Raw genomic sequence first — 57671 nt, 5'->3', positions numbered from 1 at the left:
CGATCCCCCGACGCCGGGCATGCTCAACAATCTCGGGAGGCGTGCCCGGCCAGAGATAGGCAATGGTGGTTTGGGGGTCGGCCCTCTCCAGCTGGTCCTTGAAATTTTTGACGAGCCGACGCTCTGCCGCGGGTTTGACCTGCGTCCATGGCAAGCGGGACAATGGGAAGCGGAGGGCGGGATCGAATTCGATGTTCGCGGGCCCCTCGGTGCGGAGCCGGGGCAGGAACAGGATGGGCCGGATCGACTGGGCGTTGAACTGGGACAGAATATTGACGCAGCTTTGTGGCCAGCCATTGCCCGCATAGGGCAAGCTGCAATAGGTTAGGCAGGTCAGTTCAGGTCCGTTGTCATGCCTCGTCATGGGGCGACCTCAGCGTCCACCACCACGACACTGCCGCGCTTGCGCCACATGGTCTTGAGATGCCCCAGCCATCCGATCGACGCGGCGAAGCGGCGCGCGATCTCATTGGCCAGTGTGAACAAGGAATGCATCCACAGGACCAGCAGCGGCCATAGTCTTGGCGCGGCGATCATGACATCGCATTCGTTGCGCAACAACTGACCGAAGCGGGATTTGTACTCCGCCTCACCCTGACCGAAATCCATCAGCACCACTGCCGGATCGCGACACAGATCCTCGATCATTCTGAGCATGGCCAGACGGCCGACGGCATATCTTGCGAAGGCCGGATCATAGCCCGGCGTGCCCAGCGCGCAGGTTCCGGCATAGATGGTGCCGGACCAGAAGGCGACGGGACGGCCTGCGCAATAGAGCATCCAGATACGGGCCCACCCCTTTGCAAAACCGATCCGCAAAAGCGCCCGGTCGAGCACCGAGGCGGAAAAGGCGGCGCCCAGATTGTGTTGGTAGGTCAGCTCCGCCACTGCCGCCATATGCGTACATGCTTCCTCAAGCTCATCCGGACGCTCGAAGCGGCGCAGCCTCACATCGCCGTAGAAATGTTTCATCAGGTTGCGCTCTTCACGCCGCAGCATCTTGCGCGTCGATGCCGAGTGCTTAGCGAGAAACGCGCTAAAACTATCCGAAACGTCGATACCCCTGCGGTGCGTCGGGATCTTGCCGTGGTTGCGAAACAACCAGTGACTGACGGCTTTGGCGGCCGCGAGGCGCTGGCCAGCAATATCCAGATTGCGCATGACCACAAGATCGGCGTCTCCCCTGGCCAGGGCGGCACGGATGGCAAAAAGGGCATGCTCCTCGTCGGCGCGGCCGCGCGAGCCTAGAATGCCGTCAAAAGCGACGATCAGAGCGCGCTGCCTGATGTGCCCCACTGTCAAATAGCCGAACTTGAACGGCAGATGCAGATCCTCGGTCCGGGCAACGACCAGCATGTCGTGCCCGTCAGCCTGAATGTGGATGACATAGGGCGCGACGGGCGCCGGGAACGCCTGCACCACAGTCAAAAAATAATCGATATCAGCGTCGATGTTTGGAACGGACAGGGAGGCCCAGAGCGGACGAAGGCTTTCTACCGCTGTCACGGTCCGCGCCACGACGATATCCACCGTCTGCATCGAAAGTGCCCCCCGGCAAGAGACGTCTGCCTACGTAAGCTTGCGAATCTTGCATGATGTTTTGGGCACGAAAATCGACCGAACGGGCTAGATGCGGCCGCAATGGGCGATTGCCGATGCAGAACGAGACGCTGCGTCACCGCGCCGCATTCGGCATCGAGTCGTCACGAGCGTCTGGCAGTATAAAGCACTGTCATCTCAGAAATTTCTTGGCCTGTTCAATATCCGACCTAAGCATTTTTGCTTAGATTTGGACGATCAGAATGCCCTTTTGTCACTCGGACGAGCTAATCATAGCCACAAAATCGCCCATATAATCGACCAACTAGACAGCTTCTTTAATAGGATAGGTAATTAACCATGGGATATTGGCCCGATGGAACTAATTCTGGAATACCCGACGGGGTTACACTGAATGCACGTACCGGCGACATCGTTGTCACGAAGGCAGGTACCGTATTGTCCGGCCTCGATATTCGCGGGACCGTCTATATCCAAGCCGACAATGTGACGATCGAGAACAGCAAGGTCTCCAGCTCTGGTTTTTCGGTGATCAACGTCAAACAGGGGGTAACCGGCACTGTCATTATGGACAGTGAGATCGACGGCCTGGGCAAGTCCGGCAAGGGCATCATTGGTCATGGCACGTTTCTGCGAAACGACATTCACGGTGTCGTCGACGGTATCGATGTGAACGGCAACAATACCCACATCGAAGGCAACTATATCCACGACCTCTATGGCACAGATGATCCGCACTATGACGGCATTAACATCGACGCCAGCAATGTAACGGTGAAACGAAACACTGTGATCGTCGACCATTCGCAGACATCCGCGCTGATGGTGTCGAGCGACTGGGGCACTGTCCGCAACGTTCTCGTTGAAGACAACCTGCTGGTTGGCGCCGGCTATACCGTTTATGCGGTAACGGGCAAGGCTGGCCCTGGCACGCTTGTCGACGTCAAATTCATCGACAACCACTTTGGCAAGGGCCATTGGGGCACGTTCAATACCAACACCAGCGTCCACCAGTCCGGCAACCTCAACGATGGTGACGAGTTGGCTGCAGGTCTGTCCGAGAACGGTGCCTATGTTCCCTCGAAGCCGGGCGAACCCCAGCCTGGCAACCCGGACCCCAATCCCACGCCGTCCCCCGAGAATGGCGCGACCGAGGGTGACGACGTCCTGACCGGTAACGCCGATGCCAACACCATCAATGGCTTGGGCGGTAACGACCGCATCGATGGCGGTTCTGGCAACGACACGATCATCGGCGGCCTGGGACGAGATACCCTCACTGGCGGCGCTGGAAATGACGTGTTCGCCTTCCGCTCCACCAGCGAATCCGGGACCAACAACTCCACGCGCGATGTGATCACCGATTTCGTCTCGGGCCAGGACAAGATCGACCTCAGTGGTATCGACGCCGACAGCCGTACCTCGGCCAATGACGATTTTACCTTCCTAGCAGCAGACAACGCCGTCTTTACCAAGAAGGCCGGCGAATTGGCATGGCACACTGACGCCGCCAACAACCGGACGATCGTCCAGATCGACGTCAACGGCGACGGCGTCAGCGATCTCGATATCGCCATGGCCGGGATCAAGCAGCTTACGGCCAAGGATTTTATCGGCGTTGCTGGTACGGTCACGAGTCCAACTCCGACGCCGCCCACCACTCCGACGCCAACCCCGCCCAACACGATTAACGGCACAAAGAACGCCGATCGTCTGACCGGCACCAACGGCAATGACACTATTGACGGCCGCGGCGGCAACGACACGCTGTCCGGCGGTAACGGCGATGACATCGTGATCGGTGGTACCGGCCGGGATACGCTCACCGGCGGCGCTGGAAACGACGTGTTCCAGTTCAAGGCCGTCAACGAGATGGGTACCAGGGCCGGCTATCGTGACGTAATCACGGACTTCAAGCAAGGCGCAGACAAGATCGACCTCAGTGCTATCGACGCCAACAGCCGTGTCGCAGGCAACCAGGCGTTTTCCTTCGTCGCCGGAGATGACACCATCTTCAACAAGAAGCCCGGCGAAATCGCATGGCACACCGAAAAGGGTATCACCGTCATCCAGGGTGATATCAACGGTGATGGCCGTCACGATTTCGAGATCCAGCTGACTGGCCACATTCAGCTGACCGAGGGTGATTTCATCCTCTAGTCCGCAACATTGCGACCTGAGTGACGGCTCCCGCCCGCAAGGCGGGAGCCGTCATTTTGCGCCCCGGCCCGGAAGAAATCTGCAGTCGCCGGCCGCCCCAGGTAGGAATCGGCCAGCCACATAGCGAGCGTCATGACAGTAAAGCTAGGGTTGGCGCTGCCCGCGGTGGGAAAGACCGAGGCGCTGGCCACGGCGAGATTGGGGATGGCGTGACAGCGCAGGTCTGACCCGACCACCGAGGTCGCGGGATTGTTGCCGCTTCGCGTTGAGCCCGAGGGATGGGCGCAGGCCTCGGCGCGGTCGCAGATGCGGTTGGCGGGGTCGAGTATCGAATTGTCCCAGTCGAGCGGGCAGAGTGTGTCGAAGCCGGAACGCTTCCAATAGAGGGCGAGGCGACGGACGATGGACCGGAAGGTACGCTCGTCGGCATCACGCGGCTTCCAGTCGAGCTGTGCCATGCCCATTCCGAGACGATCCTTCTTGTGGGAGAGGCGGATGCGGTTTTGCGGATCGGGAAGCTGCTCGACGCCGGCGATTATGCGGAACGGCACATCGCGCGGGACATAAAGCTGGCGGTAACGGAGCCGCCAATAGCTGGCGATGGAGGCGCGCCCGATCTGGCCCAGCGCCCGACGCACTTGCCTCGCTTCCATCCGGCCGTGCTGGAGCCCATGGGCGAGGGCCTTGACGACCGCTAGGCCGCTATCGGGTTTGTCCACTGACACATGGACAAATCCGCTCGAAACATTGTCCGCGACCTGGGCGCTTCGGGATAATTCGAGGTGGAGGTCGCGGCGCGTGCCCTTGATGAAGCGGCCGCCCAGCATGTGGTTGGTTAGCTCTGCGCGCTGGCGATCAACGACGGCGATCTCGGCCTTCAGATGATCCTGAAAATAGCGGCCCAGCGCGTCGGTGCGGGCAAAGGCGCGATCGTCGCTCGAAGCGTCAAGTGCGAGCAACAGGCGGGTGGATTCAATTGTGCCGGCGGCGATGGTGAACTCGTCGGCGCGCACGGTCAGGGTGGCGCCCGAAAGGCTGCGCGCAGAGACCGCCTGCAGACGTCCCTGATCTCGGTCTAGGGCGAAGTCGACGACGCTGGCATGAAGCACCACGGTGAGATTGAGGCTGGAGCGAATCTCCCTGCCAAGCGTGGCCATGATATTTCCGTGCGCGATGGAGGGGCGCTTGGCCCAGCGGGCCTGAAAGTTCTCGATGTCGGCCAGCAGGAGGCCTGAAGCGCCAGGAGCGGCGGCGTCGATGTCTTCAAAAGAATCGTGACCGATCTTGAACAGGTCCTCTAGTTCTCGCTGATAGTGTTCCAGCGCGCCCATGGCTAAGGGCCATTCATCCAGCGCGAGATGCTCGCGGCGTTGTTGATCGTGAGCGCTGATCGGGATCATGCGGCCATGGGTTTCGTCATCGAGTTCAAGGCCACCGCTTTCGAGGAGCACGACCTGCCGATGGTGCTGGGCCAGGCGGCTGGCCAATAGCAATCCGGCAACGCCGCCGCCCACAATGCAATGTGTCGCGCTGGTGGGTAGATTGGCGCTGCCGACTCGAAGGTCTCGAATTGTCATCGGGACACACTCCCAAGGGTTCGAGCGACAGTAGCGCTCGCCGTGAGGTAAGAGGCTGAGTAGTACGGCTGGCGATGTAGCCATTCAGGCTAATGGCGTTGCGTTCGGGTTATTGTCGGGCACGGCCCGTACCAGCACCCTGTTGCGAAATCGGGAGTGCCGGAATGGTCCAAACGCCGCGCGCCAGCGTCATTCTTCCGCATTTGAACGAGCCGGATCTACTGGCTTGCCTGCAATCGCTCGACCAGCAAAAAATGGATGGGATCCCCTTCGAGATCATCGTTGTGGACAATGGTTCAACGGTGCCGCCCGAGGGCACTGTTTCATTGCTGTCAGGCGCGCGGCTGCTCTACCAACCCATTCCCGGGCCTGGGCCGGCGCGCAATCTGGGCGCTGCGGAGGCAAAGGCGCCGCTACTGCTGTTCATCGATGCCGATTGTATCGCCATGCCGCACTGGCTGTCGCGGGTCGTCAGTTATTTCGATGAACACAAGTCGGTCGACATCGTCGGTGGCAATATTCGCATCCAGCCCACCCGTTCAGGGCGGCTGACCGCCGTCGAGGCCTATGAGAGCATCTACAGCTATAGGGCCCGCTTTTACGTGGAGCATCATGGCTTTGCGGCGACAGGGAACATGGCGGTCCGGGCCGAGGTGTTCCAAAAAATAGGACCCTTTGGTGGCATCGGCACGATGGAGGACACGGCGTGGGGCCAGCGTGCGACCGGCATGGGATATCGCATCGCCTATCTTGATGGCGCCTGCGTGACGACGCCATCATGCAAGTCTATTGCGGAACTGACGCGGCGTTGGGACCGGCACGTGGCGCATGAATTTGGCGAACTGGACCGGACCCCCGCCAGCGTCGCCCGCTGGTTGGCCAAGAGCGCCATCATGGCGTTGTCCCCGTTGGGCGAGATCGTGCCCATCTTGCGCAGCGATCGGGTTGAGGGCGTGCGCGAGAAAATGCTTGCCTTCGCCTGCCTTACCAGGGTTCGGCTCTACCGCGCAGCCCGCATGATCGACCTCCTCTGGCACGACAATGCCGCGAGCATGGTTGACTTGTGGAACCGCGAAAAGCGCTAGGTCAGGTCATTCGATCGGACTAGCGCGTGCCGAATCTACTTCCCAGCGTAGGCCAAACTGCATCGCATGAGCGATGTCTCCGCCCTGCCGCAGCATGGCAATTTTACCGCTGATCCAGACGTGGGAGACGGGCGATGCTGAACGGCGTCAACGGACTTGAAGATCCTGAGGTGACTCCAGACGCTGGAACGGACCGGATCACCGCCATGGCGACCGGCTTCGGCGTCAGCGCGCAGCGTTTGATAGATTTGTGTGACCTGGCAGCGAGTGGCCTCCCGCAGATGGCCCTGCCGGAATTGAGCTTCGTTCACACGATGCGCAGCAAAGCCAACCGCAATGGCTCGGGCAGCAATGCCGAGGGTGATAATCTGCGATATGCGGTCAATGTCGCGCAGGGTCTGGGCTGGGTGCCGCAAGCGGTGCAACATCAGGTTCTGGGCGGCAAGACGGCGATTGACCTGGCTCTTCGCTGTGTCGCCCGTGCGCAGGCAGCCGGCGAACCGGGCGCCGTGGCATTGGCGGCCTGGGCCGCTGCGGAAACCGCTGGGGTCCATACGCCGGCACTCTTTGACATTCTTGCGCGGGCGCTGTCGGCTGAACCGGCAATCCACACCGTGCCCTGCGCCTGGGCGCTGACGGCGGCGGTAGCCGCCCGCCATCTTGGCGATACCAGCGAAGTGGAGCGGCGGGCTGCGGCCAAACTCGCCGGGGCGCAGTCGGATCATGGGCTGTTCCCGCATGTCCTGCCGTCTCGGGCCGCAAGCTGGATCCGCCGCCATGTCGGCAGCTTTGCGGACCAAGTCTATCCGATACAGGCCCTCGCGCGGTTGAGCGCTGCGACCGGTAATGCCGGTGCTCTCAAGGCGGCCAATGCCTGCGCGGCGCGGATTGTGAACCTGCAGGGACCAGCCGGGCAATGGTGGTGGCACTACGATACGCGCGACGGGCAAGTGGTGGAGGGCTATCCGGTCTATAGCGTGCACCAGCATGCCATGGCGCCTATGGCGCTGCTCGACCTCCATGATGCGGGCGGTGTGGATCATCGCCAGGCCCTGGCAAGGGGACTGGAGTGGATCGATGCGCGCCCCGAAACCACAAGCCCGATGGTGTCGGAGGGCGATGGCGTTATCTGGCGCAAGGTCGGGCGCAACGAGCCCAGCAAGCTGTCGCGCAAGCTCGGCGCCGCGACGACGGCAGTGGCTCCTGGCCTGCATCTGCCCTTTATCGACCTGATCTTGCCGACCGGCAAGATCGACCGGGAGTGCCGGCCCTATGAATTTGGCTGGATGCTCTATGCCTGGCGCTCGCGTGGTGTCGTTGCCGAACTGCGCCGGACCTAAGGTTCGCGTAGCGCCTCGTCCAGTCCGCGAATCAGCGGATGAAGGAAATAGGAGATGATCGTCCGCTCGCCGGCATGGATCTCCGCTGAGACGGTCATGCCCGGCAGCAGCACGAAATCCTTCGGCAGGTTGTTCAGTCGGCCCTCGCCCAATTTGACACCCACCTTGTAAAAGGTTGGCCCATTGTCCTGGCCAGCAGGGCTTGGCTGGGTGAAGGAATTACCGCTGATTGACGTTACCGTCCCGTCCATGGTTCCATGGACCTGAAATGGGAAGGCGTCGAACTTGATGCGGGCCAGATCTCCCAGCGCCAGATGGCCGATATCATTGCTCGCGACAATGACCTCGACATCTAGGGGCACATTGATGGGGACGAGCGTGATCAGCGGCTCGGCCGGCTGAATCACCGATGCGACCGAGCGCTGGGCGACCTCCAGGACTGCAGCATCGGCGGGGGCATGGAGCTTGGACATGGTGGCGCGGAGGTCGACCTTGCGCAGTTCTTCCCTGGCGCTGGCATAAGTGTCCTCCAGCTCCACCAATTGCTCAAGCGTCATGCGGCGGTAGTCTTCGATGAAATTCTGGCGCTCGGCCGCGGTCTTGTTGAGCTGTTCGCTCGCTTGCACCTGCTGGCCGGCGATCTGGCTCACGGTTACCTGCAGGTCGAGGCCGAGGTCGCGGCTTTCGAGGAGCGCCAGGCGCGAGCCGTTGCCGGTCTCGGCCAGATCAAAGCGCATGCTCTCGATTTCCCGCAGCCCTTCGAGCCGCTGGTCCAGCGCGGTCTTTTGGGTCAGTGAGGCGTCGATGACGGCCTGGCTTTGCGCAATCTGGGCGTCGAAATCGGTGAGCCGCGCCGCATAGGCCAACCGGCGTTGCCGGAAAAGCTGTTCCTGCATCGCGGCCTCGGACGAGGCTCCCGCTCCAGGGGCGTATGGACGTCCATCCACCTCAGCACGGAGGCGCGCAATCTGGGCGGTGAGATTGGCAATATGCGACTTGAGCTGCCCGGCATCAGACGAGCTGAAGGTGGGATCAAGCGTCGCCAGCAACTGGCCTTTCCGGACTATGTCGCCGGGTTTGACCGTGATGGCGCGAATGATCGAAGTCTCGAATGGCTGCATGACCAATGTCGGCTGACTGGTCGAGAGCTTGCCGGGGGCCACGACGACCTCGTCGATGTTCGAGACGCTGGCCCAGGCGATGCCGGAGCATATGGCGGACGCCACGATATAGAGCGTGAGGCGAGCGACGACAGGCGGCCGACGCTCTTCCAGCGCGATGGCGTCGGTCTGAAAATCCATGACGGTACTGTGCCCAACGGGCTTAGTCACAGCAGCAGGCGGCGCCTTTTTAGGTTTTACGAGCCGTGGTTTTTTGCTGAAGTTCTTCATCCGACGAGCTTTATTTGCTGGTTCCAGAGCTGGCGGTAGGTGGTGCAGCGGGTCACCAGCTGGCTGTGCGGACCCGAATCCACCAATTGCCCGCGATCGAACACGAGGATGGCGTCGGCATCGGTGAGCATGGAGAGGCGGTGGGAGACGATGATGACCGTGCGGCCCGCTGCGATGCCTTTGATGGAGCGTTTGACGATAGCTTCGCTCTCGGGGTCCAGGGCGCTGGTCGCTTCATCGAGAATGAGGATTTTTGGATTGGTGACGAGCGCCCGCGCAATGGAGAGCCGCTGGCGCTGACCGCCCGAAAGGTTCTCGGCGCCTTCCTCGATCCGCGTATCATAGCCACGGGGCAATTGCTCGATGAACTCGACGGCGCCGGCGAGTTCGGCAGCCTCCACGATTTGCTCGAAGGTGGCATCTGGCTTGGCGGCGGCGATGTTGTCGCGGACGGTGCCACAGAAGAGGAAACTGTCCTGTAGCACGACACCGATGCTGCGGCGCAGGTGATTGAGATCCAGTTCGCGCACGTCGTGGCCGGAGATGCGGATAAGGCCCTGCTGGATGGGATAGAGGCCCTGAATCAGGCGCGTCATGGTGCTCTTGCCGGAACCGCTGCGGCCCACCACGCCCATGACGCTGCCTCCGGGAACGACGAAGCTGATATCTTTGAGCGCTAATGCCCCATCCTGACGATAGCGGAAGGCCACGTTTTCGAACTCGACGCCGCCGGTGAGCTCTGGGCGCAGACCCTCGCTGCGGCCGGCATTTTCGACCTTCTCGTTCATCACTTGCCCGAGCATGCGCACCGAAAGGGCCACCTCCTGATATTCGTGGACCATCGTAACGATCTGCACCAGGGGGCCAGAGACACGGCCGGCCAGCATGTTGAAGGCGATGAGCGCACCCACGGTCAGTCCGCCGTCAAAGACTTGTAGGGCACCAAAGACGATGATGGCGACCGACATCAGCTTTTCGACAAGGCCAGTGACGGCCTGGGCGGTGACGGAGATGACCTCGACCTTGAAGCGGCTGTTGATAGTCTGGGCCGAGCGATCGTCCCAATTGCGCCGCTGCAAAGGTTCCATGGCGAGCGATTTGAGCGTGCGCACACCATGCATGGTTTCGACCAGCAGCCCCTGCCGCTCGCCTTCGGCGGCATAGAGATCGGCCAGCCGCTTGCGGAAGGGCACGACAAGCAAGGCCACGACAAGGCCAATAAGCGCACTGGCGCCAAGGACGATCAACGCCAGAAAGGTACTGTAGAGAAAGAGCACTGGAATGAAGACAATGAGCGAGAGCGCATCGAGCAGGGTGAGAAACAGGCGGCCGGTGAGGAATTCACGGATGCGGCCCGCCTGTTGCATATGCTTGACCAGCACGCCGGCAGAAGCCTGCTCGAAGTAGGTAATCGGCAGATCGAGCAGATGCCGGAAGGTGCGGGTTGCCACACGGATATCGATGCGATTGGTGGCGTAGACCAGCAGATAGCGGCGCAGGAAAACGAAGACAGCTTCAAAGATCAGGGCGATGCCGATGCCCACCGCGAGGACACTGAGCGTCGAATAGCTTTCATGCACCAGCACCTTGTCGATGACGAGCTGGAAAAAGATCGGCGTGGCGAGGCCCAGCGCGTAGAGAAAGAGCGCGGCAATGGCGACGTCGGTGAAGAGGCGCGACTGCTGCAGAATTTCGGGGATGAACCAGCGAAAGCCGAAGGGTTGTTCGGGGTCAGCCATACCATAGCTACGTTTGGCCAGGAGCACTTCGCCGGACCAGTGTTTGGCGAACTGATCGAGTTTAACGACAATCATGCCGCCGACCGTCTCGGCCAAAGGATCATAAAGCCTGAGGATACCGGCACCGGCTTCGTCTTTGTCGGCGCCGATGATGGCCACCCAATTGCCGTTTTGAAGCCGAACCAGCGCCGGGTAGGCTTGGCCAAGGCGCAGCAGGGCGGGGGCGCGCAGACGCGTGCGGCGGGCCTTGAGGCCGGCATTTTGCGCCATGCGCAACATCAGGTCTGGGCCAATGCCCTCCTCGCCAAGGGCGTATTCGGCAATCAGCCGTTCCGCGCTCACGTCGACATTGTGATGCCGAAGCACGGCGGACAGGCAGGAGGGGCCGGTCTGGATCGACATTTGGCGACGGCGTCAGACGAAGTTCGGCGAAACGCCGTCGCTCGACCTGGCGGGCCTGGCGGTGGCCGCCAGGTTGGGCTCGTTGCGGCGGATAGCGCCGGCTTCGATCAGTCCGTTCATGGCGTTTTGCAGCACTTCGAAGCTGTTGGCAAAACCTTCAAGCGACATGACGATGCGCATACGATGCTCGGGCACTGGCTGGCCCATATCGTCGCGCATGGTGTGGGAGAGGCTCACCAGGTCGAGCCGCATAATCGTGCCGGTAACGGTGATTTCGCCAATGGCATCGGCGTAGATTTCGGCTTGCATGGTGTTGGTCTCCGGTTGGTGTTCAGGTCGCGAGCTGTGCGTTGAAGACGACGTCGACATAGTAGTTGGAGGCATTGTAGCTGCTGGTGGGGAAGGCGCTGGAGCTGCCATAGGCGTAGAGGCCGTTACCGCCGCTTGTGGCGCTGGAAGGCGCGGTCAGCGGCCCCGAGGTGATCGCCTGGTTAAGGCCTGCACCGGTGACCGAGTAATTGCCATTGGTGTGATAGGAGATGACATAGGTCGCGCCTGCGGTGATGGCGATTGGCGTGGCAAAGTTTGCTGTCTGCCACCCGCTGGCAGTTTCGTTCTGGAAGCTGACACGGCCTAGATTGGTACCGGTCGAACTCCACAGCGTCGCCACATGCGGGCCGGTATTGTTGGGGCCTTTGTAGAATTTTGCCGCAGTGATGGTACCATTCTGGGATGAGGTGAACTTCATGCCCAGCTCGACCCCATTGGGGTCGTTGACCGAGATTGTTGCCGGTGTGGCGCTGGCGGCAAACAGGGAGACGCCGGTGGCTGCCGCCGCAACATTGAGGCCAACATTGGCGGAGGCAACGCCGCCACGGCCATCGGCGATGGCATAGTTTAAGGTGGCTGGGCCGGTATAGTTTGTGTTGGGCGTGAAGGTGATGATGTTGGTCGTGGCGTTGAAGACGGCGGTACCGTTCGTCGCGCCACTCGTGCCCGTAATGGTCAGGAGATCACCGTTGGCATCACTATCATTGGCCAGCAGTGTTGCCGCCTGGATTTGGAGGGGCGTATTGCGCTGGACCGTGATGCCGCTGTCATTGCCGGCGACCGGGGCGGTGTTGGCGCCGGGCGCGTAATAGACATCCACCCAGTAATTGGTGGCGTTGTAGCTATTGGTCGGGAAGAGGGGACCAGGGCCATAGGCGAAGAGGCCGTTGCCATTGCTGGCGCCGCTACCATTTTGCGGGGCGGTGATCCCGTTGTTGCTGATCGCGGTGTTGAAGGCCGCTGCAGTGGCGGAATAGTAGCCGGAATTGGTGTGATAAGAGACGACATAGCTCGTGCCCGCCGTCACTGCGATTGGGCTGGAGAAGCTGGCCGATTGCCAGCCACTGCTGGATTCATTGGTGAAGGCGACGGTGCCGAGCTGGATGCCGGTGCTGCTCCAAAGCGTGCCGGTATGAGGACCGGTGTTTTGTGGGCCCTTGTAGAAGCGGATACCATTGATCGATCCGGCAAGGGCCACGGTGAAGCGCATGCCCAGCTCGACCGAAGCCGGATCATTGGCTGTAACAGTGGCGGGCGTGGCATTGCTCGCAAACAGCGAGTTACCGCTGATGGCCTGGGTGACCGTCAGGGCGACGGAGGCCGAGGCGGTGCCGCCGCGTCCATCGCTGATTGAATAGACGAAGGACGCCGCGCCCGAATAGCCAGCGGTAGGGGTAAAGAGCACAGCATTGGTCTGGGCGTTGTACACCGCCGTGCCGTTGACACCGCCGGAGGCGCCGGTGATCGACAGCGGATCGCTGTCGGGATCATTGTCATTGGCCAGAAGTGCGGCGGCGCTCAGCGTCAGCGCCGTATTTTTCTGTGTTGTGTAGCCGCTGTCATTGGTCGCGATGGGGGCGCGATTGGTCGCTGCTGTCGCATTCATGATGACGTCGACCCAGTAATTCGTGGAGTTGAAAGAACTGGTCGGCATGAGGTTCGCTGTGCCGTAGGAGAAGACCCCATTGGCTCCGGCAGGCGCCGTGAGCAGGCCAGAGGCATGGCTCGTCGCGAAGTAATTGCTGGTTGTCGCATAGTGGCCATTGCTGTGGTAGCTGGCCACATAGGTGGTGCCCGCCGTGATCGGCACGGCATTGCTGAACATGACGGTCTGCCAGCCGCTTGCAGTCTCGTTGACGAAGGTGGCGGTGGCTAGCAGCGCGCCGGTGCTGGTCCAGAGCGAACCACTATGGGCTCCGGTGTCGAGTGCGCTCTTGTAGTAGCTGACGCCCGTGATGACGCCAGAGGCAGAAGCGACGAATTTGACACCCAGATTAACCTGGGCGGCGTCGGAATTGCTGAGCGTGGTCGGTGTGTCCGAGGGCCGGAACAGGGTGCTGGTGGTGACCGAGGGGGAAACATTCATGTTGACCACGGCCGAGCCGACGCCGCCGCGACCATCCGAAATCGAATAACCAAAGGACGCCGGGCCGGTATATCCGGTGGTCGGGATGAAGGTGAGGGTTTGCGCCTGGGCGTTTAAGGTGACGGTGCCGTGGGATGCAGATCCAGCGCCAATAACGGTCAGCACATCGTTATTGGGGTCGGTGTCATTGCCGAGCAGGGTCGCCATGGCGAAAGTGATCGGCGTATTAAGCTGCACCAGATAACCATCGTCATTGTGGCCGATAGGGGCCGCATTGGGCGTGGGAACGCCACTGAACACCACATCAACCCAATAGTTGGCGCTCGAACTGGTTCCCGGAAAGGCGCTGGCGCTGTCATAGGAATAGAGGCTACCCGTCGAGGTAAGAGGGCCTTGCAGATGCGGCGTAGCGTAGTAACTGGGCGAGGCGGCATATCCAATACCGTAATTGGATGCGACATAGCTGGTGCCAGCGGTGATCGAGACCGGGTTGTCGAAGATCACTGCTTGCCAGCCGCTGGGTGTCTCGTTGCGGAAGGTGGCGCGGGCCAGCAGCGTACCGGTGGAGGTCCAGAGAGAACCGATATGTTCGCCGCTGTTGCCGGTGCCTTTGAAATAGCGCAGACCGACAATGCTGCCCGACTGGTTGGAACTGAAGGTGACGCCGAGATTGACCGGCCGGTCATCGAGGCTGAAGGGCGCGGTGGGGGTTTCGCCCGGGCCAAAGAGATTGCCCGAGCCGCCCTGATCGACGCTGACCGCTCTGCCGGCGGTCGGCGTTTCGAGATTGATGCTGTCGTCGACGGCGCGCGACAGGATCGTATAGGTGCCGCCCACCAGGGGGGTCCAGCTATAGCTCCAATTGGAGGCGCCGGTGGCGCGATGCCATGAGGCGCCACCATCGGTCGAGACCTCGACCACCGAAACCAGACCGCCGCCATGATCGGTGGCAGTCCCGGTGACGGTGGCGGTCTTGGCTGCTTCGAGCGGCTCGGTCAGCGGGTTGATAACGGTGGTCGGCGCCAGACTGTCCATACTCTGGCTGGCCGTAACGAGGCTCTGCATCAGCGTTGTCGGCTGTACGCCCATATCGGCGAACAGATTGATCATCGCCTGCTGGACGTTGCGGTCGATCGGGGTTGCCTCATTGTCGTGGTGGCTGTCGAGGCCCCAGGACCAGTAGACGGTGCCGGCGCCGAAAACGAGTGCGCCGCTGGGAGCACGATAAAGCGTCAGGCTGTGCTGCGCCGTACCCGGACCGGTGGAGGCGCCATAGTCGAGCAGCAGGGTGTTGACGTCCACACTGGTGGAGGACAATGGCACCAAGCCCGCCGGGCGGAAGCCATTGTCGACGTCGGAATCCCACTCATAGCCAAGCAGGTTCTTGGTGAGCGTATAGACTTCGCCCGGATTGATGTCGGCGACGGCGGTATTGGTCCAGAAGCGCAGGTTGGATATGTCATAGGGCACGTTGATGGCGTCGAGCCGATAGGAATCGACAGTGAACATGGTGCCGGTCAGGTTGTTTTCCGGCCGCCCGGAGCCGAGCACCGGATCGCGCCAGGTGGAGGTGGTGCCTTCGGCGTCGCTGTCCGCATTGTCCCAGCGCTCCTTGTAGGAGACGAGGGTTTTGTAAGGCGTGCCGCTGCCGTCAATGCTGGTTTCCCAACGGGTTTCCCAATAGACCTCGTTGCCGCTCCAGAACGACAGATTGACCCCCGCATCGCGGGCAGCTTCGACATTGGCGCGCTGTTCGCCAGACCAGTATTCGTCATGGCCGACACTGAGAAAAATCTTGCTGTTGAGCAATTGGGCGGCGTTGGACGCTGCGTCGATGCCGGAGATGTAGTTGATGTCGTAGCCATTCTGCTCAAGGAAGCGGATGGCTGGATATTCGGCCCCGAAGATGTAGTCCTGCGGTCCAGCGGCGAAACCGCCATCGCGGGTGATTATGGGACGGTTGTAGCTGACCTTGCTGGCGCGGCCGGTGCGCAAGCCGCCGCCAATGCCACCGTAGAAATTGTAACCGCCCCACCAATTATAGGCCTGCCAGGTGGTGTCCGCGGTCTGGAAGGTGATGTCGCTTGGTGCTTCGTCATTGCGCACGATAAAGGGGATCATGTTCTCGCCCAGCGAGCCATCGAGGCGCGTCAGCTTGGCGAAATAGACCCCAGAAACGGCATCGGCCGGAACGGCCCAAGAGGCCGAGACGGACCAGTTGCCGGCATCGACAAGTTTGGTGGTTGGGTCGAAAAGCGGCAGCGGCTGGGATTGGGCACTGGCCAGATTGCGCTCGATGGTGTGGACCAGCCGGGCGCCATCGCCGCCATAGTAGCCGAGGCGGTAGATCTCGATCCGGTAATTTTTTGAGTCGGTGCTGATTTTGAAGTCGACAGTTTCGCCATGGTTCAGCGTAAATTGGGCGGCATAGCCTTCTATCGATGGATCGGCGAGGCCAATCAACCACTCGCTTTCTGGCGTGCCCTGCTTGCTGTTTTCCAGCACAATTGCATTTGGCGTGGCCGATAAATTATTGAGAGTCGACATGGTGTCACGCGCAAGACTAGTGCTCGCGCTGGTCGGCGCATCGACCGGTTCGTAAAAATCGAGAACGCGCTGGGCATAGCCAGTCGGCTTGCCATTGGTGGCGGCCGGACCACCTGTGCGCACGGAACACATGGTGCAGGCGCGGCCGGTACAGGTGCCGCAGGGCGTCGTGGCGGAGGCGGCGACCCAGCTGGCGCGCCAGTCAAGCAGATCCGGCGCTGCGGTTTTGTCGGTCTCCGAAGCGGCAGCGGGGGATGGGGCTTGCGGCGACGGCTCTGGCGGCGTCTTCAAGGCTTGCCCGGTCGCGGAGGCGTCGGCCAAGCGAGGTGTGGTCCCAGAGCGGGAAGGGCCGCTGGCCTCGACAGGACTCGCCGGCAGTAGATGTGGCGAGAGCGTCGGTTGGAACTGGGTCGGGGCAAATGTACTGCCGGCGACGGTAGCGTCCGGACCATAGGCTATCGCGGGCGTCAACGCGTTGGGCAGGTGTTGCGAGCGAGCCAGGGGGATCTTGTCCGCAAACAACCCAGACGTGGCCAAAGCAAGATTCTCGTTCAGGGGCACAAGGGCACTGGAGGCGCCTTTCGGGGCGGTCCAACGACTGTGACCAGTGCCGCGCCGCAACCAGAGGGGCTCGACGGCATGACGCGTCTCCTGGGACGGCGATGGCAGCACCGCAAAGGTCAATGCTAGCCCTTTCGTGCTCTGCCGGTTGGCAATTGCGAAATGTTTCACGCGACTTCCCCCGGTGAGATACGAAACGCGGATACCCCCACGTCGGGCGGCGCTATCCTCCCAGCCCTGCCCGACGTTTCGTGTCCGAAGGACACCTTGCCTGCAGTGCCACGAACACCGCATCTAAGGTATCTTACGGCCCTGCTACGGGGCTCAGCCGGCCTTGCAACGCGGCTGTGGATCGACCAGAACAGAGTTCCAGCGACGCGCCTATCGCCCGTGGGGATTAGCTCTGGCGCCGTTGTGATCTAGTACGACGCTCATGCCTCGCTGCCGGACGGCTGGTGATGCGGTGGGCGCTGTTGGGAAAAACTCCGCCATGTCGCCAGGGCGCCCGCACGGTGCACGGCAGAACCACCGAGGCTGCGCAGGAGTTCGCCGGTGAGCAGGGCCAGTCGAAAGACAGCATTGGCTGTCGGGCCATGATGGCGGGCATAATCGCGAATACGGTTGGTAGTGAGAAGCGCATAGAGGTTGGCGTTGCGGCTATAGTCACCACCAATGTGGATGAAGACCGCTTCAGGAACGAAGGCGACGTGAAGGCCGGCGTCGCGGACCCGGCGCTGATAGTCGACCTCTTCGCTATAGAGAAAGAAGGACTCGTCCCACAGGCCGGTGCGGGCCCGGGCACTGGCGGAAATGAGCAGGGCTGAGCCGCTCGCCCAATCGACTGTGCTGGTGCGTTCGTAGCGATGATCACTGCAGATGCATTCGCCGCGGTCCAGACCATAACCGAGCCGCGTACCGAGGAGGGCATCGGCCCAGGCGGTCTGCAGCGATGGTTCGCGGCGCAGCGAATGAAAGAGCATGCCATCTTCGTGCTGGATGCGGGGGGCCGCGATGCCGATATTGGCAGACAGGCGGCGGATCAGATGGGCCACCGAACCAGGTGCGACACGAATATCGGGGTTGAGGATCAGCAGATCGGCCTCGGCCGAGATGGTGGCCGCACCGGCATTGATGCCGGCGGCATAGCCTCCATTGCGTCCGGTTTGCACCACGCGCGCACCAATGGGATGCGCACGCGCAATGGCGACGGACTTGTCGGAAGAGGCGTTGTCGACGACGACGATTTCGGTGCGCGGGAGGCCGGCGAGGCCCTCGCCCAGCGTGTCGAGAAGGCCGCCCAGTGTGTCGGCGCTATTGTAGGTGACAACGATCACCGCCAGCGATCGATCGTTCGAATTGTCAGCACGGGGCTGGCCTGAAACTCCCAAAGCCATCATCGCCTCCCAAGAATGCGACCCATGTCAGCGTTCACAGGGGGGCTGGGCACTAGTGATTTGCAGCTAGCGGAGCGTCGTTGTGCTTATGCCACTAGTCAATTTCGCGCGCGTATCGCTCCCGGCGGACGGCAAATGCGCTCCTATTATGCGCTGATCGCCCCTATTAGGATGATTGTTGGGCCTTTGCACCGCCGCATAGCGTCATCCCCTGCCAATGGGGAGGTCCTAATGACATGGAGCGCGGGTGAAGCCCAGGCCGGCGGGCCGTTTGCGCAGAATCCCGACTTACTGTTCGGGCTGCACGTTGATGCCATCGGCATGACCGAGGCAATCGAGCGGTGTCGGCTGGCGCTGGAGACGCGGCGCACGCTGTTGGTGGGTGTGCTCAACGCGGCAAAAATTGTCAGCATCCGGCACAATGCGGAGCTGCGGAACGCCATACTCGACTGCAATATGCTGCTGGCCGATGGCCAATCGGTGGTCTGGGCCAGTCGGCTGCTTGGGCATAGATTGCCGGAGCGCGTGGCCGGCATCGACCTGTTTCAGGAATTGCTGTCGCTGGCGCATCAGCAACGGCGGCGCATCTATCTGCTGGGCGCGACGCCCGAGGTTCTAGCGGCGCTGGTCGCTAAAATCGGCCAATGCTGGCCGGGGGCGGAAATCGTCGGCAGCCGAGATGGCTATTATGCCGAGGACGAAGCCGCCGACGTCGCAGAAGGAATTCGGGACGCCCGGCCCGACATGTTGTTTCTGGGCATGCCGTCGCCGAAGAAGGAAATCTTCCTTCGACGCTTTCAGGACCACCTGGGGGTGCCAGTTTTACACGGCGTTGGCGGCTCGTTCGATGTTCTGGCCGGGTTGACCAAACGCGCACCGCGCGCCTGGCAGCGCATGGGGCTCGAATGGGCTTACCGGCTGGCGCAGGAGCCACGGCGGTTGTGGCGGCGCTATCTCACCACCAACACCGCTTTTGTTACCCTGACCCTCCGCGAAATCTTCCACCCCAGCGCCGAAATGCAGCGCCTTCCTGCCGAGCCTGGCACGACGCCCAGCTCTCACATCTCATCATAGGATTGGCCATGTTGAACGAAGTTTTTAGTGGCAACCTCGTGGTTGTCGGAATGGGCTATATCGGCCTGCCTACGGCCACCGTCCTGGCGACGCGCGGGGTGCAGGTGACGGGCGTCGATGTCAATCCGCGCATCGTCGAGACGATCTCGCGCGGCGAGGCTCCCTTTATCGAGCCTGACCTGGCCGTCGCCGTCAGCGGCGCCGTGGCCATGGGGCGGCTCTCGATGGCGCGCGACATCCCTGAGGCCGATGCTTTCATCATCGCGGTGCCAACTCCGTTCAACGAAGACCACACGGCAGACCTCTCCTGCGTCAAAGCAGCGGCCGAGCAAGTGGCGCCGAAATTGCGAAAGGGCAACATCGTGGTGCTGGAATCCACCAGCCCACCAGGCACGACCGAACTGGTCAGCCAGTGGATCGGCGCCGTTCGACCTGACCTCATCATGCCCCATGTCGTGGGTGGCAACGCTGACATCTATGTCGCGCACTGCCCCGAGCGGGTGCTGCCGGGCAAAATCATGATCGAGATGATCACCAACAATCGGGTGGTGGGCGGCCTGACGACGAGCTGCGCAATCAAGGCGGCCAGCATCTATCGGGTGTTCTCACAAGGCGAGATTCTTCTCACCGATGCCGCCAGCGCCGAAATGGCCAAGCTGGTGGAAAACTCCTATCGCGACGTCAATATTGCCTTTGCCAATGAGCTGTCGCTGATCACCGAGTCGCTAAGGCTCGACGTTTGGGAAGTAATCAAGCTCGCCAACCAGCATCCACGTGTCAATGTCTTGTCACCAGGCCCGGGCGTTGGCGGACATTGCATCCCGGTCGATCCGTGGTTCATTGTCGCCGCGGCGCCGGATCTGGCCAGGCTCATTCGTACGGCGCGCGAGGTCAATGACCACAAGCCGCATCACGTGGCCAATCAGGTCATCGCCAAAGCCAGACGTTTTGTCTCGCCATCGGTGGCCTGCCTGGGCCTGACCTTCAAGGCCAATGTCGACGATGTGCGGGAGAGCCCGGCGATCGAGGTAGTTGGCCTGATTGCCAGCGCCCTGCCGGACGTCGAAATCATGGTCGCCGACCCCTATGTCGAGACGCTGCCGAAAGAACTCGTGGGCAACGCCAATCTCCGGCTGACCAACGCCGGCGAGGCTGTGGACCGGGCCGACATCATCGTGCTTCTGGTCGAGCATGATGCCTTCAAGGCACTGCGCCATAATCGCCACAATGGCAAGGTGGTCTATGACACCCGCGGGGCGTGGGCGTGAACCTGTCTTACGCTCGGAACGAAGTCGATTGGGCGCTCACCATGACCAAAGAAATGCTCGATTGACTTCACACTGCGATCCGAAGCAAGGCCGTCGCCATAGGGATTGACGGCCTTGGCCATCGCATCATAGGCAACCTCGTTGGTCAGAAGCCGGCTCACCTGTTCAAAGATCAAGTTCTCATCGGTTCCCACCAGCGACGCCGTGCCGGCGAGCACGGCCTCTGGGCGTTCGGTCGTTTCCCGCATGACCAGCACCGGCTTGCCTAGGCTCGGCGCCTCTTCCTGCACGCCACCGCTGTCAGTCAACACGATGTCCGACTTTTTCATCGCGTAGATAAAATCGCTATAGTTGAGCGGATCGGTGATGATGATGTTTTCGATGTCGTCAAGCTCGGGCAGCAGGATTTCGCGCACCGCCGGGTTGAGGTGGGCCGGCAGCAGCAACTGGACGTCCGGGAATGCTCGGGCGAGCCGAGCCATGGCCCGAGCGGCCCGTGCCATGGGCTCCCCCCAGGATTCGCGACGATGGGCAGTGACCAGGATGATCCGGCGGCCGTTGAGCCGCAATAGGTCCTGATTGGTGGGCAGCAATTGTCGGGAGGCGACATCAAGTAGGGCGTCGATCACTGTGTTGCCGGTTACGGCGACACGGTGGGGGGCGATGCCCTCGGACAGGAGGTTCTGTCGCGCCGTTTCCGTCGGCGCCAGATGTAGGGCAGCCAGGCGCGAGACCATTGTGCGGAACATTTCCTCGGGAAAAGGGTCGTAGGCATCGTAGGTCCGCAGACCCGCTTCGAGATGAATGACCGGCGTCTTCGCATAGAAGGAAGACAGCGCCCCAGCAAAGCAGGTGGTGGTGTCGCCCTGTACGAGGACAGCGTCGGGACGTTCTCGCTCAATGATTTCAGAAACACCCTCCAGCGCTCTGGCTGTGATGCCGTCCAGGCGCTGCCGGTCGGCGATGATGTTGAGATCATAACGCGGCTCGATGCCGAAAATGGCGTTGACCTGATCGAGCATCTGCCGGTGCTGGCCGGTAACCACCACAACCGGTTCAAGATGTTCGGATGCATCCATCGCGGCAATGAGGGGCGCCATCTTGATGGCTTCGGGCCGCGTTCCATAGACAACCAGAATCCTGCGCATCAACCGGTCTCCCGCCTTCGGCACAGGTGACGCTAGGCGTGGAGTGCTCTGCAGCAAATACCTCGTTCTGCTAAGCCGTGACTGAGGTCCATGGCCGCCGTGTGCAGGCCCTAGCCAAAGACGGTTAGTGGCCGGCCCAAAGGAGTAGCGAGGAGGCGAGGACCTGCACCGGCCCCTCCATTCATACTTCGTTAAGCTTATTACGCGGGAAAAGCGGGCGTAATCTAGCTCGCACGGGGGAGTTTTGGCTTGGGCGATAGCGCCTATCGTGCCCACGACAAAGCAAATTGTGGGGCGACGATGCTCGACCATTTCATAGAAGACCACGCCCTTCTCAAGGCAAGCCCGTTCACCTTGCGGGTGCCGGGGGAGGCACGAGGGCGGGCATATGTTTTTGGCAAACGCCTTATCGACATCGTTCTCGTCCTAGTCGGTGGTGCTATGATCCTGCCGCTCGTACTCATCCTTGCTCTGCTGGTGAGGCTGGATGGTGGGCCGGCTTTTTATCGCCAGCCTCGGATCGGGCGTCATGGGCGGGTATTTATCCTCTGGAAGCTGCGCTCCATGGTGCCAGATGCCGACCAGGCGCTTCGGGCCTATCTCGACAAGAACCCCGCCGAAAAAGCCGAATGGGACAAGCATCAGAAATTGCGGCGCGACCCCAGACTGACGCGGTTCGGACCTATTTTGCGCCGCTACTCTCTCGATGAGCTGCCGCAATTGTGGAATGTGCTGATCGGTGACATGAGCCTTGTCGGGCCGCGTCCTATGCTACCGCAACAGCGCCTGCTCTATGACGGCATGGCTTACTACGACCTGCGGCCGGGCTTGACCGGATTGTGGCAGGTCAGCGAGCGCAACAGTTGCAGTTTTGCCGAGCGAGCCCGTTATGATGAGCTTTATGGTTGCAGCATCTCAGCTGCCACCGACTTCCGCACCATCGTCAAGACCTTCGGCGTAGTGCTAGGCGGCACCGGCTACTGAGGCGTGACCGTCGCCGTATCCGCCGGCGTCTTTGGTGGTTCCATCGTCACCTTCACCAGATCGGCGGGCTGCAGGAGGCTTGTCTCCGTGGCGTCCAGAGCGACGGTCTCGCCGTCCTGCTGGCGCAGAATTGTGTATTCCACCTGAGTTTGCAGCATTTCGTTGAGGACGGGGGCGTTGTCGGCCTCGATCGATTCTAGCAGCATCCGGCGCGCCGCCGATTGCTGCTGCAGGATTTTTTCCAGACTGGCCTGGTCCTGCTGCAACAGGCGTGCTGTTTCCGATTGCTGCTCGTCCTCGAGCTTTGCGAGTTCGCGCTGGGAATGGTTGAGGTTTTCGCGTGCGGTCATAGTGGCGATGACGATGTCGAGGCGTTGGGAGCGCAGATTGGAAAGCTCTCGCTCAGCATCGTTGAGCCGGGAGACTGTTGCGGAGCCTGCGGCTACCAGATCCCGGATCGAGGCGACCTGCTGTTCGGCCTTTGTGGTCAGATCGTCAACGGCATCCAGTTTTTGTCCGAGCGCATCGATTTCGGCATTGTAGAGCGCGGCGAGGTCGACGAGGCCGGTTTTCTGGCGGGCGGTCTCGTTGACATGTGCATCAAAGATCCGTCGCTCCTGCTCGAGAATTTCGGCAGTGACGGGATCGGCGGTCGTGAGAGCCTCCGGAAAGTTGATGGTACTATCGCGGGCGAACTCGGCTTTCAGCCGCGCGAGTTGCGCCTTGAGGCGCAGGATGTCACTGCCGAAGCCGGCGAGGTCGGCTTCGAGGCGGATCGCATCGCTGGCACCGGTGCTGCTCTCGAAGCGGCGTTCGCCTCCGGCTAATGCCAGGGCCTGGATCACGCTTATGCCGGGACGATAGTCGAATTGGCCGGGCGCCGCGACGCTGCCCACCACATAGATGGGGGGATATTGCACCACCTGCACCGAAGCCTCAGGCTTTTCAATGAGGCCCAGCTTTTGCTGCAGGCGCTGGGCGATCTCGGCAGCTAGCTCATCGGGGGTCAGCGCCTCGGTCGAGATGGCGCCGAGCGAGGGAATGGTGATGGTGCCATCGGCGGCAATGTCGAACTCACCGCCAAGCGCGTCCCAGCGCTTATAATCACCCGAGGCGGCCACGAATTGCACGACGGTGAGCTTCAGCCGGGTCATTGGCACCAGCACGGCAGCACTGGCCGCCAGAGGCAGGGCGGCCATGGAGGCCATCAGAACACCCCAGAACAGGGCGCGTCGGCGCGGACTGGGTCGCTGCAATATGGGCATCTTCAATCCGCCTTTCATGGCTTTATCGCGCATCCTACCCCGCTTCGGGGTCTGCCTGAACCGACTAGTGCGGCTTAGCCCATGCGGCGTAGGCGGGGCGAACCCCTACCCGTGTTGGCGATAGTGCAGCCCCGTCAGAGCCTTATCCTCGTCGCCAAGCGTCGCATTGTCCGCGGCTGCCGACAGCAGGTGACGGCATTGCTCGATCTTGATTTCAGATTCTATTTTGCCCTGTTCCGCCGGAAATTGCCGGTGTTTCTCACGGTTTTGGCGCTGGTCAGCACGGCCTTTGTCGCCGCGATTGTCTTCTGGCCGGTGTCGTATCAGGCGACGGCGCGAATTCTCGTGGAATCGCCGCAGATACCGACAGATCTGGCCAAATCCACCGTGCCCACCGGTGCCGCGGAGCAATTTCAGATCATCCAGGAGGACGTGCTGTCGCGGCAGAGTCTTTTGGACCTGGCCGAGCGCTTCGGGCTTGACGCCGGCACACCGCAGCGGACCGATACGGAGATCGTCGCCGACATGCTGGCGCGCCTGGGGATCTCCCCGATGCCGATTGGCACGGGCAACGGCGCAACCGCGACCGTCTTTGAAATTTCCTTCAAGGCAGATCATCCGAGCACGGCAGCTGAGGTCGTCAATGACCTCGTCGCCATGATCCTGAAAAAGGACGTCGCCTTGCGCACAAGACGAGCGCAGGAAACGGTGACCTTCTTCAACAAGGAGACTGCAAGGCTCAATGCTGCGCTCCGGATCGTTGAGGGAAATATCCTCAGGTTCAAGAACGCCAATATCAATGCGCTGCCCGACAGCATCGAATTCCGCCGGACGCAGCAGACCAATCAGCAAAGCCGCTTGCTGGTGCTGGCGCAGGAGAAGGCGGGACTCAACCGGCAGCAGCTGGAGCTGCAGTCACGACCTCTTGGTGTGATCGTCAATCCGGCGACGCCGGACGAGCAGACGCTGACGTCGCTGCGGCAATTGCTGGCGCAGCAGCGGGCGACCTTCACCGAGACGAGCCCCACAATCGTGGCGCTGCGCAGCCGCATCGAGACGCTAGAAAAGAGCCTGATGGCGACCAACCAGGGCGCAGGAATCGACACTGCCGGTGACGGCGCCAGGCAAAGCCCGGCGATGTTCGACATCCGCGTGCGGCTTGAGGAGATTGAAGACGAGCGCGTGCAGCTCAACCAATCGCTGGCGGCGCTGACGGCCTCCATCGAGGCGACACCCGGCATCGAAACGGCACTCAATTCGCTGCAGCGGGACCACCAAAACCTGCAGGCTCAATATGACATGACGGTCTCCCGGCTGGCCGAGGCCTCAACGGGGCAACAGATCGAACTGCTGCTCAAGGGCGAGCGCCTGTCTTTGATCGAAAGTGCGGTGCCGCCGCAGAAGGCGCAGGGTCCAGGCCAGCGTGTCTTGCTGCTGGGTAGTGCGCTGGGTGCATTCGTACTGGCGCTGGCAGTGGTCGTGGTGCCGGAATTGCTGAGCAAGCATATCCGCCGACCGGCCGAGCTGGTCTCGCGGCTGCAGATCGTGCCCTTTGTCACCGTGCCCTATATCGATCGGCCGGCACGGGGCCATGGGGGGCTGCGGCGTCTGTCCAAAGCTGTGCGTAGCAGACTGGGTTTCGGGGGAAGCCGAAACGCTTTCCCGGTCCCCGCGCTTGCCGCTTTTACCAAGACCAGAACGGGCCAGTAGAAAAATGGACACCCCGCTGCAGACGAATTCCAATACGGCAGTGTCATGGCAAGAAATCACGGCGCTCGACATCGATCCATGGCGGCTTGAGCGGCAGCGGATTATTTCCTTGACGCGGCGGCATTCGGGTGCCGCCATCTTCGACATCATGCGCACCAAGGTTTTGCAGGATGCGCGCACCAAGGGCTGGAGGACGCTGGGCATTTCGGCGCCGACGGAAAAATGTGGCAAGACAACGGTGGCGGCCAATCTCGCCATCAGCCTTGCCAGACACGAAAAGCTCAAGATTGCGCTGATAGACCTCGAGTTGCGGCGGCCAAACCTGGCGCGCATCTTCGGACATTCGGGGCGCTATGCGACCGAAGATTTTCTGCGTGGTCGGTGCCAGGCGGAGGACTATCTCGTCCGGCTGGGCGACAATCTCGCAATCGGGACAAGTCCGCCTAGTGCGAGCCATGTTTCCGAACTGCTGCACAGCGCCGACACGGCGGCGGTTCTGGGCACGTTACGAGCGGAGCTGGGTGCCGACCTCGTCCTCTACAATCTCCCTGCGCTGCTGGAAGGAGACGACTGCCTCGGGCTCTTGCCGTTGGTGGAGGCCTCGCTTCTGGTGGTGGGAGCTGAGCAGAGCACGATCGACGATATCGATGTGTGCGAACGGCAGATGAGGGACCGCACGCACCTGCTCGGCGTGGTGCTCAACAAGTGCCGTTACCCTACTGGCAAGAACAGCAATTTCCAGGCTTGATCAGCCTTCGCGGAAGGTCCGCACGAACCGCTCTTCGATTGGCGCCATTAGATAGGACCAGACGGACCGTTCGCCGGTCTGGAAGAAGCCTTCGGCGGGCATGCCCGGAACCAGCTGGGCCTCCGCCGGAAGCTTCGCCAGTTCTTCGTCGGCCACACCAACCCGCACTGAGAAATATTCCATGCCGGTGACCTGGTCCCGCAATAGGTCCGGGGCGATGGCGTCGACGGTGCCGTCCAGCAGCGGTGTGCTGCGGGTGTCGAAGCTCAAGAGACGGATATCGGCGAGCTGGCCAACATGGAGGCGGCTGACGTCGGTGGGCCGCACGCGCAGGTCAACCACCAGATGGACGGCCCGCGGAACGATCAGCATCAGCTCTTCGCCCGGAGAGACAACGCCACCCACAGTGTGCACGATGGATTCATGCACCGTGCCGTCGATCGGCGCGCGGATTTCGAGGCGCATCAGCCTGGCCTGGGCGGCGATGATTTTTTCGATCACCTCGGCGATGGTCTGGGACACCGCCTGGAGTTCGGTCAGCGCCTGGGAGCGAAAATCGCTCACCGTTTGTTCGGACTGCAGGCGCAGCTCGGCGATCGAACTTTGCGTTGAGGCAATGGCCGATTGAACGCCAGCCAATTGTCCTTCGATCTCGGCCTTGCTGCGCCGCATCTCGTTGACGCGCTGGTTGGAGATAAGTTCTTGCCCCGCAAGGGTTTCGAGCTGTTGCAACTCGTTTGTGACGATCTCAAGCTGGCTCGAATAAGCGGTGATCTGGGCCTGCTGCCCGGCGATGAGCGCCTCCTTTTCGGTGATCAGCTCGGCAATCCGGGACACTGAGCTGTCAAGCGATTGCTTTCGCGTCAGAAGCAAGCGGAGCTGGTCGCGCACGACCTGTTCGAGCAGCGGATCAGCGTCGAGAACACTAGGGACTTGGGGCAGTTCCATGGAGGTGCTGCCAATGCTCTCGGCAGAGAGGCGAGCGCTGGCCCCCAATGCCTCGCGGAGCTGGGTTTTCATCACGCCGAGTTCAGCCTGCGCGAAGACATCGTCAAGCCGCACCAGGAGTTGGCCCGCGGTGACACTGTCATTGTCCTGCACCAGGATTTCGCGGACGATACCGCCTTCGGAATGCTGCACCTTGCGCGCCCCTCCCTCAACCACGACGATGCCCGAAGCAATGACGGCGCTTTGCACCTGTGCCAGCGCCACCCAGCCGCCGAGACCGACAAACAGCGCTGCCAGTACGATGCCGCCTATCACCGCATGGCGCTGGAGGCTGCCGAGATAGTGATCGTTGGGCCCAAGCCGGTTTATGCCGGGCCGGTCGAGTTGGAGGGGACTACGCATCGCGGGCCTGCGAGGCTGGCAGCGCGACCCGGTCGAGCACTTCGCCCTTGCCGCCGAACGCCACCTGGCGTCCGTCACGCATGAACAGTAATTTGTCGACCGCAGAGATAGCGCTCGGACGATGCGCGACGACTATGACAATCGAACCGCGCCTGCGGGCCTCCTCTATGGCGAGGGTGAGCGCCTCGTCGCCCTCCATGTCGAGATTGGAATTGGGTTCATCGAGCACCACGAGAAACGGATTGCCATAAAGCGCGCGGGCAAGACCGATGCGCTGGCGCTGCCCTGCGGAGAGATTGGACCCGTGGGCGCTGAGATTGGTCTCGTAGCCATTGGGCAGGGACGCAATGAGATCATGCACGCCGGTAGCCTGCGCAGCGGCGAGGATAGCCTCGGTGTCATGGCTGGCGTCGAAGCGGCAGATATTTTCAGCGATGGTGCCGTTGAGCAACTCCACCGATTGCGGCAGGTAACCGATTGCCGCGCCGAGTTCGCCCGGGTCAAAATGGGCCAGTTCGGCGCCGTCGAGGCGGATCGCCCCGGACAGGACGGGCCAGACGCCGACCAGCGCCCGCGCTATCGAAGACTTGCCTGCGCCGGACGGGCCGATAATGCCCAGTCCGTCACCCGCATTGAGCGTGAAGGTGACGCCACGCGCCACAATGCTTTCGGCGTTGATGCCGGTCGAAAGATTTTCGACGCTGAGGGTCTGGCGCTGGATGGGGAGGCGCGTTGGTCGTTCCCGCTGCCCGGAAGCCTTGAGCATGCGGTTGATGCGCACCCCGGCCTGGCGGGCGCTGACGAAACTGCGCCAGTGGGCGACAACCTGTTCCATGGGCGCAAGGGCGCGAGAGGTGAGGATCGACGCGGCGATCATGATGCCGCCTGTCGCCTGGTTTTGAATGACGAGATAGGCACCCAGCGCGAGGACGGCCGATTGGAGGAGGAAGCGAAAGCCCTTGGTGATCGAACTGTAAAAGGCCACGCGGTCGGACGAGCGCATCTGGGTACGCACCAGTTGTCCGGAGGCCCGCGCCCAGCGCCGCGTCACGGCGTCCTGCATGCCCATGGCAAAGATGGACTCGGCATTGTTGTCGGCGTCTCGGCCGAGCGCGGCGCGTTCGCCAGACGCCGCCGTTGTGGCCATAGCGGGCCGGTGGGAGTTGAGTTCGTTGAGCACCAGCAGCAGGGTCATCACCAGACCGCCGGCCAGCGCCATCGTGCCGAGCCAGGGGTGTAGATAAAAGGCCAGCGCCAGGTAGATCGGCACCCATGGGATATCCAGCAGCGAGATCGCGCCTGGTCCTGAAATGAAGAGGCGAACCTGATCGAGATCCTGCACCGGATTGCTTAGATGGAGGTGGCTCTGATTGATCCTCATACGCATGGTGAGTGGGAAGAGACGCTGCGCCAGTCGGTCATGGAGCAGGCCACCGATGCGACCGGCCATGCGCGCCCTAATCCATTCGATGACCGCATAGAAGCCGAACAGCACGACCACCAGTGCGGTCAGTGCGGCCAGCGTTTCTGCCGAACGGCTCGGGATGACCAGGTCATAAACCTGCAGCATGAAGATCGAGCCCGTCAACATCAGGATGTTGGAGGTGACGCTGAGCGCGAAGAGCACGACAACGTGGCCACGCGCCAGGCGAAGCACATCTCCGAGCGAGTTGGGTTCGGCGCTGGCAACCATCATCGACAAGGCGGCCTCCTCGCTAGCGGCCTCGCCATGGCGTCAGGGGTCGCTGTCCGGGGCCTATCGATAGCAGGGCGGCGCGTACGGCCTCGCTAGCTCAATTGGCCTATGCCGAGCTGCGCCTCTAACCTGAAAGCCGCGCATTTCCCGCGACGCCTGCTGGTCGAGCTATCCCCGTAGCTACATTGAGAAATTGCTGGCTACCCGCGCACTGCTACATTTTTGCACCGGATCGGCGAGACAATTTGCCGGCATGGGGGGCAAGCAATGATGCAGCAGGTGACGTTGGGCAAGGGCGTGGTGATCCACCACGCTGACCTGGTCAATCTTTATGGCTGCTCGATCGGTGACAACAGCCGCGTTGGCAGTTTTGTGGAAATCCAGAAGAACGCCACGATCGGACGGAACTGCAAGATTTCGAGTCACAGCTTCATCTGCGAAGGGGTCGCCATTGAGGATGGCGTCTTCATCGGCCATGGCGTGATGTTCACCAACGACCTTTACCCGCGCGCCACGACCGAAACTGGCGCGCTCCAGGGCAGCGGCGACTGGGCAGTGCTGCCGACCCGGGTGTGCCGCAATGCGTCCATCGGCAGCAATGCCACCATTCTGCCCGGTCTGACCATTGGAGCAGGCGCCCTTGTCGGCGCCGGCTCTGTGGTCACCCGCGACGTGGCGCCGGGCGAAACTGTCGTCGGTGTCCCGGCCAGGCCCTTGAGCCAACGGCAACAGGTCAATCCTTCCATTCATCAACATGGGTTGCAATCATGATTGGCATCGGCGTTATCGGCTATGGCTATTGGGGCCCCAATCTGGTCCGAAATTTCTCCGACATTGCAAATGTCGATCTGCGCTGGGTCTGCGACCTGCAAACCGAGAGGCTGGCACGGTTGCGTTCGCGCTATCCGGCAGTGCAGATCACAGAGGACATGGCCAATGTGCTCAACGATCCCAAGGTGGATGCGGTGGCGATTGCGACGCCGGTTTCCAGCCATTTCGATCTCGCCATGAAATGCCTCAAGGCCGGCAAAAGCGTCTTCGTTGAGAAGCCGATTACGGCAACCTCGGAACAGGCGCGGCGGTTGATCGACCAAGCGGACCGGCGGGGTCTTGTGGTCGCTGTTGACCACACCTTCATCCATACCGGTGCGGTGAAGAAACTGCGCGAGGTGATCCGCAACGATCTGGGCGAGCTCTACTACTACGACTCCGTGCGGGTGAATCTCGGTATCTTCCAGCATGATGTGAGCGTCATGTGGGACTTGGCGGTGCATGACCTCTCGATCATGGACTACGTGGTCGAGGCCCAACCCGTCGCCGTCTCGGCACTCGGCATGTCGCACGTGGAAGGGACGCCCGAAAATATCGCGTATCTGAACCTGCACTTCGACTGTAAGCTGATGGCCCATGTCCATGTCAACTGGCTGGCGCCGCTTAAGGTGCGGCGCACGTTGGTAGGAGGCAGCCAGAAAATGGTGGTCTATGACGATCTCGAACCCAGCGAGAAAATCAAAATCTATGACCGCGGCATAACCTTTGACCCGATGGCGCCAAAGGCGGGCGAGCGGCGCAACCAGATGCGCATCGGCTACCGGGCCGGCGACATGTCGGCGCCCCAGCTCGACATCACCGAAGCGCTCGGCTCCGAGCTTAATGAGTTCGTCACCTGCGTCGAGCGTGGCACCAGACCGATAGCCGACGGGGCCGCAGGCCTGCGGGTTGTCAAAATTCTGGAGGCCGCCACGCAGTCCATGGCCCGAGGCGGCGCTGTCGTGAAACTGGCGCGCGAAAGGGAACTCGCATGATCCCCTTTCTCGACCTCAAGGCGCAATATGCCAGCATCCAGCCGCAGATCGAGAGCGCCGTGACCAAGGTTCTGCGCTCGGGGCACTATGTGCTGGGCGACGACGTGGCGGCGCTCGAAGAAGAATTCGCCGCCTATTGCGGCACGACCCATGCCGTTGCGGTCAATACCGGCACAAGCGCACTGCATCTGGCACTCCTGGCGGCGGGGGTGAAGCGCGGCGATGAGGTGATCACCACCCCGTTCACCTTCATCGCCTCGGCGGCGGCCATTCGCTATATTGGTGCGCGGCCGGTCTTTGTCGATATCGATCCAAAGACCTTCACCATTGATCCCGACAAGATCGAAAGCGCCATCACGCCGCGCACGAAGGCCATCCTACCGGTGCATCTTTACGGGCAGATGGCGGCTATGAGTGACATCCTCGACCTTGCAACTCGGCATGGGCTAACGGTAGTCGAAGATGCCTGCCAGGCGCATGGCGCGCGCTATAAGGGCCAGCGCGCCGGCAGCATGGGCGTCTCGGGCTGTTTTAGCTTCTATCCCGGCAAGAACCTTGGCGCCTGTGGCGAAGGTGGGATGGTCGTCACCAGCAATGACGAGCATGCGCGCCAGATCCGCATGTTGCGCGATTGGGGCCAGGAGAAGCGCTACCACCATGTGGTGGAGGGTTATAATTACCGGATGGACGCCATTCAGGGCGCGATTCTGCGGGTAAAACTGCGGCAGCTTGAGAGCTGGACTGAAACACGTCGTGCCCGCGCTCAGCTTTATACAAAATTGCTGGAGGGCTCCTGCATTGCGGCGCCAATCGAGGCCGAGGGCAATCGACATGTCTGGCACATTTTTGCGGTGCGTATGCGGGATCGCGATAACCTTCGAGCGCAGCTGTTGAAGGAAGGCATAGAAACGGGCCTGCACTATCCGGTGCCGGTGCATCTGCAACCGGCCTATGCCGACCTTGGCCACAAGCGTGGGGACTTCGTGCAGGCCGAAGCGGCAGCCGACACGGTCTTGTCGCTGCCAATCTATCCAGAGCTGTCGGAACGCGACGTGGAATTCATTGCCGACGCGGTGAGCCAAGATGTCTACGCTGCTTGAAGAGCCCTCGCATGCTCGCGTCGTCCCGGCCATCCACGGCCGGAACAATATGGAGAATGATCCTGCCTTTGAGCGCGGCTTTGCCGATTGGCTCGCGCAGCATTATGGCGGCGAGCGACTGCCTGATGCTTATTCCCGCTTTGCGGTCGGCGACGGAAAGCTCGATGCACTCATGCGCAAGCTAGTCTTCCAGGTCGGTGCGAGGTCATGCGGCGCCGGACTGCAGGTCGGGAGTCAGGTGGGCTTCAAGCATATCGAGACCTTCGAGATCGGCAACAATGTCTTTATCGGGGCCGGGGCATATATCCAGGGCCGCTTCGATGGCCATTGCACCATCGGCAACCATGTGTGGATCGGCCCGCAAGCCTATTTCGACGCGCGCAACCTGGTGTTGGGCGACCATGTTGGCTGGGGCCCGGGCGCCCGGGTATTGGGCTCGCAACATACGGGCCTACCCACCAGCGTGCCAGTCATCGCCACCGATCTTGAAATCAAGCCGGTTCTTATAGGGACGGGCGCAGATATCGGCGCCAATGCGACCATCCTGCCCGGCGTCACCATCGGGGAAGGCGCCATTATCGGCGCGGGTGCCGTCGTGACCACCGATATTCCGGCTTTCACTATAGCCGCCGGCGTTCCCGCCCGCGTGTTGCGTCAGCGCTGAACCAGAAGGATCTGACACGATGAGAGGCAAGCGCATTTTGATCACTGGTGGGGCCGGGCTTATCGGCTCCCATATTGCGGACCTTGTGGCGCGCCAGGAGCCGGCCGAGATCGTCATCGTTGACAATTTCGTGCGCGGCAGAATGACAAACCTGCATGAAGCACAAAGGCTCGCGGCGGTCACCATCGTTGAGGGAGACGTCCGCGACGCCGCCCTGGTGGCCCAGGCCATGGCGGGGATCGACATCCTCTTCCATCAGGCGGCGATCCGCATCACCCAATGCGCCGAGGAGCCAAGGCTCGCGCACGATGTGTTGGCCACCGGCACATTCAATGTGCTGGACGCTGCGGTGAACGCGGGCGTCGGGAAGGTGGTGGCCGCATCGTCCGCGTCGGTGCTGGGTGCGGCGGATGTATTCCCGACCACGGAACAGCATCACAGCTATAACAATCGCACCATCTATGGCGCGGCCAAGGTCTACAACGAGGCGCTGCTGCGCAGTTTCAACGAAATGACGGGGCTCGATTATGTGGCTCTGCGCTACTTCAACGTCTATGGCCCGCGCATGGATGTGCATGGTGCCTATACCGAGGTGTTGATCCGCTGGATGGAGCGCATCGCCAGCGGCCTGCCCCCGATCATCATGGGCGATGGCAGCCAGACCATGGATTTCATTCATGTGCGCGACATCGCCCGCGCCAACGTGCTGGCGGCACAATCTGGGGCCAGCGACGCGGTGTTCAATGTCGCCAGCGGCACCGAAATCAGCCTCAGCGACCTAGCGCGCGTGTTGCTCGCTGTTATGGGCTCGTCCCTGAGCCCGGTGCACGAACCGGCCCGCAAGGTGAACCCGGTGCCGCGCCGCCTAGCCTCGACCGAGAAGGCGGCGCGCGAGCTTGGCTTCACCAGCCAAATCGGCCTTGAGGAGGGGATGGCCGACCTCGTCGCCTGGTGGCGGCAAAGCCGGGATTCCGAGCGGAGTGCCGTCGCATGAACATGGCCATTCGCAAACTTCCCGTGGCACGGCCGGTTCTCGGTGAGGAAGAGGCCGAGGCAACCCGCCGGGTCATCCTTTCCGGTTGGGTGACGCAGGGGCAGGAAGTCGCCCGCTTCGAAGAGGAATTCGCGCGCTATGTCGACGCGCCGCACGCCTGTGCGGTATCCAACTGCACGACTGCCCTCCATATGGCGCTGATTGCCGTCGGTGTCGAAGCCGGCGACGAGGTAATTACCGTCAGCCATTCCTTCATCGCCACCGCCAATGCCATCCGCTATTGCGGCGCGCTGCCCGTCTTTATTGATATCAGCGAGGGCGGGTTCAACATCGACCCCGATCAGATCACGGCTGCCATCACGCCTCGCACCCGGGCCATCATCTGTGTCCACCAACTCGGTATGCCCTGCGACCTGGCGCCGATTGTGGCCATCGCCCAGGCCCATGATATCAAGGTCATTGAGGATGCAGCCTGTGCATCGGGCAGCGAGATTGCGGTAGATGGAGACTGGCAGCGCATTGGTCGCTGCCTTGGCGATATTGCGTGCTTTTCCTTCCACCCGCGCAAGGTGATCACCACCGGCGATGGCGGCATGCTGACCACGCGCCACGCCGACTATGACCAGAAGTTCCGCCTGCTGCGCCAGCATGCCATGAGCGTGCCCGACACTGTGCGTCATGGGGCGGCCGAGGTGATCTTCGAAAGCTATGAAACGCTCGGCTACAATTACCGCATGACCGACGTGCAGGCGGCCATTGGCCGCGTGCAATTGACCCGCCTGCCCGAGATCATTTCGCAAAGGCGGGCGCTGGCGGGGCTTTACACGACAAGGCTGGCGGCCCTCGAGGTCTTGCCCCCCATGGAGCCGGACTGGGCGCGCAGCAATTGGCAGAGCTATTGCGTGACGCTGCCGGTGTTTTGCGATCAGGTGGCGATCATGCAGACCCTCCTCGATCGGGGAATTTCTACCCGACGTGGCGTCATGAATGCCCATCTCGAACCGGCCTATTCCAACGCTGCGGCCTTCCGCAGCGTTGGCGACCTCGCCCGGTCCGTACAGGCGCAGGCCCGCGCGATCATCCTGCCGCTCTTCGTGCAGATGTGCGACGATGATGTAAATTATGTCGTCGATGAACTCGCATCGGCCCTTTCTGTCTAAGCCGCCTCCGGTCGATGCCGTAGCAGCCGGTAGACAAAGGGGCGGAGCACCAACGGTATCCATTTTTGAGGAACAATGCGGATCAGATGGGTGAGGGAAAGCCAACTGGCCGCCACCGTCATGGCCAGCCCCACCGCCAGTGCCGGCACGGGAGGCAGAAACTCGGCAGCTAATAGCGCAAGACTGGTCAGCCCGAAGAACAACGCGGCGAGCCATAGATTTTCGCGAAACCAGACAAAGCCGGTCAGCGACCGGACGAGGATGTTGATGATCGCGCCATGCCAAACATAGAGCCCGACAAAGGCAATGCCTGCGCCGACAATGCCCAGTGTATTGAACAGCAGATAGGCCAGCCCGACATGCACCGCTGTCGCGGCCACTTCCGTCCAAAAGAACATCCGCTGCCTGCCCTTGGCGAGGATGAGATAGCCCATGGGCCAGGCCATGACCCGCAGGAGCATGCCGAGGCACAGCCAGCGCAAAACCGGAACGGCGTCCCCGAATTGGCTGGAATAGAACGCTGTGATCACCAGTGGGGAAAGCGCCACGGTCGCGAGCAGGCCCGGCCCCGCCAGTAGCAGGCTTACCCGGGCCTGCTCATTAACGAGCCGGTTGGCGGCAGCGTGATCGTCGGCAAGACCCGCGAGGCGTGGGTAAAAATCCGTACCCATGGCCTGAAGGATGAAGCCGACATAGATGCCGCCAAGGGCCCAGGCCGCCTGATAATTGCCAGCGGCTTCGACGCCATCATGCTGGACGATCAGCACGCGAATGGCCAGTGCGGCACCGGCGGTGAGAATGCCGCTGGCCATGAAGGCAAAGCCCAGCCCTAATAGCAGGCGCGTTTCGGCGCTGAACGAAGACAAGGTCAGCGCTACACGCGGCAAGCTCAGTCGGCGGCCATACCAGAGGGCCGTGAGCCAGGAGGTAAAGGCCATGGCAACTAGGGAAGGGACGACCCCTGCCTCACCCCACCAATAGACCAGCACAATTGCGACCACCGTATTGACGACAGCGCCGAGCACCGTCGTGCGTGCCAGATCGCCCATGCGCCGGCTGCCTTGAAGAATGGCAAGGGGGGCGCCGGCGACGATGCGCAGGAACAGCGCCGCGCCCAGAAGGCCAACCGCCGGTGCGTTCGCCTCGGTTCCGAAGGTCAGAAGCGAGATCGGGCCGGCGACGAGGACGAGGAGGATGGCCCCCGCAACACCCAACATGACCGACAGCAGCGTGATCGTTCGCGCGACTGTGGCTATGCGCGCAGCTTCTCCCGCAGCGACGGCTACCGCCACCTGCCGAACCCCGCTCGACTGCACTCCCAGCCCGGCAACGCCTGCGCCAAGGTCAAGGATCACATTATAGAGACCGAAGAGCCCAATCCCGCTTGGCCCGAGCAACACGGCCAGTATTTTGACCCGGAATATGGAGAGGGCAATGCTGATCAGTTGCGACAGGGCGATGACTGACATGGACTTCACGATGTCGCCATATCGCCGGCCCTGCTCTCCCTTATCTTCCTCCATAGCGCGCACCTGATCTCCCGGATTGGTCGATCACACTCTTGCTGCCTCCGGGAAGCTCATCAATTGGCCGTGACCTGATCTTTTGGCGCGCCACTACATCGTCCTGGCTACGGGAAGCGCAATTCTGCAGGCCGGTCCAGGGGAGAAGGCCCGCGACATCAGGATAGCCGCCATTTCACCGCGGGTTGAGGCGCTCAAGTATTCATAACCCTAACTGTTTGGGAGGCGGTCCCCCGCTGGTGAGGACTAAATCGAAGCCGGAAAAGACTTTGACCCGTTTGATAGAGCGCCGCTCCGAGTCACGGCTGAGTCACGCCTTGTGTGATTAGTTTGAATTCTATGTAACTACAGGGCAAAAATGGGGGTAAAAATGGTTGAGACGTCTGTTATTTCAGGAGCTGGTTTGTATGCGTTTTGGCAAAACACAACAATTCAAAATAGTTGCAGAATAGGGATACTTATTCTTGCTGACACCGGAGTGGCATTTCAGAGCTTGCTCAATTCGACGCAGAAGTGTTTTCCAGAAGTAGATATTGTCCTGTCGAATAAAATCCCAGATGATAATGAGGCAACATTTGAGCCGCGGCTAATTCTTATCGATGCGTTTGCCTTCCGCAGCGTATCAACATTGATGGGAGAGTGCCGCGAACGCTTTCCAGACGCCCAGATCGCTCTCATGGTGGAAGGGGGATGGAATGAAGATCCGGCACTCAGAGCGATCGTGGCCGAACGCGCCATACAGGGGCTTGTGCCGTTCAACCTACCCATCAATGTGTGGCTGGCGACCATCTGGCTCCTGCTGAATGGTGGTGAATATTTCCCGCAAGTTGTTTCTCCAAAATCTGCTGCACGAGGTTTCTTGTCTCGCCGTGGGCCGAGCAATTCCTCTGACCCGCATGCAGATTCGGCAGGTGTTCTCTCCTCGCGAGAGGCAGAAGTTCTCGAGCTGATGTCGGATGGACTGCAAAACAAGATCATTGCGTCCAAAATGGCGCTATCCGAGCACACGGTTAAAGTACACGTTCACAATATTATTCGAAAACTCAAGGTACATAACCGGACGCAAGCAGCGGCGGTCTTCCGATCCCTAGATCGCCGCCCGTTGTATGATTCCCCGTCTATTCGCACCGCCGCCCAGATGTGATATACTCCGCTTTGGAGTGAATGATCGAGCGTCAGGAGGGCACGTTAAATGGTGCTTTTACTTGAATGACTGAACGCATCGAAATCTTTGGCAGCGAATTCGACGTGGCCATAGGGCTACTCGGCGACTCCCATGTATTCGCCTCCGGGGTCGTGGTTTATCCCACATGTCATTTTCAACGAATACTTTCCTACCTGATCATCGAGGGTCGCGGTCAGCCGATTTCCCGGCGACGCATCGCCAACCTGATCTGGTCCGACACTGCCTCCGAGCAGGCGAACGCGGATGTGCGCCAGACGGTGGCTCGCATAAGACGATTCCAGCAGCAGCACCATTTTGAAGTGCTGATGAGCGACCCCAACATGTTCTGGCTTGGCCAAGGGAACGGCGTATATATCGATCTGGTCGAGTTTCGGGAGCTCATTGCCAATCCCGGTCCCAAGGCGTGGGTGCGACTATGTGAGATCTATGGCGGTGACCTGCTGGGCGCGCACCGGCCCGCCGGGCAGGGTTTTGAAGAATGGCTGGTTCACCACCGGACGGCGCTGCGATTTGACTTTATAAATGCCATCTCGCAGGCCGTGCTACCGACCAGCCTGCTGACTCACCGGGAACGCCATTTTTGTGCATCGCGCCTACTTGATGAAGATCCCTACCATGAGGGCGCCCACAGGGCTCTCATGTATGAGGCGGCGCTGAACGGCGACTTTACCCTGCTGCGACATGTCTACGAAGAGTGCAGCAATGTGTTGCGGCGCGAATTGGGGGTAAACCCGACCGCCGAAACCGTCGACTTCTACCGCAACCTGATGAACCGGGCGCCGGCCGCTTGATTAGGCCTTGAGCCGCGCCAGCAAGCGATCGGCGATATAGTCCGCGATAGGCAACGACGAGGTGGCCGCTGGCGAGGGCGCGTTGCAGACGTGAAGCATGCGCGCCGTTTCCAGCATCAGGAAATCCTGAACCATGGAGCCGTCGCGCTTCACCGCCTGAGCGCGGATTCCAGCAGGCATGGGCGTGAGGTCGGATAGCTCCAGCTCTGGGCAGTATTTGCGGCAGGCAGCGAGGTAACGGCCGGTAAAGACGCTGTTGCTCAGTTCGTCCAGCGCCGATTTCAGGTTCTTTCCGAGCAGGTGCCATAGGCCGGGAAAGCGTGCTGCATCGGCCAAATCCTCAAGCGAGAGCGCTCGCTTGCCATACCCCTCCCGCGCCAGTCCGAGGACAGCATTGGGTCCAAGACTGATGCTGCCGTCGATCATCGGCGTCAGGTGGATGCCGAGAAACGGCAATGCCGGGTCGGGCACCGGATAGATCATGGCATTTACCAGCCCGGCACGGCGGGGCGCGAGGCGGAAATACTCGCCGCGGAAGGGCACGATGGCAAAATCGACATCGAGCCCGGCCATGCGGGCGACGCGATCTGATTGCAGGCCGGCGCAGGCGACGAGCGCTGCTGCGATGATGGTCCGCTCGCCCAGGTCCAGTTCAACGTCAGCGCCGCACTCCCTGATAGCCAAGGGCGCAGTCCTCATGGCAATTTCGCCACCATCGCGCCTGACATCCGCAGCCAGTACAGCCAGAATGTCCCGATAGTTCACGATCGCCGATGACGGCACGTGAAGCGCCTTGATGCCAGTTATCGCAGGCTCGATTGCGGTTATCTCATTGCGAGACAGGGACTGAGCGGGAATGCCGTGGGTGGCTGCCCGCTGCTCCAGCGCGTCAAGCCGCTCTACTTCCAGTGGTGAGGTCGCGACGATAAGCTTGCCGCGCTCTTCAAAGGCAATGGCATGGGCGCGACAATAGTCCTTGGTCATGCGCATGCCGGCACTACACAGCCTGGCTTTCAGGCTGCCCGGGGCATAATAGATGCCGGAATGGACAACGCCGGAATTGCGTCCCGTCTGATGGATACCGAGTTGGTCTTCTTTCTCCAACACAATGAGACTGGCGCCGGGCCGGGCAGCAAGCAGCGCCCGCGCAGTGGCCAAGCCCACTATACCCCCGCCGATGACGCAGAAATCGTAGCGCATATCTGACGCCCCTGAATCTCGTGAATCTCGTAGCAGCTATCGACGTTTCATCTCAATGGGCATTTGACGCCGCAATTTCGCGGGCAATACGCTGCGCCACTACGGTCGCGCTTTCCTGCCAGGACGGCATGGCCCAACTGAACCGGCGCTCAAAAAGCACGGCCAGCAGCGGCGAGGCGAGCGGGCGCTGCGCGGCCGTCTTGTAGTCGTCACCGGAAATGTCCTCAACTTCCGCCCAGGGCCCACCCACGGCACGGCTGGCAGCAAAAACATGGCGCGCCAGACCCGCCCAACTGGTGCTGCCGCGGCAAGTCAGGTGATAGAGCCCATAATGGTTTGCATCCAGCCTGCTAACCAGATGGAGAATCGCATCAGCGACATCGAGCATGGATGTGGGCGATCCATAGCGGTCCGCCACGACATTGACCATGCTCCTGTTTGTGGCGAGGTTCAGCATGGCGCGAATGAAATTGTTACCATAGGGGCTGTGGGCCCAGGCGGTGCGCAGGATGACGCTCTTTGCATTCGCCGCGCTCACTTCCAGCTCGCCGGCATATTTGGAGAGCCCATAGGCGCTGAGCGGCGAGGCCGCGTCGCTCTCCTCATAAGGCGCGCCCTTGTCGCCCGAGAACACATAATCGGTGGAAATATGAATGATGCTTGCGCCAACCTGCTCTGCCGCCGCCGCCAACGCACCCGCCCCGTCGCAATTGACGGCAAAGGCCAGATTGGGCTGGCTCTCGGCAAGGTCTACGGCAGTGTAGGCGGCAGCCGATACAACCATGTCGGGCCTTACATGCTCAAGCACGGGCAGAAGCGTCTCTGGCCGCAAGAGGTCGAGTTCCGGCCGGCCAAGCGCGACGAGTTCGATATCGCCGTATCTGGCCGCCCGCTCCATCAGACACTGGGCGAGCTGCCCGCTCCTGCCGCTGACCAGCACTTTCATGGGGAAAGCGCCACACCGCGGCGCGCCGTGGCCTCACCAGAGCTCTGCAGCGGCCGCCACCAATTGGCATTGTCGAGATACCAGTCGACGGTCTTGCCCAGGCCGGACTGAAGGGTCTCCTGCGGCGTCCAGCCCAGATCGCGTTCAATCTTGCTGATGTCCATGGCATAGCGCCGGTCGTGTCCGGGGCGATCGGTTACAAAGTTAACAAGTTCTGCATAGGCTGAACCATCTTCTCGTGGCGATCGCTTATCGAGGAGGGCGCAGATCTGCTCGACTATGTCGAGATTGGAGCATTCTGCCTTGCCCCCGATATTGTAGCTTTCGCCGATTGTGCCGCGCGCGCTGACCAGCGCCAAGGCACGAGCGTGGTCGTACACATAGAGCCAGTCGCGCACATTACTGCCAGTGCCATAGACCGGCAACGGCTGCTCGGCGAGGGCGTTTAGGATCATCAGAGGGATGAGCTTTTCAGGGAAGTGATAGGGACCGTAATTGTTGGAACAGTTGGACAGCACCACGGGAAGCCCATAGGTGTGGTGCCAGGCTCGGACCAGGTGGTCAGAAGCAGCCTTTGATGCCGAATACGGCGACGAAGGCGCGTAGGGCGTGGTTTCGGAAAAGAGGCTCCCGTCGAATGGCAGGTCGCCGAAGACCTCGTCGGTCGAGACGTGGTGAAAGCGAAACTGTGTCCGTTCGCGCGGCGGAAGCTTCTGCCAATGTTTCAATGCCGCATGCAGCAATGCGTATGTGCCCACGACATTGGTCTCGATGAACGCCCCCGGTGCGTCTATCGAGCGGTCGACATGGGTTTCGGCCGCGAGATGGATGATGTGATCGATGCGGTGATGCGCCAGCAAGTGGCTTACCAGTGGCCCATCGCCAATGTCCCCGCGCACAAAGGTGAAATTTGGCAGTTCGCGCAGCGCAGCGATCAACTGCAGATTACCGGCATAGGTGAGCTTGTCGAGCACCACGACGACATTGTTTGGATCCTGCATTAGATGGCGACAAAGCGCCGAGCCGATAAAACCGGCACCGCCGGTGACCAGGGCCCTCATACTGAAACCTCCATGAGCTCGGTGAGATCAGCGGCGTCGAGCGTCGGCGCCAGGCTGTCCTTATCCGAAAACAACATATCGGCAGCGAGGACAGGCCAGGCGATGGCCAGGCAGGGGTCATCAAAGCGGATGGCCCGCTCGTGCTCGCGGCTATAGGGCTGCGATACCTTGTAGATGACTTCGGTGTCCGGCTCGATCGTGACAAAGCCATGCGCGTAGCCCGCCGGTACAAGCAACTGGTTCCAGCACGCGGCCGAGAGTTCGACACCCACCCATTGCCCAAAGGTGGACGAGCTTGGGCGAATGTCCGCAGCAACGTCAAAGATCGCTCCTCGCGCCACGCGCACCAATTTGGCCTGCGCAAAGGGGGGCAATTGATAATGCAGCCCACGCATCACGCCACGCTGGCGCGAGACGGAATGGTTGTCCTGGACGAATGCGATGCTGATCCCGTGGCGGGCAAAATCCTCGGCGCTCCAGACCTCGCAAAAACTGCCCCGTTCATCGCCGTGCTGTTGTGCCTGGATTTCCAGCACACCGGCCAAGCTCGTCTCTCGAACCAATATGCTCACAGCACCAGTTCCCCGATACGCCGCTTGAGATAGGTGGCGTAGCGCGACCCGCCCAACCGCCCTGCCCGCGCCATTGCCCGCTCGGGATCGAGCCAGCCCATTTCGAGCCCGATCTCCTCGAGGCAGGCGATCTGCACGCCCTGCCGCTGTTCGATGGTGCGTACGAACGAGGCCGCATCGTGGAGGCTCTCATGCGTACCCGTATCGAGCCAGGCATAGCCTCGCCCTAGCCGCGCCACGTTAAGGAGGCCGCGTCGCAGATAGTCGTTGTTGACCGAGGTGATTTCGAGTTCGCCACGCGCCGAGGGTCTGGTCGCTGCGGCAATATCGACGACATCGTTGGGGTAGAAATAGAGCCCCGTTACCGCCCAGTCGGAGTCTGGGAATTCGGGTTTTTCCACGATATTGACGGCCTTGCCAGTACATGGATCGAAGGTGACGACACCGTAGCGCTGTGGATCATCCACCTGATAGGCAAAGATGGTGGCGCCCGCAGCGCGGGTGGCCGCCGCCTTGGTCAGATCCGCTAAACCATCGCCGAAATAGAGATTGTCGCCGAGGATCATCGCCACATTGTCGTCGCCAATGAAATTGCGGCCGATGATGAAAGCCTCGGCCAGCCCATTGGGCTGGCACTGCTCGGCATAGGATAGCTCGAGCCCGAACTCGCCGCCATCGCCCAGCAGCATCTCGAAAGCCGGCAGGTCGCGGGGCGTCGAAATTATCATGATGTCGCGGATGCCGGCGCGCATGAGAACACTCAGCGGATAATAAAGCATCGGCTTGTCATAGATTGGCAGGATTTGCTTGGAGATCGCCAGCGTCAAAGGGTAGAGCCTCGTCCCACTGCCACCCGCCAGAATAATGCCCTTCACCCTTCACTCTCCCGCTCCCAACGACCCAGTTGGCCGGATCCTCGTCGACGCCGCGGCAAAGACCCCGTCTGCAGGCCTTTACGGCAACGCGTCCCGACGCACGCTCGCACTCTGCTCATTGCAGGGCCGCTCAAATCTGGAAGTTTTTACGCGTCCTGCCTTTAGGCAGTTTGAGCTAGGTCCTGTCCCCCGCCAGCACCAAAGCACGCTCACGGGTGGCGCCGCGCCAGAATGAAGTATCTCGCGTCCGAAACTTATCGAGCCGTTGCTCCTACCGACAACGCACGCTGGCCCGCAGTCTCGGCGGAAGGACCTGAGGCAGCGTCAAGCCACCTCAGATCGGTTTGAGCTGGCCGGCACGGCAGCGCTGAGCAGAGTTGCGGCCCGTCGTGGCCCCCTATTGCTCGTGGAATGCGCGCGACATGCTGTCGGTGACGGGCTTGATCAGATATTCGAAGAAAGTCCGCTCGCGGGTTTGCACGAAGACTTCGGCGGGCATGCCGGGCGTGGGCGTGAAGCCATCGACGCGGGCGAGCTGATCGGGGGCGATGCTCACGCGGGCAACATAGACCTCCTGGTTCATGTCGGCGGCGTCGACAATGGTGTCGGCTGAGACATAGATCACCTCGCCATCAAGAATGGGCGTGGTGCGCTGGTTGAGCGCGGTGAGGCGGACCGTGGCGGGCTGGCCCTGGCTGACCTCATCGATCTGCATGCGAGGTATTTTGACCTCGACGATCAGTGGCACATTGGCCGGCAGAATCTCGAAGATGGGTTTGCCGCTTTCGATGACGCCGCCTGTGGTGTGATAATACATGCGCACGATGGTGCCGGCGACCGGTGCGGCGATGGTGGTGCGCGCCAGAACATTGTTGGCCTGCTGGCTCTGCTCGCGCAGGGCATCGAGTTCGGCCTCTACCGACTGCATTTCATCGAGCGCGGCCTGCTGAACCGCGTCGGTGGCCTGGATGATTTCGCGACGATATTTCTCGATCTGCGCTTCGGCCTCGCGCACCTCGGATTCCAGCCTCTCTACGTCGCCTTCAGCATCGGCGATGGAGCGCTCGATGGTGCGGACCGACGATTGCGGGGCAACGCCCTTAGTCTGCAGTTCGACCATGACCCGGTAGTCTTCGCGCAATAGCGCGAGCTGGCGGTTCATGGCCTCGATCTGGGCCTGCCGTCCCTCGATGCGGAAATCGAGCGCTGCCACATTCTGCTGCATCAGCGCGGTTTCGTTGACCAGCTTGTCGCGCGCCGCGTTGAAATTGGTGCGCTGGCTCTCGTTGATCGAGGCAACTTCGGCATTGTCGAGCCGGGTCAGCACGCTGGGCGGCGGCTGATACTCTTCGAGCCCATTGGCCTCGGCGCTAAGGCGGGCCCAGATAGTTTCGAGCCGCACCAGCCGCAATTGCAGCTGCTGGGCATTGGCATGGGCGGCGGTCTCATCGAGCAGCAGCATGCTCTGGCCGGCGGCGACCTGATCGCCCTCGCGCACCATCAAATCCTTGATGATGCCGCCCTCGAAATGCTGGACGATCTTGTTTTCGCCGGTCGCGACGAAGCTGCCGGGCGCGATGACGGCGGCCGAGAGGGGCGCGAGGGCCGCCCAAGCGCCGAAGCCTCCGAATGCCGCCGTGACCAGCACGAAGCCGAACAGGGTCTGCTTGCGGATGGAGCGGGGCACGCCCGAATACCATTCCAGGTTTTGCAGTTCGGCGGCTGCGGTCATGATTCCATCTCCCGGGCAGGCGAGTCGATGCCGGTCTGGCCGGCACTGGCTGCCTTGTTCTGCGTCAGCGCGGCCATGACCTCGGCGCGCGAACCGAACATCGACACCGAGCCATTGTTGAGCACGAGGATCTTGTCTACCACGTTGAGCAAAGCGGGGCGCTGGGTGATGGTGACGACAGAGATCTTCTGCTTGCGAGCATGCAGCAGCGCCTTGGCCAAAGCCGCTTCGCCGAGGGCATCGAGGTTCGAATTGGGTTCATCGAGCACCACCAGTTTGGGATCGCCGAAAAAGGCGCGGGCGAGGGCAATGCGCTGCTTCTGGCCGCCCGACAGGGGCGCGCCATCGGCAGCCACGTAGGTCTCGTAGCCCTGCGGGAAGGCGGCGATCAGTTCATGCACATCGGCCAGCACGGCGGCGTCATAAATGGCCTGATCACTGACGTCCTCGCGCATGCGGGCAATGTTGGCCTTGATGGTGCCGGGGAACAGCTGCACGTCCTGCGGCAGATAGCCGATATTTTCGCCAAACTGGCGCTGGTCCCAATTGCGCAAATCCATCAGGTCGAGCCGCACCGATCCGGAGGTGGGCAGGATGGAGCCCACTAGCATCTTGCCCAGAGTGGTCTTGCCGGCGCCCGAATTACCGATCACCGCTAGGGACTCCCCCGGCAGCAGCGAGAAGGAAATGCCGTTGAGCAGCACCTTCTTGTTGGGCGGTGGCACGAAGAGAATGCGCTCCACATCGAGCCGCCCCTTGGGGTCGGGCAGCATGAGGCGCTCGAAGTTGAACGGCGACGATTGCAGCAGGCCCTTGATGCGGTTGAAAGAGGCGCGGAACTGGGTGAAGCCGCTCCAGCCCTCGATGGCGCCTTCGATGGGGGTCAGCGCGCGGGCGGCAATGATCGAAGCGGCGATGACCATGCCGCCGGTGATCTCGCCTTCAATGGCGAGGAACGCGCCCCAGCCCAGCATGGCGACCTGGGTCAGCAAGCGCACCGCCTTGGAGACGCTCGACATCAGGATATTGCGGTCCTGCGCGCGCACCTGGGCTTTGAGCGATCCAGCGGTGTCGCGGCCCCAGATGCGGACGGCCTCGGGGATCATCGCCAATGCGTTGATGATCTGGGAGTTGCGCGACATGGAATCGAGGTGAAGCGTGGCGCGGCTCAGCAGATTGTTGGCCTCCGCGAACGGCTTGGCGGTTAGGCGCTGGTTGATCGTGGCAACCACGAACAGAACCAGCGCCGCCCCGATGACGATGAGCCCAAGATCGGGGTGGACGAGGTAGACCGCCAGCACAAAGAGCGGCGCCATGGGCGCATCGAGGAAGGCCAACAGCGTGCCCGAGACGATGAAGGTCCGTAGTTGCTGGAGATCGCCCAGCACCTGATAATCCCGGCCATTGCTGTGCAGCGAGGCGCGCGCGGCGGCGCTGAGAATGGGGGAGCCCAGTTGTACCGCCACCTCGACCGCCGTTCGCATCAGGATGAAGCGGCGCACCGCATCGAGCACGGCCTGAAGGATCACCGCGCCGACCACGGCGGCGGTGAGCATGACCAGCGTATCGAGCGAACGGCTGGTGAGCACTCGGTCGGAAATCTGGAACAGGTAGATCGGCAGCGCCAGCACCAGGATGTTGATGAAAACAGTGAAGCCCATCACAATCATCAGATTGGTCCGAACGACATCGAGCCCATTCTGAAGGCTCTGGGCGAAATTGGGCGTGGCGGTGCGCTTGTGGAAGCCATCGCGACTGCCGCCCCCGCCGCCGTTCTTGGGCTTGTCGCCGCCATCGCGAGCGGGCGGATTGACGGTTTTGAGGGGGCCCAGATCGGCATCGACAATGGGCGGGATTTTGGTTCTGGGGGCCGGCTCCGGCGTGCGGAATTCGGTCTCGCGGGCTTCCACAGGGGGAGGCGGTGGGGCGGCTTGTGGCTTGGGCTCTGGTTCTAATTCGGGTTCGGGTTCGGGTTCGGCTAACGCGGCCTCTTCCGTTTCTTCGCTTTCTGCTGGGAGGACTTCCTCTTCGGCTTCGCCCTCTTCCGCCAGGGCTTCCAGTTCGGCGGCGGCGGTGCTGATGTCGAACATCAGGCGGTCCACGCGGGCGGCTCGCGCCATCTCGCTTTGGCGCAGGTGGCGGGCCACGATGTTTTCAGCGGCTCGGGGAAGACTTTCGATGGTCATGTTCTGATCCCTGCTGGCATTGGACTAGGCGAGCACGGATTGGATGATGTCGGCCGGCGGGCCATCGGCGGAGGGCGGCGTGGGGCCCAGCCCGCCATCGAGCGGCATGTCGAGCGTCACATCGACATCGAGAAAGGCGATGACCTCGGTGACCAGCGCGTCGCCCCCGGCGGGAGCGCTGTCGGCAGCGATGATATCGGCCTGGATCAGGATGGCGTCGGAGTAGACCTGGCCATCGACATAGGCCGTGTCGCCCAGCCCGTCATAATCGGTAATGCCAGCGATGTTGACGAGGGCATTGGCGCCGGTGCTGATGTCCCACTGGCCCTCGGGTTGTCCCTCGATCACGGCGGCCTTTTGCAACGCCACCATATCGGCATCGCCCAGAATATTGGTCTGCTCGACATAGCGTAGGTCGTAGATGCCCCCTGCGACATAGAGCACACGGAGCATCTCGAAGCCCTGGAACTGCATGTCGCCAGCAAAGCTCGCCGGCATGCCGAGATTGCCACTGTCGATGTTGTCCATCGTCTGCTGGTAGTGCTCGGGCATCTCGTCGACGACACTGGTGGGGCCGACATTGTGGATGGAGGCTTCGTTCCACAGCAGGTTGCCGCTGGTGGCCAGGCTGCCCGTGCCCGCCGAACCCTTGCCTAGCATCTGGATGGTGTCGTTGTCGTAGAGCACATTGGTCTGCACGATGACGTTGGCGTCGTAGAGGTTGCCGCCCACGATGATGAGATCGAAATGGAGCCCCAGATTGAGGAAGCTCACGCCATTGAGGCCCACATTCTCGCCCGTGGTGACCACGGTATTGCTCCCGGTGGAGGAGAGCACGCTGATGTCCTGATCGGACGAAAAGGTGAACTGGCTCAGCCACTCGATGAACACCAGATCGCCTGCCACCGTCGACACCTGCCAGTTGGAGGGCATGACATCGGTATTGGCCTCGGCAGCATCGCCGGTGGCGTCTCGCACTTCCTGAATGAAAATGGCGCTGTTGATAGCGGCGGTGGTGCCGGGCAGATTCTGCGCCGCGCCGGGCACGTCGCCGTTGATGGTGTCGCTATCGAAATGGGCATTGGTCTGAATGATGACATCGAGCTGGTGCAGGTCGCCCCCGATGGCGAGGATCGAGCCGCCCACACCGCCATTGACGAAGGCCGCCTCGTTGACGAGCAGGTTCCCGCCCGAATGCAGCGTAACCGTTGCGGCCACAGTGTCGCCGGATAGGGTCACTTCGACCTGGGTTTCAGTGGGTTCTTCGGGCGGTGCTTCTTCCTCGTCGCCCATCGTTGCCTGCAGGTGTTCCGGCAGGGCGTTGGACAGCTCGGGCGCCTCATCGACCATCTCGCCGTTGAAGTAAGTGCCTCCGATGTCATCGGTGATATTGACTGTCGTGTCTGGCGGGGGAGCGCTGGTGGCCAACTGCTCGAAGACTTCGGCAACCTGCTCGATAAAGCGGGGAACGTCGCTGACGGCGTGGAGCGCAGAGGCCTCGGTGACCGGGTTGGAAATCTCGGTGACCGCGCCGTGCAGCAGCGTGATGGCCGACGCCGCGCCCGATTGGAACTCCAGCGCCCCCTCATACTCGCCCAGCACCACGATATCGTCGTCCGAAAGGGTGATCGACTGCGCGATGACGGCGATGACCGACCCGGGCTCGGGGCCGATGAAGGGACCAGGGTCCATATGCGGGCCCGATTGATCGAGCACTGGATCGTCGGGGGCGATGGGGGGCGGGCTGATGCGGGTAAAGGGGGCATGGACGCCAAATTCTTCGATGGGCGAGTGGCCCCGGATCTCCCAGGCCGGCGGCGCGTATTCGACGCCCGGCTGGTAGGCCCCAAGGGTGAATTTTTGGGTGATGTCGGCGGAGAGCTGTTCCAGGACCGGATCGAGACGATCGGCCGCAACGGCGGCCTCGATCGTCTCGTAACCGAGCCGCGTGCGCATGGCTTCCACAGCAAGTTCGAAATAGCCGAGGAAGTGGGCGACGATCTCGGTGGACGGGTCGTTGGTCAGGAACACTGGCTACCTCCGAGTGCCCGCGGCGAATGCAGGCAATGGGGACGCTTGGACCGATGCCTGCGCGGAGGATGCCGCGCAGGTCAGGCTTGATGGAAAGCTTGCTATGCGTCGTCGTTGCCGGCGTCGTTGCCCATGTGATTATCCCCGCCGACCACCGTCGTTTCGACGTTGTTCTGCTGCAGGTTCGCTCCGAGCACGACTTCCATGTTGAAGGCATTGGCTGAGACATAGGCGCTGCCATCAGCACTATTGTGGTTGGACGCATCGTCATCAGCGGTGGCGTCGAACGCGTTCTCACTGGCGTGCAAGTCGCTACCGCCGGTGGCGTAGGCGTTAAAGATCGCACCACCGTTGTTTTGCTGCACGTTCTCGAGGGCATCATTGTCGAGGATGTCGGCGACCTGGTTGATCGCAAAGCCGGCATCGTCACCGCCGCCCGAGAAGGCGCCGTTGAACACATTCTCAAAGATCACGTCATCGCCGGGATTGAAATCGAGCGTACCGCTATTGATGAACAAATTGTCCATCGTGGCGGTGCCGATATCGAGGTCGGCGAAGTCGTTGTCCTGGTTGTACGAGTCGGCAATGTCGTCATCCGAGCTGTTGAATGAGTCACTGATGGCCACGTCGATTGTCGCATCGAGATTGGTCGAGCTGTCATTATTCGAGTCATTCATCGAATTGTTCGAATTGTCGTTGTTCGAGTCATTCGTAGAATTGTTGTTGCCGCTCGAATTGTCAGAGTCGTCCGCCGAATTGTCGTCGGTTGTCGAGTTGTCGTTGTAGGAGTCGCTGATCGACTTATCGTTGGCGACGTCGTTCAGGTCGACAGTGATATCGTCGTCGGTCGAGTTGTCGTTGTTGGAGTCATTAACCGAGCTGTCATTTCCCGAGTCCGTGATCGGCATGCTGGTATTGGTCGATTGGTTGCGGCTGTCATTGAAGCTGTCGCTGGTCGTCGAATTGTCCGAACCGTCGGCCGAATTATCCGAGCTGTCGGAGTTATCGGAGTTATCGGAGTTATCGGAGTTATCGGAGTTATCGGAGTTATCGGAATTATCCGAGTTGTCGGAGTTATCGGAATTGTCCGAATTATCCGATTTGTCGTTGAAATTGTCCGTCAGATCGACATCGAGCGAATTGTCCGAACTGTCGGAATTATCCGAGTTATCGGAGTTATCGGAGTTATCGGAGTTATCCGAATTATCGGAGTTGTCCGAGCTGTCGTTTCCGATATCCGAGACAGCGACGTCGAGCGAATTGTCGGAGCCATCCGCTGATTGGTCGGAATTGTCGTTGTGGGAGTTCAGATCGGAATTGTCCGTAAACATGCCATTGTTTTGGAAGTTGTCGGCCATAAAGTCTCTCCTGCTCAAAAGCAGCGGATTGGCCAAAAACCTCACGCATTTCCAACGAGGTCAGTCTGGCTGTTCCGCGGGTTGAGGGCGAGCAAGGCGGCGGCATGTCAGGTCCGGATTTGCGGAGCGCGGTTCCGGCTGGCACCGACGACATTGGCGACGCCCGTTCGGCAACAGGGCGCTGCCAGAACCAGACGACAGTGAAACACTCGCTCCCCAGAAAACAGACAGCAATTAGATCAACCGGGGCACCAATTGTTGCCTAGTAAGTTTGATCTAAGCCCTAGAAGCCGCGAGACGTAATAAGCCTGAAGCTTATGCGTAATGAACCCCGTAGGGACTAAAAGCGGGCCCGTGGCCTATTCTACCCGAGCGAGAACGGGCGATGAACGCCCCAATACCTGACCAATCGGCTGAGATCGGGCGATGGAAAGGAGGATGTCCGCGTCAAATGTTCGGTGTTAATCTTTTGTTAATCGCAAACTTAGGTAGCAGGCTGGAATGGAGGAATCCGCCAGGTCAGGGGAGGGAAGATAGGTGTCAGATCGGGTAGGTGGCGCCATTGGTCCGATTCATCGGACGGCGACCGACAATACGCAGCGCATAGTTTTTATGGCTTCCCGACAGGCACACTACCAATGCCTTTCGCTGGCGGCGCAACGCCATTTCGCAATGTTCGAGGTCAGCCTTCTCGATCATATCTCAATCGGGGATCCCCCCGATGCTTCTGTCCGCCTTGCGATCCTGGGGCATGATGAGGGCTGGATGTCTGTCAACACTGTCCGTGAATGTCGCCGCCGCTTTCCCGAGGCGGCGATCGGCCTCGTGGTTGAGCGAGGCGCACTCGATCTCGATAGCAGGCTCATGGAGCATCACCTCGTTCAAGGTATCCTGCCGCTAACTCTGCCGCTCGAAGTGTGGCTCGCGGTGGCGTCGCTTCTGGTGGCGGGCGGCGAATACCTATCCCATGACGTGACGTTGCACCGCGATGCGCCGCCGCCCAATGCCGCCGGACAACCGATCAATGGGCTCGATACCCTCACCACGCGCGAGCGGCAAGTTCTCCAGCTGGTGTCCGTTGGCTACCAGAACAAGCTGATTGCAGACCAAACGGGGCTGTCTGAGCATACGGTGAAGGCACATGTCCACAACCTGATTGCAAAGCTCGGCTTGACCAACCGTACCCAAGCCGCAGCCGCGTTCCTTCAGGGACAGGCCGATCAGGCGCAACGGGGCCAGACCGAAATGCGGGCGCGGTGAACATGGCCCGGATTGAGAACGTGCTGCAGCTTGTGGGTCAGCTCAACTATGTCTGGACCAATACCGAGAGCCTATTCATCTACCTGATTGCCTACCTGGCCGGGACTAGGAAGGAGGCGGCGATTGTAATCTTCCTCACGCTCAACACCACCCGCGCGCGGCTGGACCTGCTCGAACGGCTCGCCAAGACCACTGGGGTAACGCCCGATACTCGCGCCGCCGTGCTCGATCTAGCCGGCCGCCTGCAGCGCGAGGCCCGGATCCGCAATAAGTACAATCACTGTATCTATTCTTTCGACGCCAATGGTGAGCTCAACAGCACCCAGCTGATGCGGATCGTCGATTTCAACGACAACCTCAAATACGGTAAGGTCGAAGCCCTGGACGATGACGAAATGGAACGCATCCGCGCCGCCATCGCCGCCATAACCGTCGCCAACCGCGATATCTTGACCTTCATGAACGCCCGAGACATCGCGGTTTAAGAGCTCGCATCGGCGCAGAAAATGCTGGGTGTGAAAAGCCAGATATAGCGGCTGAACAGTCCCGAGTTTGGTAGCCTGTAAATCGGCGAGGCGGTTGGGTGCCGATCGGCGCGATAAGCCTTTGAATCCCAATCATCGGTGGGGGTCACACAATGGCGCCGAATAACCTTCTAGGGGTCAAAGATCCGTAGGCGGGGGCGCGCCGCTGAGATGCTCTGAGAGGAATCGATGTCCGATATCCAAGGATATACATTCTACACATACTCATCTGCGTCGGGGGCCGGCGAAGACCGCTGGCATGATGACGGCGTTAGCAATGAGTTTTTTGATAATGAAATATCCGCACGTGAGGCGGTGGCAGCGTTATTTCTAGAAATTGGTCGTGATGGTGAGGAAGTCCCAAGGACGATGCTCATCGAAAGAATTGAAATTGTTCCGCTAACGAAACAGAACGTTTTAGCTCTGCTCAACAATGATCTGTCGTCATTCATCCTTCGGTACGAAGTAATTGATACCGTTAATTCTTTGAATTGAGTCTCAGTATCAGATAGTGCGCGCAATGCGGCGCATCCGGGCGCCGGCAATGAGTAACCCAGCCCAGACCTCACAGCTACCGACGGCCGCTGCGCCACCCTCCACGCCGCCGCCGGCCGATCCTAATGAGGTCTTAGGCTAGTCGCTTGGAACTGAAATTTATTCCAGTTGCCGCTCGATCATGGAAGCTGTGCGATGGCAGTGTTGATCGACGAGGTGCGCTGAGCGATGAGGGGCAGCTTTTCGAAGATTAGCTTCGGCGGGTAAGGGCGCGGGCGCCTGAAACGAAACGGATCGCGGGCACATGCCGACCCGTCCGCACGCCATGACAAGCAAGGGCCGGCCAAAAAGGGCGACCTCAGCGCATCTCCGATCAATCGAGCACACAGGTCGACCCGAGGCGCTCCATCGGACCTAGCCTACGCCGCAGGCGACCACAGCCTGCTTCGGGGGGACGATCAGCGCCCTAGCGCTGGTTATTGTGTCGACCCTGCCGGCTGTGCTGATAGCGGCTCCCGTCGCGCTTTTTTGGCTGGCGTTGGCTTTGGACCTAGATCGGCCGGATTATTTCCAATGGCGTATATGCTGGTTCGATGGGCGTTGCATAGCCGCATGCGTATAAGTATTATTGGGGGCCCGGAGAGCAAGCATAATAGAAACTGAGTGCGCTTTGCCGGTGAATAGTGAGCCACATGCCGTCCGCCAGCCTGCGCGACCGAAATAATTCGGCTCAAGCGCCTACTGGCAGCGTTGGTGGCGGTACCCGCACGCCGCCGTGACGATGAGCACGCCGACGAACGAGCCCAAACTATCCGGGCCCTGCTGCGCGATTTAGAGGGCCGCTAGAGAGTATGCCGTACGCTGTGACGTAGCCGCTTGTCTCACCCCGCCTGCAATGCTAAGCGGGGGCAGCGCCGGTATAGCTCAGTTGGTAGAGCACCTGATTTGTAATCAGGGGGTCGCGGGTTCGAACCCTGCTGCCGGCACCAATAAAACACCATGAATTAAGTGCCTCACGGGCACCCGAGACCCAAATTTCTGCTAGGGCACAGCTGCCGATTCTAGGGCAGCCTCCACCCGGACGCAACGGGGATCTTCATGGCAAATGGATATAAATCCAATTCATCAACGCTACCGTGCGATGCCGAAACAGCCGATCTTGACGCATCGGTGCTTGAGCGAGAAGCCTTCGTTCCTTTCGGACCCAACCTTCAGAGCATAGATGAAGCCCAAAAGGATATGGAAGCATTCCTTCCGCAAGCGAGTGGCAGAAAAAGCCACGCAGTTCTTACAATATTCCCTATGGGGAGGTTGGCGCGGCCCGGGCGCTCATAAAATCGCCCCTCGACTAGCAAGTCTAAAACCGGGGCAGGATTTCAACTTCAAAAGCGACCCAGCTTCCGTTGATACTATCGCAGATCTCATCCAATTATACGTATCTTCCGGATACTACAAATCACTGGCAAGCGCATCGAAAAGCTCATACCATTTGCACCTCAGGCAAATACTAGAGAAATTTGGCTCCTTGCCGCTCCAGGCGTTTGACGAGCGTGGTGCTCGATCCCTCATACGCCAGTGGCGGGACAACGAGCTCGCCTCACGCCCGAGGAGTGCTGATGCCGCCATTGCGATTCTGCGCCTTCTTCTGACTTCGCTGTCGATGAGGAATACCTGTACCGCAACCCGGCGGCTGATTTGGGTTGCATCCACACCAAGACGCGGCGAGATATCATTTGGACCGACGCCCAGATTGCGACCTTCCTCAGCAAAGCTCCCAGGCACTTGGCGCGAGTTCTATTGTTGGCGATCTGGACTGGTCAGAGGCAAGCCGACCTTATCAACCTGAAATGGGGTTCTTATGACGGGAGATATATCATGCTTCAGCCGAAGAAATCCTACCGAGGAACACCAGCTCGCCGGGTCAAGGTTCTGGTTTCCAAGGAACTGCGTCAAATCCTGACAGAAATAAACCTGGAGCAGATAGCTCGGGCCTCAGATCCAAACCCGAAGAAACGACGCCCCCAGCCAGACTACGTCCTGACAAACTCCCGCGGCATCCCCTGGTCGCTTGAGGGTTTCAAGGGGGCGTGGCGTAAGGCTGTCTCCCGGACAGGCCTGTCCGGCATAACCTTTCATGATCTGCGTGGAACGTTTATCACATTGGCGCACCGCGCTGGGGCGTCGATCGTGGAAATCGCAGAGGCAACTGGTCACGACGAAAAGGAATGTGAACGGATCATCCGCAAGCATTACCTCGCGACAGGAGCAGAGCCAGTAGTGATGAAATTGGAGGCAGTGAGGCAATTCGCCCCTAGAAATTGGCTGAACGCGAGAGCCCAAGACCTCGCGCCAAACGACCGGACCACCGGACCACGATTCCCACGAATGACGACACGGTTTGAGAAATTATGTGCACCGGGACAGGCTCATTTTGAGACGTAACGATATTCCTACCCCACAAATACATTTCGTCACCAACGGCACGCCGGAGGCCGACGCCGCCGGCGCCCGGCTGCGTCGGCGCTATGGCGATCATGCCATCACCGCCGCCGATATCGTGGTGGCCCTGGGCGGCGACGGGCTGATGCTGCAGACGCTGCACCGGGTCATGCATACCGGCGTGCCGGTCTATGGCATGAATTTCGGCTCGGTCGGGTTCATGATGAACAGCTTCTCCGAAGATGACCTGGTGGGGCGTCTCGCCTCGGTGCAGCGTACCCAGATCTTTCCGCTGTCGATGCAGGTGCTCGACACCACCGGTCATACCCAGATGGCGCTGGCGCTCAATGAAGTTTCGCTGTTCCGCTCCAGCTATCAGGCCGCCAAGATCCAGATCATCATCGATGGCGAAACCCGGCTCGAAGAGTTGGTCTGCGATGGCGTGCTGCTGGCCACCCCGGCCGGTTCGACCGCCTACAACCTATCGGCGCATGGCCCCATTCTACCCATTGAAGCGCCGCTGCTGGCGCTGACCCCGATTTCGCCCTTCCGCCCGCGACGCTGGCGCGGCGCCATCCTGTCCAACCGGGCCGTGGTGCGGCTGATCACCCGCGAGGCCGTCAAACGCCCGGTCAACGCCGTGGCCGACAATGTCGAATTCCAGAATGTGCTTGAAGTCACCATTCAGGAAGACCGCACCCATGGCGTCACCCTGCTGTTCGATCCGGGCACCAGCCTCGAAGAACGCGTATTGAGCGAGCAGTTCCGCTTCTAGACAGACACAGTGCGGTGCCGGCGCGATCGCGCAGTTGAAACCTCTGACCACGGTCTGATCTGCTGCGGGTTTTGAGGACACCGAGTTAAGGTGTTTTTGGAACTGGAGAGTTTTGATGGAGAGACGCAAGTTCAGCCGGGAGTTCAAGCTCGAGGCTGTTAAGCTGGTCAGAGAACGGGGCGTTGCTGTGGTGCAGGCGGCCCGCGATCTGGACCTGCATGTGAACGTGTTGCGCAAATGGGTGCGCGAGCAGTCTGCCGATCCGCAGCAGGCATTCCCCGGTCATGGGCAGATGAAGCCTGAGCAGCTCGAGATCGAGAAGCTGCGCCGCGAGGTCGCCAAGCTCAAGGCGGAGCGCGACATCCTAAAAAACGATCACGGGCCTTGGCCCGTCTGTGCGCGGTAGAAACTGGGTATGCTACCGTGGTCGCCGGAGGGGAGTTGCCGACTGCTTATTGGAGGCGTTCGACCCCGTTAAAAAACGTGGCACATGTGTCTCGCGATCCATTTACGGCGCAGCCCTCAATGACAAGAACTGGTGCCGCGGCCTTGATGGGCAGGCGAACGCCGAAATGGAGTGGCATGAGTGCCGCGAGGACTCACGTCGCTTTCCGCCGCTCGATCTGGCGGGTCACTGGTGGGAGGCAGCAAATGGCAATCTCACTTCGGAAATATCTCCGGCTGTGGCTCCGGAGAATGAAGTATCTGGACGAAGGCGAATCTATACAAAGCTGGCAGGCCGATCCGTTCTCCCACCCTGAGATCCAGCGCATGACGCGGGCACAACTTGCCGACCTTCCTGTATGCCGGCCGGCCAGGGAAGACAGGTAGCTCGCCTGCTGGCGCAGTAGCAGCCGCTGGCGGCGTGATCCATGGTCGTCTTAGCGATCTTTAAGCCCCCGGTGGAAACGCCGGGGCTTTCCCCTCAAAAATCCACCATTCCCACCCGCTCCAAAATGCTCCGACAGACCCTAGGTACGACACAGATGCGACATACAGGGCTCAAAGCCCCGGATTTCCTGGGGTTTTGACGGAATCATAATACGTGTGTCCCCTGCGGCAAATCTGGGTTCTGGCGTTTCTTTGGCCATCGAGACAAGTCGGGCCGTTTATACAAAGTGCGATACTGAATGTGTTGCCGACTTTAGAAGCCCTTAAAAAGTATGGACTCTCGGTCCTTTCTTCAAGAAATTCGATTCCCATTGCCGGTCCAATTGCCGGCACGAGCTAAGCCCTCGAGAAAATCCCACTCGACTGCCTGAACGATGTCATTGAGTCGGCGGATATCGACGGGCCGCGGCTCTTTCTTGGTGCCATAGCCTTTGGTGGCGCCGGTCTCGGCATGACCGAGCAGTTGCTTCTTTTCATCCTCGGTGGCGCCGACGCTCGCCGTCGCATCCTTGAAACTATGCCGGAATGAATACAGCGTCTTCTGCGGATCACCGATCTTGAGCTCGTTGCGGGCAAAGTCTGACCAGAATGACGAGACCTGCTGCGACACCGCGTCAATGTCGCCATGTTTGTCCTCCACCGGCCGCCATAGGGTGTTCCACCCCTGGGCCCTGGCCGTCTCAACAAG

Annotated in this window: 45 protein-coding genes, 1 tRNA gene and 1 pseudogene (1 of these 47 running past the window's edge); 23 read left to right on the top strand and 24 right to left on the bottom strand. The window is 60.9% G+C overall.

The annotated features are described in order from the left end of the window. Nucleotides 1–364, bottom strand: partial view of a glycosyltransferase gene (locus ACX3OZ_RS15940; protein WP_459104876.1) — the 5' portion only. The gene continues 842 nt to the left of window position 1, outside the view; 364 of the gene's 1206 nt are visible here — the first part of the coding sequence; its start codon is at nt 362–364; its stop codon lies beyond the left edge, outside the window. Further along, nucleotides 361–1530, bottom strand: a complete 1170-nt coding sequence (locus ACX3OZ_RS15935; RefSeq protein WP_459104875.1) for a GNAT family N-acetyltransferase — start codon at nt 1528–1530, stop codon at nt 361–363. The genes ACX3OZ_RS15940 and ACX3OZ_RS15935 overlap by 4 nt, the downstream gene beginning before the upstream one ends. A gap of 468 nt (nt 1531–1998) precedes the next feature. Between ACX3OZ_RS15935 and ACX3OZ_RS15930 the strand changes: the two genes are divergently transcribed. Further along, complete coding sequence (locus ACX3OZ_RS15930; protein ID WP_459104874.1) at nt 1999–3720, top strand: M10 family metallopeptidase C-terminal domain-containing protein; 1722 nt, start codon at nt 1999–2001, stop codon at nt 3718–3720. Here the strand turns inward: ACX3OZ_RS15930 and ACX3OZ_RS15925 are convergent. Beyond that, nucleotides 3717–5297: a GMC oxidoreductase gene (locus ACX3OZ_RS15925; protein WP_459104880.1), complete on the bottom strand. Its 1581-nt coding sequence runs from the start codon at nt 5295–5297 to the stop codon at nt 3717–3719. The genes ACX3OZ_RS15930 and ACX3OZ_RS15925 overlap by 4 nt on opposite strands. 164 nt (nt 5298–5461) lie before the next feature. On the opposite strand from ACX3OZ_RS15925, the gene ACX3OZ_RS15920 reads away from it, so the two are divergent. Both ACX3OZ_RS15920 and ACX3OZ_RS15915 read left to right on the top strand, forming a co-directional pair. Further along, nucleotides 5462–6382: a glycosyltransferase family 2 protein gene (locus tag ACX3OZ_RS15920; protein ID WP_459104873.1), complete on the top strand. Its 921-nt coding sequence runs from the start codon at nt 5462–5464 to the stop codon at nt 6380–6382. A gap of 134 nt (nt 6383–6516) precedes the next feature. Then, nucleotides 6517–7722, top strand: a complete 1206-nt coding sequence (locus ACX3OZ_RS15915; protein WP_459097278.1) for a hypothetical protein — start codon at nt 6517–6519, stop codon at nt 7720–7722. On the opposite strand, the gene ACX3OZ_RS15910 is transcribed toward ACX3OZ_RS15915, so the two are convergent. From ACX3OZ_RS15910 to ACX3OZ_RS15890, 5 genes are all read right to left on the bottom strand, one after another. Next, entirely contained in the window at nt 7719–9113 is a 1395-nt protein-coding gene (locus tag ACX3OZ_RS15910; protein ID WP_459104872.1) for an HlyD family type I secretion periplasmic adaptor subunit, read from the bottom strand. The genes ACX3OZ_RS15915 and ACX3OZ_RS15910 overlap by 4 nt on opposite strands. Beyond that, complete coding sequence (locus ACX3OZ_RS15905; RefSeq protein ID WP_459104871.1) at nt 9110–11254, bottom strand: peptidase domain-containing ABC transporter; 2145 nt, start codon at nt 11252–11254, stop codon at nt 9110–9112. The genes ACX3OZ_RS15910 and ACX3OZ_RS15905 overlap by 4 nt, the downstream gene beginning before the upstream one ends. 12 nt (nt 11255–11266) lie before the next feature. Continuing rightward, nucleotides 11267–11563, bottom strand: a complete 297-nt coding sequence (locus ACX3OZ_RS15900; RefSeq protein ID WP_459097281.1) for a hypothetical protein — start codon at nt 11561–11563, stop codon at nt 11267–11269. A 22-nt stretch (nt 11564–11585) separates the two neighbouring features. After that, a complete protein-coding gene (locus tag ACX3OZ_RS15895) occupies nt 11586–16508 on the bottom strand; it encodes a DUF4082 domain-containing protein (protein WP_459104870.1) in 4923 nt (1640 codons plus the stop codon). A gap of 701 nt (nt 16509–17209) precedes the next feature. After that, nucleotides 17210–18172, bottom strand: a complete 963-nt coding sequence (locus ACX3OZ_RS15890) for a glycosyltransferase family 2 protein (RefSeq protein ID WP_459097283.1) — start codon at nt 18170–18172, stop codon at nt 17210–17212. 231 nt (nt 18173–18403) lie between these two features. Between ACX3OZ_RS15890 and ACX3OZ_RS15885 the strand changes: the two genes are divergently transcribed. Both ACX3OZ_RS15885 and wecC read left to right on the top strand, forming a co-directional pair. Beyond that, on the top strand, nt 18404–19246 hold the full coding sequence (locus ACX3OZ_RS15885; protein ID WP_459097284.1) for a WecB/TagA/CpsF family glycosyltransferase: 843 nt from the start codon (nt 18404–18406) through the stop codon (nt 19244–19246). An 8-nt stretch (nt 19247–19254) separates the two neighbouring features. Further along, nucleotides 19255–20514, top strand: coding sequence for a UDP-N-acetyl-D-mannosamine dehydrogenase (gene wecC, locus ACX3OZ_RS15880; protein ID WP_459097285.1), 1260 nt, complete (start codon nt 19255–19257; stop codon nt 20512–20514). Here the strand turns inward: wecC and wecB are convergent. After that, nucleotides 20487–21662 (bottom strand): non-hydrolyzing UDP-N-acetylglucosamine 2-epimerase, encoded by a 1176-nt coding sequence (wecB, locus tag ACX3OZ_RS15875; protein WP_459097286.1) that lies wholly within the window; start codon nt 21660–21662, stop codon nt 20487–20489. The two genes, wecC and wecB, sit on opposite strands and share 28 nt — an antisense overlap. A 249-nt stretch (nt 21663–21911) precedes the next feature. Between wecB and ACX3OZ_RS15870 the strand changes: the two genes are divergently transcribed. After that, nucleotides 21912–22646: a sugar transferase gene (locus ACX3OZ_RS15870; protein ID WP_459104869.1), complete on the top strand. Its 735-nt coding sequence runs from the start codon at nt 21912–21914 to the stop codon at nt 22644–22646. On the opposite strand, the gene ACX3OZ_RS15865 is transcribed toward ACX3OZ_RS15870, so the two are convergent. After that, the gene (locus ACX3OZ_RS15865; RefSeq protein WP_459104868.1) at nt 22640–23944 is read right to left on the bottom strand and encodes a polysaccharide biosynthesis/export family protein; all 1305 of its coding nucleotides are present in this window, start codon (nt 23942–23944) and stop codon (nt 22640–22642) included. The two genes, ACX3OZ_RS15870 and ACX3OZ_RS15865, sit on opposite strands and share 7 nt — an antisense overlap. 165 nt (nt 23945–24109) lie before the next feature. On the opposite strand from ACX3OZ_RS15865, the gene ACX3OZ_RS15860 reads away from it, so the two are divergent. Beyond that, entirely contained in the window at nt 24110–25621 is a 1512-nt protein-coding gene (locus ACX3OZ_RS15860) for a GumC family protein (RefSeq protein ID WP_459104867.1), read from the top strand. Between the two features lie 4 nt (nt 25622–25625). Continuing rightward, on the top strand, nt 25626–26369 hold the full coding sequence (locus tag ACX3OZ_RS15855; protein ID WP_459104866.1) for a CpsD/CapB family tyrosine-protein kinase: 744 nt from the start codon (nt 25626–25628) through the stop codon (nt 26367–26369). Here ACX3OZ_RS15855 and ACX3OZ_RS15850 read toward each other — a convergent pair whose 3' ends face one another. Then, nucleotides 26370–27719: an HlyD family type I secretion periplasmic adaptor subunit gene (locus ACX3OZ_RS15850; protein WP_459097291.1), complete on the bottom strand. Its 1350-nt coding sequence runs from the start codon at nt 27717–27719 to the stop codon at nt 26370–26372. Continuing rightward, nucleotides 27712–29415: a type I secretion system permease/ATPase gene (locus ACX3OZ_RS15845; protein ID WP_459104879.1), complete on the bottom strand. Its 1704-nt coding sequence runs from the start codon at nt 29413–29415 to the stop codon at nt 27712–27714. The genes ACX3OZ_RS15850 and ACX3OZ_RS15845 overlap by 8 nt, the downstream gene beginning before the upstream one ends. Nucleotides 29416–29682: 267 nt before the next feature. Here ACX3OZ_RS15845 and ACX3OZ_RS15840 point away from each other — a divergent pair, with 267 nt between their 5' ends. Genes ACX3OZ_RS15840 through ACX3OZ_RS15815 form a run of 6 tightly spaced genes read left to right on the top strand, consistent with a single transcriptional unit; the run spans nt 29683 to nt 35138 of the window. Beyond that, nucleotides 29683–30186, top strand: a complete 504-nt coding sequence (locus ACX3OZ_RS15840) for an acyltransferase (protein ID WP_459104865.1) — start codon at nt 29683–29685, stop codon at nt 30184–30186. After that, entirely contained in the window at nt 30183–31220 is a 1038-nt protein-coding gene (locus ACX3OZ_RS15835; protein ID WP_459097293.1) for a Gfo/Idh/MocA family protein, read from the top strand. The genes ACX3OZ_RS15840 and ACX3OZ_RS15835 overlap by 4 nt, the downstream gene beginning before the upstream one ends. Beyond that, nucleotides 31217–32320: a DegT/DnrJ/EryC1/StrS family aminotransferase gene (locus ACX3OZ_RS15830; protein WP_459097294.1), complete on the top strand. Its 1104-nt coding sequence runs from the start codon at nt 31217–31219 to the stop codon at nt 32318–32320. The genes ACX3OZ_RS15835 and ACX3OZ_RS15830 overlap by 4 nt, the downstream gene beginning before the upstream one ends. Further along, entirely contained in the window at nt 32304–32984 is a 681-nt protein-coding gene (locus tag ACX3OZ_RS15825) for an acyltransferase (RefSeq protein ID WP_459104864.1), read from the top strand. Before ACX3OZ_RS15830 ends, ACX3OZ_RS15825 begins: the two co-directional genes overlap by 17 nt. Nucleotides 32985–33003: 19 nt before the next feature. Further along, entirely contained in the window at nt 33004–33978 is a 975-nt protein-coding gene (locus tag ACX3OZ_RS15820) for an NAD-dependent epimerase/dehydratase family protein (protein ID WP_459097296.1), read from the top strand. Then, the gene (locus ACX3OZ_RS15815) at nt 33975–35138 is read left to right on the top strand and encodes a DegT/DnrJ/EryC1/StrS family aminotransferase (protein WP_459104863.1); all 1164 of its coding nucleotides are present in this window, start codon (nt 33975–33977) and stop codon (nt 35136–35138) included. The genes ACX3OZ_RS15820 and ACX3OZ_RS15815 overlap by 4 nt, the downstream gene beginning before the upstream one ends. Here the strand turns inward: ACX3OZ_RS15815 and ACX3OZ_RS15810 are convergent. After that, on the bottom strand, nt 35135–36661 hold the full coding sequence (locus tag ACX3OZ_RS15810) for an O-antigen translocase (protein ID WP_459104862.1): 1527 nt from the start codon (nt 36659–36661) through the stop codon (nt 35135–35137). The two genes, ACX3OZ_RS15815 and ACX3OZ_RS15810, sit on opposite strands and share 4 nt — an antisense overlap. Before the next feature lie 370 nt (nt 36662–37031). On the opposite strand from ACX3OZ_RS15810, the gene ACX3OZ_RS15805 reads away from it, so the two are divergent. Both ACX3OZ_RS15805 and ACX3OZ_RS15800 read left to right on the top strand, forming a co-directional pair. Continuing rightward, complete coding sequence (locus ACX3OZ_RS15805) at nt 37032–37805, top strand: response regulator transcription factor (RefSeq protein ID WP_459097299.1); 774 nt, start codon at nt 37032–37034, stop codon at nt 37803–37805. A 65-nt stretch (nt 37806–37870) separates the two neighbouring features. After that, nucleotides 37871–38638 carry an AfsR/SARP family transcriptional regulator gene (locus ACX3OZ_RS15800; RefSeq protein WP_459104861.1) on the top strand — a complete coding sequence of 256 codons (768 nt, stop codon included), beginning with the start codon at nt 37871–37873 and terminating at the stop codon, nt 38636–38638. Here the strand turns inward: ACX3OZ_RS15800 and lhgO are convergent, their stop codons facing one another. The 10 genes from lhgO to ACX3OZ_RS15750 form a co-directional block, all read right to left on the bottom strand. Continuing rightward, nucleotides 38639–39838 (bottom strand): L-2-hydroxyglutarate oxidase, encoded by a 1200-nt coding sequence (gene lhgO / locus ACX3OZ_RS15795; protein ID WP_459097301.1) that lies wholly within the window; start codon nt 39836–39838, stop codon nt 38639–38641. Nucleotides 39839–39890: 52 nt separating this feature from the next. Further along, nucleotides 39891–40784, bottom strand: coding sequence for a dTDP-4-dehydrorhamnose reductase (gene rfbD, locus ACX3OZ_RS15790; RefSeq protein WP_459097302.1), 894 nt, complete (start codon nt 40782–40784; stop codon nt 39891–39893). Next, nucleotides 40781–41845: a dTDP-glucose 4,6-dehydratase gene (rfbB, locus tag ACX3OZ_RS15785; protein WP_459104860.1), complete on the bottom strand. Its 1065-nt coding sequence runs from the start codon at nt 41843–41845 to the stop codon at nt 40781–40783. Before rfbB ends, rfbD begins: the two co-directional genes overlap by 4 nt. Continuing rightward, nucleotides 41842–42390, bottom strand: a complete 549-nt coding sequence (gene rfbC / locus ACX3OZ_RS15780; RefSeq protein WP_459104859.1) for a dTDP-4-dehydrorhamnose 3,5-epimerase — start codon at nt 42388–42390, stop codon at nt 41842–41844. The genes rfbB and rfbC overlap by 4 nt, the downstream gene beginning before the upstream one ends. 23 nt (nt 42391–42413) lie before the next feature. After that, on the bottom strand, nt 42414–43292 hold the full coding sequence (rfbA, locus tag ACX3OZ_RS15775; protein WP_459097305.1) for a glucose-1-phosphate thymidylyltransferase RfbA: 879 nt from the start codon (nt 43290–43292) through the stop codon (nt 42414–42416). 397 nt (nt 43293–43689) lie between these two features. Further along, nucleotides 43690–45024, bottom strand: coding sequence for an HlyD family type I secretion periplasmic adaptor subunit (locus ACX3OZ_RS15770; RefSeq protein WP_459097306.1), 1335 nt, complete (start codon nt 45022–45024; stop codon nt 43690–43692). Further along, nucleotides 45021–47210: a type I secretion system permease/ATPase gene (locus tag ACX3OZ_RS15765; RefSeq protein ID WP_459097307.1), complete on the bottom strand. Its 2190-nt coding sequence runs from the start codon at nt 47208–47210 to the stop codon at nt 45021–45023. The genes ACX3OZ_RS15770 and ACX3OZ_RS15765 overlap by 4 nt, the downstream gene beginning before the upstream one ends. A gap of 24 nt (nt 47211–47234) precedes the next feature. Beyond that, nucleotides 47235–49241 carry a hypothetical protein gene (locus tag ACX3OZ_RS15760; RefSeq protein WP_459104858.1) on the bottom strand — a complete coding sequence of 669 codons (2007 nt, stop codon included), beginning with the start codon at nt 49239–49241 and terminating at the stop codon, nt 47235–47237. Nucleotides 49242–49342: 101 nt separating this feature from the next. Further along, a complete protein-coding gene (locus ACX3OZ_RS15755; protein WP_459104857.1) occupies nt 49343–50599 on the bottom strand; it encodes a hypothetical protein in 1257 nt (418 codons plus the stop codon). A gap of 540 nt (nt 50600–51139) precedes the next feature. Continuing rightward, complete coding sequence (locus ACX3OZ_RS15750; protein ID WP_459097310.1) at nt 51140–51298, bottom strand: hypothetical protein; 159 nt, start codon at nt 51296–51298, stop codon at nt 51140–51142. Nucleotides 51299–51364: 66 nt separating this feature from the next. On the opposite strand from ACX3OZ_RS15750, the gene ACX3OZ_RS15745 reads away from it, so the two are divergent. From ACX3OZ_RS15745 to ACX3OZ_RS15715, 7 genes and pseudogenes are all read left to right on the top strand, one after another. After that, nucleotides 51365–51859, top strand: a complete 495-nt coding sequence (locus ACX3OZ_RS15745) for a helix-turn-helix transcriptional regulator (protein ID WP_459097311.1) — start codon at nt 51365–51367, stop codon at nt 51857–51859. A gap of 2 nt (nt 51860–51861) precedes the next feature. Further along, nucleotides 51862–52344: a hypothetical protein gene (locus tag ACX3OZ_RS15740; RefSeq protein ID WP_459104856.1), complete on the top strand. Its 483-nt coding sequence runs from the start codon at nt 51862–51864 to the stop codon at nt 52342–52344. A 228-nt stretch (nt 52345–52572) separates the two neighbouring features. Beyond that, nucleotides 52573–52878 (top strand): hypothetical protein, encoded by a 306-nt coding sequence (locus ACX3OZ_RS15735; RefSeq protein WP_459104855.1) that lies wholly within the window; start codon nt 52573–52575, stop codon nt 52876–52878. Nucleotides 52879–53791: 913 nt separating this feature from the next. Beyond that, nucleotides 53792–53867 (top strand) — tRNA-Thr (locus tag ACX3OZ_RS15730). A gap of 706 nt (nt 53868–54573) precedes the next feature. After that, nucleotides 54574–55320, top strand: coding sequence for a tyrosine-type recombinase/integrase (locus tag ACX3OZ_RS15725; protein ID WP_459104854.1), 747 nt, complete (start codon nt 54574–54576; stop codon nt 55318–55320). Beyond that, the gene (locus ACX3OZ_RS15720) at nt 55310–56092 is read left to right on the top strand and encodes an NAD kinase (protein WP_459104853.1); all 783 of its coding nucleotides are present in this window, start codon (nt 55310–55312) and stop codon (nt 56090–56092) included. The genes ACX3OZ_RS15725 and ACX3OZ_RS15720 overlap by 11 nt, the downstream gene beginning before the upstream one ends. A gap of 115 nt (nt 56093–56207) precedes the next feature. Next, nucleotides 56208–56462, top strand: a pseudogene (locus ACX3OZ_RS15715) (transposase); the annotation flags it as partial. 813 nt (nt 56463–57275) lie between these two features. On the opposite strand, the gene ACX3OZ_RS15710 reads toward ACX3OZ_RS15715, so the two are convergent. Next, the coding region (locus ACX3OZ_RS15710; RefSeq protein ID WP_459104852.1) for a site-specific integrase at nt 57276–57671 on the bottom strand (396 nt) is incomplete at its 5' end.

The sequence above is a fragment of the Devosia sp. A369 genome (assembly GCF_054489345.1).
Note: the sequence above shows the minus strand (reverse complement) of the source record. Positions and strands in the feature narration are given on the sequence as shown.

What these genes read in the sequence shown, in the direction of transcription:
- ACX3OZ_RS15915 (WP_459097278.1), top strand. Translation starts at nt 6,517, where the DNA reads ATGCTGAACGGCGTCAACGGACTTGAAGATCCTGAGGTGACTCCAGAC.
- ACX3OZ_RS15765 (WP_459097307.1), bottom strand. Translation starts at nt 47,210, where the DNA reads ATGACCATCGAAAGTCTTCCCCGAGCCGCTGAAAACATCGTGGCCCGC.
- ACX3OZ_RS15755 (WP_459104857.1), bottom strand. Translation starts at nt 50,599, where the DNA reads ATGGCCGACAACTTCCAAAACAATGGCATGTTTACGGACAATTCCGAT.
- ACX3OZ_RS15825 (WP_459104864.1), top strand. Translation starts at nt 32,304, where the DNA reads ATGTCTACGCTGCTTGAAGAGCCCTCGCATGCTCGCGTCGTCCCGGCC.
- ACX3OZ_RS15740 (WP_459104856.1), top strand. Translation starts at nt 51,862, where the DNA reads ATGGCCCGGATTGAGAACGTGCTGCAGCTTGTGGGTCAGCTCAACTAT.
- ACX3OZ_RS15840 (WP_459104865.1), top strand. Translation starts at nt 29,683, where the DNA reads ATGATGCAGCAGGTGACGTTGGGCAAGGGCGTGGTGATCCACCACGCT.
- ACX3OZ_RS15925 (WP_459104880.1), bottom strand. Translation starts at nt 5,297, where the DNA reads ATGACAATTCGAGACCTTCGAGTCGGCAGCGCCAATCTACCCACCAGC.
- ACX3OZ_RS15810 (WP_459104862.1), bottom strand. Translation starts at nt 36,661, where the DNA reads ATGGAGGAAGATAAGGGAGAGCAGGGCCGGCGATATGGCGACATCGTG.
- ACX3OZ_RS15920 (WP_459104873.1), top strand. Translation starts at nt 5,462, where the DNA reads ATGGTCCAAACGCCGCGCGCCAGCGTCATTCTTCCGCATTTGAACGAG.
- ACX3OZ_RS15735 (WP_459104855.1), top strand. Translation starts at nt 52,573, where the DNA reads ATGTCCGATATCCAAGGATATACATTCTACACATACTCATCTGCGTCG.
- ACX3OZ_RS15830 (WP_459097294.1), top strand. Translation starts at nt 31,217, where the DNA reads ATGATCCCCTTTCTCGACCTCAAGGCGCAATATGCCAGCATCCAGCCG.
- ACX3OZ_RS15820 (WP_459097296.1), top strand. Translation starts at nt 33,004, where the DNA reads ATGAGAGGCAAGCGCATTTTGATCACTGGTGGGGCCGGGCTTATCGGC.
- ACX3OZ_RS15745 (WP_459097311.1), top strand. Translation starts at nt 51,365, where the DNA reads ATGTCTGTCAACACTGTCCGTGAATGTCGCCGCCGCTTTCCCGAGGCG.
- rfbB (WP_459104860.1), bottom strand. Translation starts at nt 41,845, where the DNA reads ATGAGGGCCCTGGTCACCGGCGGTGCCGGTTTTATCGGCTCGGCGCTT.
- wecC (WP_459097285.1), top strand. Translation starts at nt 19,255, where the DNA reads ATGTTGAACGAAGTTTTTAGTGGCAACCTCGTGGTTGTCGGAATGGGC.
- ACX3OZ_RS15815 (WP_459104863.1), top strand. Translation starts at nt 33,975, where the DNA reads ATGAACATGGCCATTCGCAAACTTCCCGTGGCACGGCCGGTTCTCGGT.
- lhgO (WP_459097301.1), bottom strand. Translation starts at nt 39,838, where the DNA reads ATGCGCTACGATTTCTGCGTCATCGGCGGGGGTATAGTGGGCTTGGCC.
- ACX3OZ_RS15865 (WP_459104868.1), bottom strand. Translation starts at nt 23,944, where the DNA reads ATGCGCGATAAAGCCATGAAAGGCGGATTGAAGATGCCCATATTGCAG.
- ACX3OZ_RS15910 (WP_459104872.1), bottom strand. Translation starts at nt 9,113, where the DNA reads ATGAAGAACTTCAGCAAAAAACCACGGCTCGTAAAACCTAAAAAGGCG.
- rfbD (WP_459097302.1), bottom strand. Translation starts at nt 40,784, where the DNA reads ATGAAAGTGCTGGTCAGCGGCAGGAGCGGGCAGCTCGCCCAGTGTCTG.
- wecB (WP_459097286.1), bottom strand. Translation starts at nt 21,662, where the DNA reads ATGCGCAGGATTCTGGTTGTCTATGGAACGCGGCCCGAAGCCATCAAG.
- ACX3OZ_RS15885 (WP_459097284.1), top strand. Translation starts at nt 18,404, where the DNA reads ATGACATGGAGCGCGGGTGAAGCCCAGGCCGGCGGGCCGTTTGCGCAG.
- ACX3OZ_RS15855 (WP_459104866.1), top strand. Translation starts at nt 25,626, where the DNA reads ATGGACACCCCGCTGCAGACGAATTCCAATACGGCAGTGTCATGGCAA.
- ACX3OZ_RS15770 (WP_459097306.1), bottom strand. Translation starts at nt 45,024, where the DNA reads ATGACCGCAGCCGCCGAACTGCAAAACCTGGAATGGTATTCGGGCGTG.
- ACX3OZ_RS15750 (WP_459097310.1), bottom strand. Translation starts at nt 51,298, where the DNA reads ATGATCGAGAAGGCTGACCTCGAACATTGCGAAATGGCGTTGCGCCGC.
- ACX3OZ_RS15800 (WP_459104861.1), top strand. Translation starts at nt 37,871, where the DNA reads ATGACTGAACGCATCGAAATCTTTGGCAGCGAATTCGACGTGGCCATA.
- ACX3OZ_RS15835 (WP_459097293.1), top strand. Translation starts at nt 30,183, where the DNA reads ATGATTGGCATCGGCGTTATCGGCTATGGCTATTGGGGCCCCAATCTG.
- ACX3OZ_RS15905 (WP_459104871.1), bottom strand. Translation starts at nt 11,254, where the DNA reads ATGTCGATCCAGACCGGCCCCTCCTGCCTGTCCGCCGTGCTTCGGCAT.
- ACX3OZ_RS15845 (WP_459104879.1), bottom strand. Translation starts at nt 29,415, where the DNA reads ATGATGGTTGCCAGCGCCGAACCCAACTCGCTCGGAGATGTGCTTCGC.
- ACX3OZ_RS15900 (WP_459097281.1), bottom strand. Translation starts at nt 11,563, where the DNA reads ATGCAAGCCGAAATCTACGCCGATGCCATTGGCGAAATCACCGTTACC.
- ACX3OZ_RS15890 (WP_459097283.1), bottom strand. Translation starts at nt 18,172, where the DNA reads ATGGCTTTGGGAGTTTCAGGCCAGCCCCGTGCTGACAATTCGAACGAT.
- ACX3OZ_RS15805 (WP_459097299.1), top strand. Translation starts at nt 37,032, where the DNA reads ATGGTTGAGACGTCTGTTATTTCAGGAGCTGGTTTGTATGCGTTTTGG.
- ACX3OZ_RS15850 (WP_459097291.1), bottom strand. Translation starts at nt 27,719, where the DNA reads ATGCGTAGTCCCCTCCAACTCGACCGGCCCGGCATAAACCGGCTTGGG.